54 protein-coding genes and 1 riboswitch (1 of these 55 running past the window's edge) are annotated in these 57,671 nt (G+C 31.8%); of the genes, 16 read left to right on the forward strand and 38 right to left on the reverse strand.

Annotated elements, in window-relative coordinates; all coding sequences use genetic code 11:
• Nucleotides 1–260 precede the first annotated feature (260 nt).
• On the reverse strand, nucleotides 261–1,268 hold the full coding sequence (locus N4A68_07690; GenBank protein MCT4564191.1) for a LacI family transcriptional regulator: 1,008 nt from the start codon (nucleotides 1,266–1,268) through the stop codon (nucleotides 261–263).
• Between the two features lie 1,188 nt (nucleotides 1,269–2,456).
• Between N4A68_07690 and N4A68_07695 the strand changes: the two genes are divergently transcribed.
• Nucleotides 2,457–3,008, forward strand: a complete 552-nt coding sequence (locus N4A68_07695) for a M23 family metallopeptidase (protein ID MCT4564192.1) — start codon at nucleotides 2,457–2,459, stop codon at nucleotides 3,006–3,008.
• A 15-nt stretch (nucleotides 3,009–3,023) separates the two neighbouring features.
• Nucleotides 3,024–3,428 carry a polymer-forming cytoskeletal protein gene (locus N4A68_07700; GenBank protein MCT4564193.1) on the forward strand — a complete coding sequence of 135 codons (405 nt, stop codon included), beginning with the start codon at nucleotides 3,024–3,026 and terminating at the stop codon, nucleotides 3,426–3,428.
• 88 nt (nucleotides 3,429–3,516) lie between these two features.
• Here the strand turns inward: N4A68_07700 and N4A68_07705 are convergent, their stop codons facing one another.
• The 3 genes from N4A68_07705 to N4A68_07715 all read right to left on the reverse strand — a co-directional run bounded on the left by N4A68_07705 (nucleotide 3,517) and on the right by N4A68_07715 (nucleotide 5,916).
• Nucleotides 3,517–5,010, reverse strand: a complete 1,494-nt coding sequence (locus N4A68_07705) for a PLP-dependent aminotransferase family protein (protein ID MCT4564194.1) — start codon at nucleotides 5,008–5,010, stop codon at nucleotides 3,517–3,519.
• 396 nt (nucleotides 5,011–5,406) lie between these two features.
• Complete coding sequence (locus N4A68_07710) at nucleotides 5,407–5,598, reverse strand: hypothetical protein (GenBank protein MCT4564195.1); 192 nt, start codon at nucleotides 5,596–5,598, stop codon at nucleotides 5,407–5,409.
• Nucleotides 5,599–5,673: 75 nt separating this feature from the next.
• Nucleotides 5,674–5,916: a hypothetical protein gene (locus tag N4A68_07715; protein ID MCT4564196.1), complete on the reverse strand. Its 243-nt coding sequence runs from the start codon at nucleotides 5,914–5,916 to the stop codon at nucleotides 5,674–5,676.
• A 189-nt stretch (nucleotides 5,917–6,105) separates the two neighbouring features.
• Here N4A68_07715 and N4A68_07720 point away from each other — a divergent pair, with 189 nt between their 5' ends.
• Together N4A68_07720 and N4A68_07725 are read left to right on the forward strand one after the other, a co-directional pair.
• A complete protein-coding gene (locus tag N4A68_07720; protein MCT4564197.1) occupies nucleotides 6,106–7,698 on the forward strand; it encodes a polysaccharide biosynthesis protein in 1,593 nt (530 codons plus the stop codon).
• Nucleotides 7,699–8,031: 333 nt separating this feature from the next.
• Entirely contained in the window at nucleotides 8,032–8,481 is a 450-nt protein-coding gene (locus N4A68_07725) for a YaaR family protein (GenBank protein MCT4564198.1), read from the forward strand.
• A 52-nt stretch (nucleotides 8,482–8,533) separates the two neighbouring features.
• On the opposite strand, the gene N4A68_07730 is transcribed toward N4A68_07725, so the two are convergent.
• Both N4A68_07730 and N4A68_07735 read right to left on the reverse strand, forming a co-directional pair.
• Nucleotides 8,534–9,451, reverse strand: coding sequence for an RluA family pseudouridine synthase (locus tag N4A68_07730; GenBank protein MCT4564199.1), 918 nt, complete (start codon nucleotides 9,449–9,451; stop codon nucleotides 8,534–8,536).
• Between the two features lie 24 nt (nucleotides 9,452–9,475).
• Nucleotides 9,476–9,883 carry a (deoxy)nucleoside triphosphate pyrophosphohydrolase gene (locus N4A68_07735; protein ID MCT4564200.1) on the reverse strand — a complete coding sequence of 136 codons (408 nt, stop codon included), beginning with the start codon at nucleotides 9,881–9,883 and terminating at the stop codon, nucleotides 9,476–9,478.
• 371 nt (nucleotides 9,884–10,254) lie between these two features.
• Between N4A68_07735 and N4A68_07740 the strand changes: the two genes are divergently transcribed.
• Complete coding sequence (locus tag N4A68_07740; GenBank protein ID MCT4564201.1) at nucleotides 10,255–11,064, forward strand: NAD(+)/NADH kinase; 810 nt, start codon at nucleotides 10,255–10,257, stop codon at nucleotides 11,062–11,064.
• Between the two features lie 253 nt (nucleotides 11,065–11,317).
• Here N4A68_07740 and N4A68_07745 read toward each other — a convergent pair whose 3' ends face one another.
• Nucleotides 11,318–11,887, reverse strand: coding sequence for a hypothetical protein (locus N4A68_07745; protein MCT4564202.1), 570 nt, complete (start codon nucleotides 11,885–11,887; stop codon nucleotides 11,318–11,320).
• Nucleotides 11,847–13,115, reverse strand: a complete 1,269-nt coding sequence (locus N4A68_07750; protein MCT4564203.1) for an O-antigen ligase family protein — start codon at nucleotides 13,113–13,115, stop codon at nucleotides 11,847–11,849. The genes N4A68_07745 and N4A68_07750 overlap by 41 nt, the downstream gene beginning before the upstream one ends.
• 270 nt (nucleotides 13,116–13,385) lie before the next feature.
• On the opposite strand from N4A68_07750, the gene N4A68_07755 reads away from it, so the two are divergent.
• A complete protein-coding gene (locus N4A68_07755; GenBank protein MCT4564204.1) occupies nucleotides 13,386–13,886 on the forward strand; it encodes an HAD family hydrolase in 501 nt (166 codons plus the stop codon).
• A 134-nt stretch (nucleotides 13,887–14,020) separates the two neighbouring features.
• Here the strand turns inward: N4A68_07755 and N4A68_07760 are convergent, their stop codons facing one another.
• Complete coding sequence (locus N4A68_07760) at nucleotides 14,021–14,794, reverse strand: SDR family oxidoreductase (protein ID MCT4564205.1); 774 nt, start codon at nucleotides 14,792–14,794, stop codon at nucleotides 14,021–14,023.
• A gap of 373 nt (nucleotides 14,795–15,167) precedes the next feature.
• Here N4A68_07760 and ytvI point away from each other — a divergent pair, with 373 nt between their 5' ends.
• The 3 genes from ytvI to N4A68_07775 all read left to right on the forward strand — a co-directional run bounded on the left by ytvI (nucleotide 15,168) and on the right by N4A68_07775 (nucleotide 19,451).
• Nucleotides 15,168–16,238: a sporulation integral membrane protein YtvI gene (gene ytvI, locus N4A68_07765; GenBank protein ID MCT4564206.1), complete on the forward strand. Its 1,071-nt coding sequence runs from the start codon at nucleotides 15,168–15,170 to the stop codon at nucleotides 16,236–16,238.
• Nucleotides 16,239–16,440: 202 nt separating this feature from the next.
• The gene (locus tag N4A68_07770) at nucleotides 16,441–18,348 is read left to right on the forward strand and encodes a glutamine synthetase (protein MCT4564207.1); all 1,908 of its coding nucleotides are present in this window, start codon (nucleotides 16,441–16,443) and stop codon (nucleotides 18,346–18,348) included.
• A 233-nt stretch (nucleotides 18,349–18,581) separates the two neighbouring features.
• Nucleotides 18,582–19,451, forward strand: coding sequence for a mechanosensitive ion channel family protein (locus N4A68_07775; GenBank protein MCT4564208.1), 870 nt, complete (start codon nucleotides 18,582–18,584; stop codon nucleotides 19,449–19,451).
• 237 nt (nucleotides 19,452–19,688) lie between these two features.
• A riboswitch (cobalamin riboswitch) is annotated at nucleotides 19,689–19,868 on the reverse strand.
• Between the two features lie 44 nt (nucleotides 19,869–19,912).
• Here the strand turns inward: N4A68_07775 and N4A68_07780 are convergent.
• Nucleotides 19,913–21,175 carry a putative manganese transporter gene (locus tag N4A68_07780; GenBank protein ID MCT4564209.1) on the reverse strand — a complete coding sequence of 421 codons (1,263 nt, stop codon included), beginning with the start codon at nucleotides 21,173–21,175 and terminating at the stop codon, nucleotides 19,913–19,915.
• A 148-nt stretch (nucleotides 21,176–21,323) separates the two neighbouring features.
• Here N4A68_07780 and N4A68_07785 point away from each other — a divergent pair, with 148 nt between their 5' ends.
• Nucleotides 21,324–21,680, forward strand: coding sequence for a type II toxin-antitoxin system Phd/YefM family antitoxin (locus N4A68_07785; protein ID MCT4564210.1), 357 nt, complete (start codon nucleotides 21,324–21,326; stop codon nucleotides 21,678–21,680).
• Nucleotides 21,681–21,864: 184 nt separating this feature from the next.
• On the opposite strand, the gene N4A68_07790 is transcribed toward N4A68_07785, so the two are convergent.
• The 16 genes from N4A68_07790 to uvsE form a co-directional block, all read right to left on the reverse strand.
• Nucleotides 21,865–23,112: an NAD(P)-dependent oxidoreductase gene (locus tag N4A68_07790; protein ID MCT4564211.1), complete on the reverse strand. Its 1,248-nt coding sequence runs from the start codon at nucleotides 23,110–23,112 to the stop codon at nucleotides 21,865–21,867.
• A 406-nt stretch (nucleotides 23,113–23,518) separates the two neighbouring features.
• A complete protein-coding gene (locus N4A68_07795) occupies nucleotides 23,519–23,746 on the reverse strand; it encodes a hypothetical protein (GenBank protein MCT4564212.1) in 228 nt (75 codons plus the stop codon).
• Between the two features lie 251 nt (nucleotides 23,747–23,997).
• Nucleotides 23,998–25,278, reverse strand: coding sequence for a glycosyl hydrolase family 18 protein (locus N4A68_07800; GenBank protein MCT4564213.1), 1,281 nt, complete (start codon nucleotides 25,276–25,278; stop codon nucleotides 23,998–24,000).
• 507 nt (nucleotides 25,279–25,785) lie between these two features.
• Nucleotides 25,786–27,036 carry a DUF1015 family protein gene (locus N4A68_07805; protein MCT4564214.1) on the reverse strand — a complete coding sequence of 417 codons (1,251 nt, stop codon included), beginning with the start codon at nucleotides 27,034–27,036 and terminating at the stop codon, nucleotides 25,786–25,788.
• Between the two features lie 11 nt (nucleotides 27,037–27,047).
• Complete coding sequence (locus N4A68_07810) at nucleotides 27,048–27,959, reverse strand: D-2-hydroxyacid dehydrogenase (GenBank protein MCT4564215.1); 912 nt, start codon at nucleotides 27,957–27,959, stop codon at nucleotides 27,048–27,050.
• Between the two features lie 29 nt (nucleotides 27,960–27,988).
• On the reverse strand, nucleotides 27,989–29,059 hold the full coding sequence (locus tag N4A68_07815; GenBank protein MCT4564216.1) for an alanine--glyoxylate aminotransferase family protein: 1,071 nt from the start codon (nucleotides 29,057–29,059) through the stop codon (nucleotides 27,989–27,991).
• A gap of 107 nt (nucleotides 29,060–29,166) precedes the next feature.
• Entirely contained in the window at nucleotides 29,167–29,994 is an 828-nt protein-coding gene (locus tag N4A68_07820) for a carbon-nitrogen hydrolase family protein (protein MCT4564217.1), read from the reverse strand.
• A 236-nt stretch (nucleotides 29,995–30,230) separates the two neighbouring features.
• Nucleotides 30,231–33,272, reverse strand: coding sequence for an AAA family ATPase (locus tag N4A68_07825; GenBank protein ID MCT4564218.1), 3,042 nt, complete (start codon nucleotides 33,270–33,272; stop codon nucleotides 30,231–30,233).
• Nucleotides 33,273–33,448: 176 nt separating this feature from the next.
• Nucleotides 33,449–33,607 (reverse strand): hypothetical protein, encoded by a 159-nt coding sequence (locus tag N4A68_07830; GenBank protein ID MCT4564219.1) that lies wholly within the window; start codon nucleotides 33,605–33,607, stop codon nucleotides 33,449–33,451.
• A 257-nt stretch (nucleotides 33,608–33,864) separates the two neighbouring features.
• Complete coding sequence (locus tag N4A68_07835; protein MCT4564220.1) at nucleotides 33,865–34,701, reverse strand: DegV family protein; 837 nt, start codon at nucleotides 34,699–34,701, stop codon at nucleotides 33,865–33,867.
• A 341-nt stretch (nucleotides 34,702–35,042) separates the two neighbouring features.
• The gene (locus N4A68_07840) at nucleotides 35,043–35,660 is read right to left on the reverse strand and encodes a cyclodeaminase/cyclohydrolase family protein (protein ID MCT4564221.1); all 618 of its coding nucleotides are present in this window, start codon (nucleotides 35,658–35,660) and stop codon (nucleotides 35,043–35,045) included.
• A 24-nt stretch (nucleotides 35,661–35,684) separates the two neighbouring features.
• The gene (hutI, locus tag N4A68_07845) at nucleotides 35,685–36,959 is read right to left on the reverse strand and encodes an imidazolonepropionase (GenBank protein ID MCT4564222.1); all 1,275 of its coding nucleotides are present in this window, start codon (nucleotides 36,957–36,959) and stop codon (nucleotides 35,685–35,687) included.
• A 7-nt stretch (nucleotides 36,960–36,966) separates the two neighbouring features.
• A complete protein-coding gene (gene ftcD, locus N4A68_07850) occupies nucleotides 36,967–37,872 on the reverse strand; it encodes a glutamate formimidoyltransferase (GenBank protein ID MCT4564223.1) in 906 nt (301 codons plus the stop codon).
• A gap of 272 nt (nucleotides 37,873–38,144) precedes the next feature.
• The gene (locus N4A68_07855) at nucleotides 38,145–40,178 is read right to left on the reverse strand and encodes a urocanate hydratase (GenBank protein MCT4564224.1); all 2,034 of its coding nucleotides are present in this window, start codon (nucleotides 40,176–40,178) and stop codon (nucleotides 38,145–38,147) included.
• Nucleotides 40,179–40,432: 254 nt separating this feature from the next.
• Nucleotides 40,433–41,395: an L-threonine 3-dehydrogenase gene (locus N4A68_07860; protein MCT4564225.1), complete on the reverse strand. Its 963-nt coding sequence runs from the start codon at nucleotides 41,393–41,395 to the stop codon at nucleotides 40,433–40,435.
• A 145-nt stretch (nucleotides 41,396–41,540) separates the two neighbouring features.
• A complete protein-coding gene (uvsE, locus tag N4A68_07865; GenBank protein ID MCT4564226.1) occupies nucleotides 41,541–42,500 on the reverse strand; it encodes a UV DNA damage repair endonuclease UvsE in 960 nt (319 codons plus the stop codon).
• A gap of 458 nt (nucleotides 42,501–42,958) precedes the next feature.
• Here uvsE and N4A68_07870 point away from each other — a divergent pair, with 458 nt between their 5' ends.
• The gene (locus N4A68_07870; GenBank protein MCT4564227.1) at nucleotides 42,959–43,597 is read left to right on the forward strand and encodes a nitroreductase family protein; all 639 of its coding nucleotides are present in this window, start codon (nucleotides 42,959–42,961) and stop codon (nucleotides 43,595–43,597) included.
• A gap of 41 nt (nucleotides 43,598–43,638) precedes the next feature.
• Here the strand turns inward: N4A68_07870 and N4A68_07875 are convergent, their stop codons facing one another.
• From N4A68_07875 to N4A68_07885, 3 genes are all read right to left on the reverse strand, one after another.
• A complete protein-coding gene (locus N4A68_07875) occupies nucleotides 43,639–44,382 on the reverse strand; it encodes a 4Fe-4S binding protein (protein ID MCT4564228.1) in 744 nt (247 codons plus the stop codon).
• A 321-nt stretch (nucleotides 44,383–44,703) separates the two neighbouring features.
• Nucleotides 44,704–45,357 (reverse strand): undecaprenyl diphosphate synthase family protein, encoded by a 654-nt coding sequence (locus N4A68_07880; GenBank protein ID MCT4564229.1) that lies wholly within the window; start codon nucleotides 45,355–45,357, stop codon nucleotides 44,704–44,706.
• A 124-nt stretch (nucleotides 45,358–45,481) separates the two neighbouring features.
• Nucleotides 45,482–45,997, reverse strand: coding sequence for a ferritin (locus N4A68_07885; GenBank protein MCT4564230.1), 516 nt, complete (start codon nucleotides 45,995–45,997; stop codon nucleotides 45,482–45,484).
• A 380-nt stretch (nucleotides 45,998–46,377) separates the two neighbouring features.
• Here N4A68_07885 and N4A68_07890 point away from each other — a divergent pair, with 380 nt between their 5' ends.
• A complete protein-coding gene (locus tag N4A68_07890; GenBank protein ID MCT4564231.1) occupies nucleotides 46,378–47,043 on the forward strand; it encodes an MgtC/SapB family protein in 666 nt (221 codons plus the stop codon).
• 55 nt (nucleotides 47,044–47,098) lie between these two features.
• Here the strand turns inward: N4A68_07890 and N4A68_07895 are convergent, their stop codons facing one another.
• The 5 genes from N4A68_07895 to N4A68_07915 form a co-directional block, all read right to left on the reverse strand.
• Nucleotides 47,099–47,554, reverse strand: coding sequence for a DUF134 domain-containing protein (locus tag N4A68_07895; protein ID MCT4564232.1), 456 nt, complete (start codon nucleotides 47,552–47,554; stop codon nucleotides 47,099–47,101).
• Between the two features lie 4 nt (nucleotides 47,555–47,558).
• Nucleotides 47,559–47,996 carry a transcriptional repressor gene (locus N4A68_07900; protein ID MCT4564233.1) on the reverse strand — a complete coding sequence of 146 codons (438 nt, stop codon included), beginning with the start codon at nucleotides 47,994–47,996 and terminating at the stop codon, nucleotides 47,559–47,561.
• 294 nt (nucleotides 47,997–48,290) lie between these two features.
• Nucleotides 48,291–48,647 (reverse strand): NifB/NifX family molybdenum-iron cluster-binding protein, encoded by a 357-nt coding sequence (locus N4A68_07905; GenBank protein MCT4564234.1) that lies wholly within the window; start codon nucleotides 48,645–48,647, stop codon nucleotides 48,291–48,293.
• Between the two features lie 76 nt (nucleotides 48,648–48,723).
• Entirely contained in the window at nucleotides 48,724–49,530 is an 807-nt protein-coding gene (locus tag N4A68_07910; protein MCT4564235.1) for an Mrp/NBP35 family ATP-binding protein, read from the reverse strand.
• Between the two features lie 175 nt (nucleotides 49,531–49,705).
• Nucleotides 49,706–51,067, reverse strand: coding sequence for an MATE family efflux transporter (locus N4A68_07915; GenBank protein ID MCT4564236.1), 1,362 nt, complete (start codon nucleotides 51,065–51,067; stop codon nucleotides 49,706–49,708).
• Nucleotides 51,068–51,400: 333 nt separating this feature from the next.
• Between N4A68_07915 and N4A68_07920 the strand changes: the two genes are divergently transcribed.
• Together N4A68_07920 and N4A68_07925 are read left to right on the forward strand one after the other, a co-directional pair.
• Nucleotides 51,401–51,757: an Hpt domain-containing protein gene (locus N4A68_07920; GenBank protein MCT4564237.1), complete on the forward strand. Its 357-nt coding sequence runs from the start codon at nucleotides 51,401–51,403 to the stop codon at nucleotides 51,755–51,757.
• Between the two features lie 104 nt (nucleotides 51,758–51,861).
• Complete coding sequence (locus N4A68_07925; GenBank protein MCT4564238.1) at nucleotides 51,862–52,242, forward strand: response regulator; 381 nt, start codon at nucleotides 51,862–51,864, stop codon at nucleotides 52,240–52,242.
• A 45-nt stretch (nucleotides 52,243–52,287) separates the two neighbouring features.
• Here the strand turns inward: N4A68_07925 and N4A68_07930 are convergent, their stop codons facing one another.
• On the reverse strand, nucleotides 52,288–54,465 hold the full coding sequence (locus N4A68_07930; protein ID MCT4564239.1) for an ATP-binding protein: 2,178 nt from the start codon (nucleotides 54,463–54,465) through the stop codon (nucleotides 52,288–52,290).
• Nucleotides 54,466–54,630: 165 nt separating this feature from the next.
• Between N4A68_07930 and N4A68_07935 the strand changes: the two genes are divergently transcribed.
• On the forward strand, nucleotides 54,631–54,837 hold the full coding sequence (locus tag N4A68_07935; GenBank protein MCT4564240.1) for a DUF2892 domain-containing protein: 207 nt from the start codon (nucleotides 54,631–54,633) through the stop codon (nucleotides 54,835–54,837).
• Between the two features lie 45 nt (nucleotides 54,838–54,882).
• Nucleotides 54,883–55,116, forward strand: a complete 234-nt coding sequence (locus N4A68_07940) for a hypothetical protein (GenBank protein ID MCT4564241.1) — start codon at nucleotides 54,883–54,885, stop codon at nucleotides 55,114–55,116.
• 43 nt (nucleotides 55,117–55,159) lie between these two features.
• Here N4A68_07940 and N4A68_07945 read toward each other — a convergent pair whose 3' ends face one another.
• The 3 genes in view from N4A68_07945 to N4A68_07955 are tightly spaced (at most 4 nt apart) and all read right to left on the reverse strand, a layout consistent with a single transcriptional unit that may run on beyond the window.
• A complete protein-coding gene (locus tag N4A68_07945; GenBank protein ID MCT4564242.1) occupies nucleotides 55,160–56,092 on the reverse strand; it encodes an ABC transporter permease in 933 nt (310 codons plus the stop codon).
• A 4-nt stretch (nucleotides 56,093–56,096) separates the two neighbouring features.
• Nucleotides 56,097–57,182 carry an ABC transporter permease gene (locus N4A68_07950; GenBank protein MCT4564243.1) on the reverse strand — a complete coding sequence of 362 codons (1,086 nt, stop codon included), beginning with the start codon at nucleotides 57,180–57,182 and terminating at the stop codon, nucleotides 56,097–56,099.
• Nucleotides 57,175–57,671, reverse strand: the 3' portion of a protein-coding gene (locus N4A68_07955) for an ABC transporter ATP-binding protein (GenBank protein ID MCT4564244.1). Its footprint extends 1,030 nt past the window's final position; the window shows 497 of its 1,527 coding nt (coding positions 1,031–1,527); its start codon lies beyond the right edge, outside the window — the gene reads right to left on this strand; its stop codon occupies nucleotides 57,175–57,177. Before N4A68_07955 ends, N4A68_07950 begins: the two co-directional genes overlap by 8 nt.

A 57,671-nucleotide genomic window follows, 5' to 3' on the forward strand; every position in this document is an offset into this window, starting at 1 on the left:
CTTCTAGAAAAACTATCTACCATATGTAGTCTAAAATTCTTCAAAGCCATACCATCAAATATGCTTATATCTTAAGCAATTAAATCAAGGATGATATTCGCATATTAGGTTTAGCCAAGTAAGAGTTATGCAATTTCCTCACATATAAAAAATAAACAAGTCAAGTTACAAAATAATCAAAGGAACAGGTAAGATGACTGGTTTATCTTTTTGAATATACCTAAAATTAAAGGAACGGTTTTATCGAGCTTTGGCATAAATTATTTTATACTTCTACAGCTATCCCTTTCAACTAACTCATGGGGCAATACAAAGATACTCTCTTTACTCTCTTCTCCTTTAATCTTCTTAATTATGACCCTTATAGCCACCGCCCCTATATCATATAAGGGTTGTCTTATGGTAGTTAATTTTGGTCTATAAATCGAAGCAAGCTTAATATCGTTGAAACCTACGACAGATACATCCTCTGGAACTTTGTACCCATTATCAATTAATGAGTTGATAGCCCCGAAGGCCATAGAATCTGTTGTAGCAAATATCGCTGTTGGTAGTATGTTATCCTTAATCATTTCCTGTACGGCATCATAGGCTAATTCTAGATTGAATTTACAATTCTTAATCAATCTTTCATCTATATCGATATCATTTTCCTTCATTGCTTTGGCATATCCTTCATATTGATCTATACCAAAAACATAATTTTCTATCCATCCCCTAAATAATGCTATTTTTCTATGACCTTTATCGATTAAATACTTTGTCATTTCATAAGCCGCTTTATGATGATCAATACTAACGGAAGTAACATTAAAATCTGAAATATCCCTGTTAATCATTACAATTGGTATATCCTCTTTATTGAAGAATTCCTTATGTTCTTCCTTTATTACCCTTGTCATAAAGATTATTCCTTCAACCTGTTTTGACTTTAATAAATTAAGATATCTAAGTTCTTGGTTAACCTCTCCATATGTATTACAAAGCAGTATATCATAGTTATACATTTTTCCAATTTCTTCAATTCCATTTAAAACTTCTCCTATGAAGAAATCCGAAATACTTGGGACAATAACACCAATTAACTGACTTTTCTTCATAACAAGACTTCTTGCAACGGGATTTGGAGTATAACCAGTCTCCTCTATAACCTTTAATACTCTCTGTTTAATCTCATCACTTACAGGTTTTGAATCATTAATTACCCTTGAAACAGTCGATATCGATACATTAGCTTTTTTTGCTACATCTTTGATTGTAACAGCCATTTTATCACCTCTTTAATAAAATCTTTAATTTTTTAATTTTAATATCCCACGGTGGCTTTTTAAAATACCCAAGCAATAATACAACTTAAGGATCTAACTAGATTAAATGTATTAAAGTCGAATTTTTTCTCATCAATTAGGTATGGAAAACAATAAAATTCCATTTTGTATAACATTTTTTATAGGTATACATATAAATGATTTTACCTTATCATGCTTGAAGCTGTTTTAACTAAATTGATTTTGATTAGTAACTATTATACCATGTCCTTCGTAATTTATGTTATTTACATTATTAATTATTTTTTAATTTGGTTTATACCATCTGAGAAAATTGCATAATTAGCTTCCTGGGTTATGCCCCATTGGAAAAATTTCACCTCTGAAAACACTTTTTTATATCCTTCAACACTGTAAATGCATATTATTAGCCTTAAGATATTTATTTTCTACAAGTATCAATAAATTCCTCTATTTTAACAAGTGAGCAAATTGTATAATTACTTTCTATAAAAACCATTTACTACATGTAGTTTAAAAATCTTCAAAGCTATACCACCCACCAAATATGCTATATCTTAAATATTCAAATTAAGGATAATATTACCATATGTAATTTCCTCAAGTACTAATCTTTTTTATATTTATATTTTTTTCTTGTCCTTTTTAAGAGGATTTTCGCGATAAATGTTGAATTATAGTATGGTAATTATTTCTGTAATATTTTATTCACATATTTTTAATATTTATTTTTTTCATGGAGGATATTGATTAATGGATATTTTGTTAAATATAAAGAAAATGTTTAAAGAAAGATTTACCCTTGTTGTAATTCCCCATAGTGGGGAAAATATAAAGCAGTTTAAGCTCTATAAACCAATAATTTATTTCACTTTAATTTTTTTTGCTTCTTCTTCTATCTTTTTTATTACCTCAACCTTTTATCTTTTCACTAATAGATCTTCCCTCGTAGAAGATCTGCAAAGAAAAAATGGTGATATAAGGAGTCTGAATTCAGTTATTGAACATCAAGATATTGAGATAAATGAATTAAAAAGAACCACAAAGATTGTCAAAACTAAGCTTTCACAATTATATGATCTTGAAGATAAAATTAGAAATATGGTTGGGTTAAAACCAGAGGACGGTCATACTACTACTCCTATAACTTCAAGGGCTATTACCAGTATGACAAAGAGCTTCTATGACGATGAATTTTATGATTTAACAGATTTATCTGATTATGACACTGTTGATTCTATCACAAGCTTAATTGACTCAGAGAAAGAAAAATATGATGAATTTGCCAAGGAAGTTGAAAAACAATTAAAATATTTAGATGCTGTTCCCGATAGTTGGCCTGTCATAGGAAAAATAACTTCTAAATTTGGTTACAGAATACATCCCATCTCTAACAGGCGTCAATTTCATAAAGGTTTAGATATTGCTAACAAATCAGGATCAAATATTACTGCAGCAGCCAGTGGTATTGTGACCTATTCTGGCTGGAACGGTGGTTATGGTAAAGTGATTATAGTATCCCATGGATATGGTTATAAAAGTGTTTATGCCCATAATAAGAATAACCTTGTTAATGTTGGTGATAGGGTAAAAAAAGGACAAGTAATAGCTGAGCTTGGCAGCACAGGAAGAAGTACTGGTCCCCATGTTCATTTTGAAGTTCGTTATAATGGAAAACAAATTGACCCATTAGGGGTCCTTAAAAACAATAAAAAATAATTAGGAGGAACTATAATGATAAAAAAGAAAAACAATACTTCACCTCAAGGATTTGATACCTTAATAGGCAACAACGCCGCCTTTGAAGGTTCATTAAAAACTAGTGGCCTGCTTAGAATAGACGGTCATTTTAACGGTGATATAGACGTAAGCGGAAACATCATAATTGGTAAAGAAGGTAAAGTTATAGGTAATATTAAAACAGATAGTATTGAAATATCAGGTATTGTAGATGGCAACATAAAGGCTTCTGGACAACTTAAGATATGTAGTACCGGAAAAATCTCTGGTGATATTGAAGTAGAAAGCTTCATAGTTGAAGATAAAGCTATATTTGATGGTAAATGTAAAATGATGAATAATACCTCTACTCAAATGAAGGATACTAAAAAAACATCTAGGGAAAAGGCAACAGCCTGACATCTTGTTGACTTTTCCAACAATCTGAGGCGTGCAAAATGCACGCCTTTGCTTTTTTCGTCCTATGACAAAAACAACTTAAAGCCCATTACAATATCGGTCTATATATACTTTTCCTTTGAAGTTTGACATTGCTTTTCTCATAATATTTAGCTATAGTTTCACTTAATTTCTGAATTCCAATTTCTATATCATCGGGGTAAACATCCGCTATGCTTAATCTTAAGTAATTACTATCAATCTCCTCTGGGTAAAAAACACCGCCTGGAATAAATGCTACATCCTTGCTTATCCCATGAGAATAAAGCTCATTAGCAGAAAATCCATCCGCTAGACCAATCCAAAAGTTTATTCCACCTTGTGGTCTTACGAATGTGGTTCCCTCTGGCAAATATCTTTCTAGGCTTTTAACCATAACATCAAATCGTTCCCTATAGTTTTTTTTCATATAAGTAATATGTCTTTTCCAAATTCCCTTCCTCAAATATAAGTCAAATGCCCTTTGAATAAGACTTGAAGTCGATATATCCGACGCTTGCTTTGCAACCAATATTTCGTTATTTAGATTAATAGGTACTATAAGAAGACCTAAACGTAAACCTGGCATAAACATTTTTGAAAAGCTTTTGATATATATTACATTTTCATTTTTATCCATACTTTTCAATGTAACATTATCATTAGTATAAAAATTCAGATCCGTTAAATAATCATCTTCAATAATAATTAAACCCTTTTTACTTGCCAATTCTAAGAGCCCTTTTTTAGTCTCTAAGCTATATGAATAGCCAGTTGGATTTTGAAAGTTAGGCATGGTATATATAAGCTTTGGATTATATTTTTCAATATATTCTTCTAATTTGTTTAAGTCTATTCCTTCCTTTGTGATTGGTACTTGTATCATTTTTACCCCTCTTGATTCAAAGGTAGCAATTGCCCCCGTATATGTAGGTGACTCCACTATCACCGTATCTCCATGCTTTAATAGTGCCTTAGATATTATATCTATTCCTTGTTGCGCTCCAGATATTATCTGTATATTTTCAATCCCAGTATTGATTTGATAAAACTCCAAATATTCCACTATATACTCTCTTAGGGGAAAATATCCCTTGCTTTCTTGATATCCAAAGGCTAATCCCTTGTCCCTATCCAGTACTTCATTTAGTACTTCCTTAAAATCACTTACTGGAAATAGCTGAGGAGTAGGAGTTGCACTTGCAAAGTTAATCATATTTTCTCTAACCTCTATTTGCCCTCTATCCATTAACCTTATATCATCATATGCATCCTCTTCTAAGCCCCCTAATCGGCTTAAGGAGTTTTCATCCTTTATAGGAGAAACGAAGGTGCCACTTCCCACCTTTTTGTAAATATAATTTTTATTTTCAAGAAGATTATATGCCTTCACTATGGTAATATTATTAACACCAAGTAAATCCGCAAGCTTTCTAATAGGTGGCAGCTTTTCATGGGCTTTAATTTTTTTGTCGACAATTAAATCTTTTATGGAATTATATAGCTGACTATATAAATGTTCAGTAGAATTTCTATTCAATACAATCGTTTTGAATCTATCCATAATATACCACCTCCATTATCAATAAAATATATTAAAGTAACAGTTTTTCATATATTTATTATAAACTAATACAATATTATTTCAAACAAAACCTAGTATAGATAGAGCAAATTGCATAATTACCTTTATATTATGCAATTCTTCCAAGTAAGAGTTATGCAATTTCCTCGATAAATAAAATTAAGACTTAAAATATATTTCAGAGAAAATAATGAACGCTCCTACATTTTTTCTTTGAAATATATTAAACCTTCAAGTTGTTTATCTGTATAGGGTTTTCATAGTATAAGTTAAAGTCTATACTAAAATCCCTATAGTACATAGTCACTCAATTTTAATAATATTTATATTCCATCAATATCTCAACTTTAAAATAAAGTGTGGAAAACCCACACTTTATTTATTATCATATTTATCAATCAATTCTTGAAGTTTCCTTGCCTGCATTCCTGACTCTTCAGCAAACTGTTTAAATGCTTTACTCACTTCAGTATCATCCACCTGCTTTGAAAACGTTTCATAATCACGGACGTTCTCTTGGGCATCTAGCAGCTTCTTCATAACAGTATCCCTTGTATTCAGATTCATATAATTACACCTCCTCATACTATTCCTTATTATTTTCTCATTTCAAAGTAATTTTATGTATGAATGTACCTTAAATCATTTTGAAATCTTATCAATAATAATTCTTTTATCATTATTGCAATATGGACATACAAATAGGTGTACACATTTGTCATTTGGTACTCCATCCAAAAGCTCTGTTATACTCATTTCTAAATAGGAGCTATAATTATCATAATAATCGGCTATCCTTCCCTTGTCTATCATTTTCCCATGGCATTTGCTACATCGTATCTCATATTCCTTCAATCCATTGCATAACGGACAAATTTGTTCCATATGTTCATCTCCTCACACAACAAAATATAAGCTGATTTTTTAGGCCCTTTTTCAAAGTATATATATCATTCATATTTGTTCCATTGTCATATTCAATGGAATTTTAGAATATCTATTAAACAGTTCATATGCAATTTACCCATTAAACAAAATAATATTATCAAATGCATAACGAAAGAAGGTAATACTTTGAAAAAAGATACGTTCATATATAGTACTATAGTTTTAATAGCAGCTAATTTTTTAGCAAGATTTCTCGGCTTCATCTACAAAATTTTATTGTCAAGATTTTTAGGTTCAGAGGGAATTGGGCTATATCATTTGGTTTTCCATGCTTTTTTAGTTATCATCACCATTACTTCTTCAGGAATACCAGTTGCTGTATCAAAGATTGTTGCACAAAAAATGTCCCTTAATGACTATAAATCTTGTAAAAAAACTTTACGAATCAGTTTATTACTAGGGTTTACCATATCCATATTTTTATGTGCCTTAACATCTAAAAATCATGATCTTTTAATTAAATATATAATAAAAAGTAACAAACTAGAAATGAGCTTGATTGCCTTAATCCCTGCTATCCCCATTGTTACTTTATCATCTATCTTTAGAAGCTATTATTATGGAATAAAAAGAGTAATACCATCAGCAAACTCACAAATCATGGAGCAGTTTCTTAGGGTAATATTTGTAATAAGTCTCTTATATATTTGGGAACCCCAGGATCTAAAAATATCAGTTATGATTGCTACCATAGGAATTACAGTTGGAGAGATAGGAGGACTTATTCTACTTGTCTTAAGCTTAAGATCCAATAATATATACCCTTCAAAATTTAGTAATAAGAAATTAATTGCTAATTCATATAAAAGAAATAACACCATGCCCTCTAATTTTACTGATACTGCATCTTTAATTTTTAAAATAGCAGCTATTTCTTTTCCTATAACTATAGCAAGATTAGTTTCTGTGTTAATGCAATCAGCTAATATGTTCCTTGTCCCACAACGTCTACAGATATGCGGCTATAGCCTTAAACAATCGGTTACAATATTTGGAGAAGTAGTTGGAATGAATATGCCCCTTTTGTTCCTCCCCTTTATTGTAACTTCAGCCTTTGTCGTAAATCTTATTCCAAATATATCCGCTGAAAATGCATTAATGAAATCTACAAATATTGAGGTTAAATCATTACTAGCTTTAAGGGTAACACTTTTGATATCAATACCAATAGCATTTATATTTTTCTTCTTTGGTATACCTATTTGTAGTTTTCTTTACGATAAGCCTAGTGTTGGAATTCACTTGAGATATTTATCCTATTCTGTCATTTTCTTAAGCCTTCACCATATAATTAGCGGCGTTTTACATGGCTTAGGTAAGCAGGTACTTACTACAATAAATCATTTCATAGGCATGACAATACATTTAATCTGTATCTATTTCTTAGTTTCAAATCCTAAAATAGGTATAAATGGATTCATTATTGGATTTATATTATCATCATTTACTATGTTCTTTTTAGATTTCACAGCTTTAAAACACTTTGTAAATATAAAAATAAAACTTATCAATCATTTAATAAAACCAATACTATCATCAATTCTAATGGTCATTATCATCGCTCTGGGCAATAAACAACTTATACAAATTGGTGTGCCAGGCAAGCTTGGGATCATAATATCTACTTCGGTTGGTGGCTTTGTATACCTTTTAGGAATAGTGATTACAGGAAGCATTAAGTTTGAAACTATAAGGTATGTATTAACTACAAAAAAATAAATCAAAATATAGTTAAAAAAATACATTGATTTATCCGAAATATATATTAGAGGTAGTGTTTCTTTAGGAATATTTGATAGTTTTCCCTGTGCAACTTTGAAAGTTTAAAGTATAATGGTAGGGTGGATTTTTAGTCTTACATATATAAATTCCCCAAAGTTAAACTTAACTTATGCATGGACAAATATGCGATAAGGATTTTAAAACTACATGTAAAGACAAACAACTTCAAGGTTTAATGTTGTTTATCTATGGTAGATGGTTTTTATAGAAAGTAATTATGAAATTTGCTCAAATAAATATTTCCCCATAATAATGAGGTGTATAAATCCAATGAAAATATCAGACATAAATAAGCAAAGTAACCTTAATCCATTATTAATAAAGGAATCCAATAAGATTCATAAGGAAAATCAAAGTAACTTTGCTTTGAAGCTAAACGAACTTAATGGAGACTCTTTACAGGAACAACTTACCACTTTGCTAGATGAGATTAACCTTCAATCAAAGGAGGTTGAAAAAAAGTTTCATTTAAATGAAATTTTAAAATACAAAAAATTAGTAAAGGAGTTTTTGGGTTTAACCGTGACCAATTCCCATAAATTTACTAAAGAAAATTTTCTTGATAGAAGAGGAAGACACAGAGTATTATCAATAGTCAAACAAGTCGATGACGAATTGGAAACCCTAACAAAGGATTTCTTGGAAAAAGAGAAGGATAAACTAAAAATTTTAAATAAACTTGATGGTATTAAAGGAATGTTATTGGATATCTTTATGTAGTGCAAATACATTTTTCCTTAGTAATAGTTAAAGCTAAAGAATCATGGATAAGTTATTCTCCATGATTCTTTAGCTTTACAATCAGATTCTTTATATCTTCTGGCATTTCTGCTTTCACAAACTTTTCTTCACCTGTTCTTGGTTGATTAAATCTTAAGGTTTCTGCATGTAAAGCTTGCCTATTGATTAAGTCCTCATTTACATAACCGTAAAGTTCATCACCTATCAAAGGATGTCCTATATGCTTCATATGCACTCTAATCTGGTGGGTTCTACCAGTTTCTAATGTTAATCTAACAAAACTAGCATCATGATATCTATCTATTACCTCAAAATGTGTAATACTCCTTTGCCCACTTTGGATTACCGTTCTATGTATAGAATCCTCCTCCATACGACCTATTGGAGCATCTATAGTTCCACTGTCACTTTTTATGACTCCCCTTACAACTGCTAAATATTTTTTCTCTACAAGGTTACTAGCCATCTGATTTGATAGCTCCTGTTGTGCAAAGGGATTTTTTCCTATCATCAATAAACCAGAAGTATCCCTATCCAATCTATTTATAAATCTGATTTTAAAGCTTTGCTGTGTTTTTTGTAAATAATTAACTAACCCATTAGCTATAGTATTATCTGGATGTCCTTTTGTAGGATGAACTACAATATTAGGTTGCTTATTGATAATCAAAAGGTCCATATCCTCATAAATAGTATCAATAGGGATATCCTGGGGCTCAAAATTATTAGGATCGTCTAGCATTATAACCTTTACAACGTCACCTTTTTTTAAGGCACCATGCAAGAATGTATTATTATCATTAACATAGATGGTTTTACTTCTTTTTAGCTTTCTAGTCAATCTACCTGAGAGCCTCATTCTATCATATAGAACTTCTTTTAATTTTATTCCCACATCATTATCACATATCTTGTATATCAACGTATTAGAATTAATTTCCTTAGTCATCTTATCACCTTATTCTTATTTTTATTACTGCAATTCATATATATTTTCTTTGTATCTGTATAGCTTTTTTACAATGGCTTTGTCTGCTTCTAAAAAGTCATATCTATTAAGCTCTTCATATTCTATCCAATGATATTCACAGCACTCAATTGCTTGTGCATTGTAAGTATTTGAATTGCATAAATAGGCTAAAATCACAACATCCTTTTCACTATATCTATAATACACTACTTCAAATATTTCTCCAACAGTTATATCTAAATTTAGTTCCTCTTTTATCTCTCTCTTCAAACACCCAACTAGACCTTCGTCCTTTTCCAATTTTCCCCCTGGGAACTCCCATTTATACATATTTAGTTCCTTTACAAATCTTTTTGCAATAAGTATTTTATTTCTATATCTTATTATTCCAGCTAAAACAATTATAGGCATCATGATTCCTCCAAAAAAAATATTTCTTTAATATATACTTTGAAGGAATTTTTAAATTATTCAAGAATAATACTAAAATATGAAAAATAATTGTCAATTTAAATCGTTTATTTGAATACCCCCTGTAGAGATTACAGTCAAAACCTTAATTTATACATATCAAAAATCCTTGGAATCATCGAAGGTTTGCATATGTATAAATTGAAATTTGCCCTCGACTCTCTATCTATAAGTTCCAAAAAATCTAGAATTATAGGGATTTAAGTAAATACTTTAATCTATACATGTCCAAAGCTCCTAGAAATCCTAAGTATGTGTACATGTGCAAATTAAGTTTTACCACATAAGCCCTATATATAAGGAGCATTTTTATGCAGAAATATACTAAAATAGTAAACATAGTCTCAAACAACAAGCCAGTTTCAAAGGAAACAGCTAGGATAATGCAGCATAAACTAGAAAAAAATAATTTTTTCGTTCCCGACACCTTTGACCCAAATGGAGATTTAATCATATGCATAGGTGGTGATGGCTCATTCTTAAGAACCCTACACAAGCATGATTTCCCCGATATACCTGTAATAGGTATCAATACTGGTCATCTGGGCTTCTTTCAAGATTTATCTCCCTATGAGCTAGATGAATTTATCTTTAAATACAAGAATGGCGATTATAACATTGATGAAATTAACCTAGTAGAAGGCTTAATATGTACTCGTAGTAGTTGTATAGAAATACTAGGTATAAATGAAATTGTCATAAAGGGTTTCAAGTCTAACACAATTCACTTAAATCTTTCTCTTGACAAAAGCTTCTTAGAAAGGTTTAGTGGTGATGGGATTTTAATAGCTACGCCAACCGGTAGTACTGCCTATAATTATTCCTTAGGCGGTAGTATCGTGGACCCTAGGCTTAATTTACTACAAATTACGCCTATTGCTCCTATAAATACCGTAGCATACCGTTCATTCACATCAAGTATAATAGTACCTAAGCGATCTACAATAAAGGTTCAACCTGAGTATACATATGAAAATTCCGTTTTAATTATAACCGATGGTACCGAGCATAGATACAATGAAATAGTTGAAGTACAAATCAAATTATCAGAACTGAAAGTGAAGCTTTTACGATTCAAAGAATATAATTTTTGGAATAAAGCTAAAGAAAAATTTCTATAAAATAGATCAACCTATAATAAATAGGGCATTGCCCATGTTAATTTTATTGGGTAATGCCTTGCTTTTATAAAATAAATTTCTTTTAAGTTAAACTATTCCCTAATATGTAGATGCTAAAAACTATATAGATTTCCCAAAGTTAAACTTAATTTATACATCTCAAAATATCCTATGTTTCTAGGGATTTTTGATGTGCATAAATTAAAATTTGGGTTCAGATGTCTATATAGGAATTTAAATAAAATCCTTATCTCTAATCGATTCTATAATTTAATATTAAATGTGTCTTTGTCAATTCTTCCTTAATGAGAATATAATGATCAAATGTATTTTCACAAAAATTGATTATTTCTTTTATGTTTTCGCTATCATCCTTTATATCTATTATATCAACCTCTGCATGCTTCCATCCACTGCTTAAAAGGGATTTTAAAGATTTTTCATTTAAAAACTCCCTTGGAATAGATCCAAAAATATTGCCTTTTATGGTTTTATGCTGAATCCAAAATTCATTATGAGCATCTAAAGCTCTAGCTTCCTTTAAATCCTTTGCTCTTTCTTCACCAAACCGAATAATATAATCCCCTTCAAAATAATTTTTCACTAGTATGGGTTTATAAACAAAAGAAATTGTATTTATTTTTACACACTTCAAGTTACTATATTTAATCACATCCTGTGTGCCATCAATATCACCTTTGATTCTTTGACAAATATGGATAATATCATCAATATTCCTTAAAGCTCTAGTTTGATCCTTTGAGAAATCATTTCTCTCTAGCTCAAAAATTGCTCTTTTTAATGCCAGTATCTCTTGTTCCATATAATTCCCCTCCACTATTATTTATATTAGTAGAACAAGGTTTTCCAATCTTTTCTTCAAGAAAACTATTATGTCTTATGTTAATAATCAAGGAATAAATAATTACTACAAAAAATGAAAATTGTGGAGCAATAATTGCCGCATCTATAAATCCATGTATAAATATTGAAATCAAGCTCAATATACTAGATATAGCAATGTCCTTATACATATTATTTTGTGATTTATATATATAATATATACTTTTTATTATGCCTAATAAAATTATACCAAAAAAAATCAAGCCAATAAATCCTGTTTCACCAAGTATGTTTAAAATGATATTATGGGCATGGTATACTGGTGAATCAATTTCATTTGAATAATAATTTATATAATACTTCATTGTATTCAAACCGCTACCAAAGAAAAAATGATCCTTTATACTCTTTAGTGTAGCTTTATAAATTTCTAGTCTGTATTGAATACTGTGATCATGTAAGGATTTACCCAAATTAATCCTTTCGATTCCTGTTGACCCATTGATTAGAAGCAAAGAAATAAAAAATATAAATGAATATATTATATAAATAACTTTTTTCCTATAAAGAAATACTAAAAAGGCTATAATCAATAATGTTAACCAAGCGCCTCTAGAGTAAGTGAGTATCAAACAAAAGCTAGATAAAACTAAAGATATAATATTTATCCTTCTGTATGTAATATTTTCTAAAGAAGTTAACTGAAGGCAGCTGCAAAAGACCAAATAACCTGCTAATACATTTGGATTCAGTAAACTTGAGTAGGCTCGCATAGTAATACTATATACTTCACTATCTATCCATCCTGATGCAAAAAAGACGTCCTTTCCAAAATAAAATTGAATAATACCGTATATTGAAATAATTATATTACTAATTACAAAATATTTATATATGTCCATGGTATCATTAATTGAATATAAATACTTCCTAATAACAAGATACATAAAAATTAAAACAAATATTACACCCACTCCCAATAGGCTATCCATCTTGTAGTCCGATACAATTAAAGAAAAAACCCCCATAAAAAATAGGCTGAGTACAAGCTTTTCTTTGACTAATAAACATATTAAATCCTTCAATTCACCCTTTACCAATTCATAAAAAAGAAATGATAAAAAAATGGCATAGCCAGAAAATGGTATAACCGAGCTGCATATTAACGAACCAATTACTACTAGTTTAACAACCTGTTCCTTTTTCACTTTGATTCCTCCGAAAATTTTTACTCCTTTTAATGAGCTATATTATAAACATAGATAAGGAAATTTGAGGTATAATATTTAATGTCATACTTTATTCCCAATATCGTATACATTAAACCCTTTAAAATTTCCCAAATTTTATTTTATCACATTAATGACACTTTTTTAATTAATTTTTATTTTTCATTCACAGGTTCCATATTTCACCTTAATTATAAACAAGCAAATTTAAGATTAAAATGAATCGCAAATAAGCTAGGAGGTCATATTATGAGTAAAGCAGTTTTTTTAGATAGAGATGGTGTAATTAATGATAACTATAAACCCGTTAACAAACCTGAAGACTTAAAAATATACCCATGGTCAGCGGAGTCAATTCTAAGGCTAAATAGGGCCGGGTATTATGTTTTTGTGGTAACTAATCAAGGTGGAATAGAAATGGGATATTTTAAAGAAAGGGACCTAGAAGAAATTCATGGTAAACTAATAAATGAAATAAAAAAATCTGGGGCACATATAGATGAAATTGATTTTTGTCCACACTTCAAAACCAAATGCGAATGCCGAAAACCTGAAGCGGGTATGCTTAAAAGACTCTCAAAAAAATATTCTATTGACTTAAATAATTCTTTTATGGTTGGAGATAGAGATGTCGATATTGAAGCCGGAATTAAAGCTGGATGTAAAACCATTAAAATAGGTAAACCATATCACAAAGCTAATCATACAGTAAAAAATCTTTCGGAGGCGGTAAAAATTATTTTATCATAGCACAGGCACATTCAAAAAATAAACTATTCATCTTACTCATTCTTTCGATTATTTTTTTCATATACCTAGATCATTGTTAATAAAAACCATTCACTATAAGCATGTATGATGAATGGTTTTTATTTAATCTAAATTTATCCTACAATATGGTATCCGCAATCTACATGAATATTTTCCCCTGTAACTCCTGTGCCAAGGTCACTACATAGAAATAAAGCCGTATTTGCTACCTCTTCTGTTTTAACTAGCCTCTTCATTGGAGCAACTTCTTCAAAACCCTTTAGCAGTTTTGTAAAATTCTTAACTCCCTTAGCAGAAGTGGTTTTAATCGGGCCAGCAGAAATAGAGTTAACTGTAATGTTGCCAGGTCCTAAGTCAACAGCTAGATACCTAACGCTTGCTTCTAATGCAGCCTTAGCAACGCCCATTACATTATAGTTTTTAACTGCCCTTTCTGATCCAAGGTAAGATAAAGTAACTATACTTCCCCCTTCAGACATAAGAGGCTTAGCATATCTAGACACAGCCACTAATGAATACGCACTTATATCTTGAGCCATTAGATATCCTTCCCTTGATGTGTCATAGTAACAGCCCTGTAATTCATCCTTATTAGCAAAGGCAATACTATGTACTAATCCATTAAGAGAACCCATTCTTTCCTTAACTTCTCCAAAGGCTCTTTCGATATCTTCATCCTTTGTAACATCACATGAAATTAATAATGGATTTTCCACATTCTCTTCTTTTAAAAATTTCTCTAAATTAGCTTTGCTTTTTTCTCCAAAGTAAGTAAAAGCAACATTTGCTTCCTCTTCAATAAACTTCTTAGAAATTCCCCATGCAATACTCCACTTGTTAGCAACTCCCATAATTAATATATTTTTATCTTTAAGTAAACTTCCCATGTTTTTCCTCCTTTGATAATGTACAAAATATAAATAAAAACTATCTAAAATAAATTATACAATATCATAGTTTAAAACTCAAAATAAACATATTTTTAACATAAAATTTCCAATATTTCTTTCATTTTCTGTAATAAATATTATGTATCCTATCTACCCCATATAAGACATAATATATATTATATCATTTTTTCTATAATTTTACTTTTTTACAAAACTCCTTTCCTCTGAATTCAATTATTCATAGAAAATTTAAACTAACCTAAATATTTTCCAGAATTCTGTGGATAATGGGGTTTAATTTTAGTGGTTTAATATTTATAATATATGTATATAGTTAGAGTAATTAATCTTTTACATACAGGAGGTTCTAATGGGGAACATTGTTATTTCTAAGCTCATGATAATATTTATTATTATTTTAATTTACTTTATCTTATCTAAATCTTTAATACTTTTGCTACCTTTTATTTTGGGATGGATTATTTCAGTAATTGTTGAACCAGTAGTGTCCTTTCTAAATAAAAAATTTAGAATCTATAGGGGAATAGCATCATTTATATCCATTATTGGTTTTGTTGTGATAGCTGGATTAATTGTTTCTTCCTTGGGTGGACTTTTAATTTCAGAACTAACTAAGTTATCCAACAAACTACCGGACTTAAGTATTAAAACAAAGGATTTTCTTTCATATTTTGATACTAAATTTCAGTCCCTTTACATAAATATTTCCCCAGACATATCCCAGTCAATATATGATACCCTATACAATATTTTGAATTCCTTAACAAAATATATTGGCGTATTGGCAACATCTACTTTAAATTTTGTAACTGCAATACCAAATTTTGTTTTATTTATTTTGTTTACTTTGCTCTCTTCATTCTTTATATCGAAGGATAAAGAAAAAATATATAAATTTATAAGAATTCGTATACCCGACAGTATATTTAAAAGCAAAAAATTAAAAATTTTAAAGGATGATTTGTTCTCCGCTTTATTAGGATATATCAAGGCTCAGCTCATACTTATGACTATCACCTTTGTTGAAAGCGCCATAGGTCTAACCTTAATAGGTGCAAATTACTCAATTCTTATTGCCTTAATAGTTAGTTTTGTAGATGCTTTGCCTGTGTTAGGTTCAGGATCAATTTATATACCATGGATTATCCTTAAGCTTTTACACAATGATTTTAATACAGCGATTTTTCTTCTAATACTTTATTTGACTATTACTATTGTTAGACAAACTTTGGAGCCTAAAATATTAAGTACACAAATAGGTTTATACCCATTAGTAACTTTGATGTCTATTTATATTGCAATTAGATTATTTGGTTTTATTGGAATAATACTTGGCCCAATAATCGTTATATCCATATTAGCTCTTCAAAAAATGGGTATTATACCTACCTTGAATCCCCATATTAAAAATGAAAAATAAATAATTTTCATGTGTTTTTATATAATGTTCGGATGTACTCGAACATTATCATCAATTTTATTTTTTTAACATGCTGTAATATCTTTTCTAATGCTTGTGCTTTTAACTTGAAAACGTTATCTGTTTTCATTGTATAACTTTACATTTTTAAAAAATATGCTATAATTGTTCATAATATACAATTAATGAAAGAGGTGTATCAATGGATAAACTGCTATACTTTATACCCCCGGAAAAACATGATTGTGAATCACTTAGGGCTGTACTTGAAAGCCATAAGGAAATTAAATTTGTATCATTGGCTGCTGTTGATCTTGGTAATAATGATACCGATGAAAAAATACCTATTAATATAATGCTTGAAGATATTGAAGGTTTTTTACAAAATGGTGCCCAAACTGATGGTTCAAGTGTTTACTTACCTGAGATAGCAGAAATAAATAATGCAAAGGTCGATATTATACCGGATTTAGATGTTAAATGGTTTGTTGACTACAACTATGATTTTATTGACCCTGAAACTAACCTGCCTGTAGGTACGTTGTTAATTCCTTCCTATCTTGAACATGATGGTACATTGGTTGGTTCTCGTTCAGTTCTAAAGTCATCTATAGATAATTTTAAAAAAGAAATACAATCTATTCTTAGTAATTACAAGTCAATCCTAGATGAATTTAGTATAAAATCCCTAGATGATATTGATAAAATTATACTTACTACGGCTACAGAACTTGAATTCTGGGTACAAACTCCCGGTGATAAAGCTGACTTTGAACACTTATCTACTTCTCAGAACCTAAAGGAACAATATTGGAAGCGTACAGTAGGCCCTGTTCGTACTGCCATGGAAAAATCATTGATTTTATTAAATAAATATGGCTATGAAGCAGAAATGGGACATAAAGAAGTGGGAGGGATTCCATCATCGGTTTCTAAAAACGGAAAATTCAACCACATAATGGAACAACTGGAAATAGACTGGAAATATAGTACAGCAATGCAAACTGCTGATAATGAATTATTTGCAAAGGAAATTATCAAAGAAACCTTTGTTAGTCATGGACTAGATGTCACATTTTTGGCTAAACCAATCGAAGGCGTTGCTGGTAGCGGTGAACATACACATGTTGGTGTAGCAGTAAAACTAAAGGATGGGTCTATTCGGAACCTATTTACTCCTTCAGATATGTCTAAATACTTTATGAGTTCAATGGGTTGGGGTGGTTTAATGGGACTACTTAAAAACTACGAGGTTGTTAACCCATTTATTACTTCTACAAACGATGCTCTTAATAGATTAAAGCCTGGATTTGAAGCCCCTATTTGTATTGTTTCTTCTATTGGCCATGAGGTTCAAACACCTTCAAGAAATAGAACTATCTTGGCAGGTTTAATCAGAGATTTTAATAATCCTCTTGCCACCAGATTTGAAGTTAGAGTACCTAATCCTACAACTAATACCTATTTAGCCACCGCAGCAATTTATCAAGCCATGCTAGATGGAATCGAAGCAGTAATTGAATCAGGCAAGGATAATAAAGCCCTTGAGGCAGAATTCTCAAAATCAGCTGGAGAAGAAGGCTTCTACTTAGAAAAAAATAGAGCCTATAGAAGTGAAGACGACGTATTTGATCACTACACAGACGAAGAAAGAAATACTCTATTTGGTATTCCGCCTTCAACTGTATGGCAAAACATTAGCAATTTAGATAAGTACCCAGATAAACTTAGGGTTTTATCGAAAAATGGGGTGTTTTCCGAAAAGATTATAGCATCCTATAAAGCAAGCGTATTAATGCAGTGGACTACTGAATTAAAAGATAGGATCATCCCTTCAAATATTGAATTGGTTAGAGAATGTAAAAAAGTCCATGATATAGATTATGCAACGGATTTGGATGTGGTTAATTGGGAGAAAGTTAATCATCTCAAATATTATTTAATGAAGGATAGCTTAACCCAAAAATCTCTATTTACTAGAATAAGAGAATGTATTGATAATAAGGATTATGATTTAGCGTCGGATTTACAAATAGAAATGAGTGAAAAAATCACTTTATTAAAGAAACTATATGCAAGCTATAAGAGAAACCTTTTCAAAGTAGACTAGGTTTATAGGAGTAGCTAAGTTATCAATCCCTTTGTATACCAAAAGAAGATATCCCAGAACAACGAAAAATTTTGTCATTCTGGGATATCTTCTTTTTTGTATCCATAACTTGTATAGCATCCTATAATCAAATCCCTCTGATTTTCTATGAATAATCTAGATACTAAAGAGTAAAAAATATTAGTATCTTTAATGCCTTTAAAAAATTAATTACTAAGGTGCGAGGTGGATAAATGGATCTAAATAGTATTAAAGGATTAAAAAATTTAGAAATAAATAAGATAAACTTGGGAGTACGTCCATTTATTTCATCTATCATAATACTTATATTGGCCTTTGTATTAATTAAATTGGTGATGTTTTTAACTAAGAAAATCATTGAAATAACAAAGTTCAATGAACAAAGAGAAAAAACCGTAAAAAGCGTAATTGATTCTGTTGCAGCATACTTCATAATGACCTTTGCCATCCTAACTATTCTAAGTGAATTTGGATTGATAAAGAAAGCTACCATTCTCACAGGAGCTGGTATTTTTACTTTAGTTGCTGGTCTTGGGGCCCAAAATTTGATAAAGGATTTTATAAATGGATTTTTTTTACTTTTTGAAAGACAAATGAAGGTAGGAGACTTTATTTGCATAAACGAAAAATATTTTGGGACAGTAGAGGAAATCGGTCTAAGGGCTACGGCCATAAGGGAATGGTCATTAACAAAGATTTATATCCCTAATGGTGAAATAAAAACTTTGAAAAATTATTACAAAGAGAAATCTAGAGTAATTATCGAAATAATAGTTCCCTTTGAAGAAAATCACGATGAAGTTGAAAAAGCTTTGAAGGAAGTATGTTGTATTATTAATGAAAAATATGAAGATAGATTGTATAGGATAGGAAATACAAATTATTCAGAATTTGACCTAGTTGGAGTAATATCATTCAATGGCATGGAGGGTGGCGCAAAATATATAATCACTGGAATAGTTATACCACGTCATAAATGGTTTATTAGGAATAGAATTAACGAAACTGTACTTAGAGTATTTAATGAAAAAGATTTGAAAATGGGATATCCAAAGATATGGTTTAGCGGTAAAGAAAAATAGCTTTATTTTCAGCTCATCATTTTAAGATATTTATATACATAAAAAAGGGACAACAAAACAGGATATAGTAGGTATTTCTAATTTTCACTTGACAAAGTAAGCACTTCAATGACTATAAACTGTCTTTTTACAATTAGACAACTCATCTAAAGTTAACACAAAACAGAAAAATCTAGCTGGGAAGGCTAGATTAGTATTTTGCAAATTTAGATAATGACAAAACTATTCTTCCCTCCGAAGATATCTAATAACATAGGCAGGTTTCCTGACTCACACTTCAACCTAATCCCTCGCCTTCCCGATATTATCAGTGGCTTTATGAGGTTTCGTCAATGTTTACAGTAGCGGGGGCTGCGACGGACTTTCACCGTACTTCCCTTTTACCCTCCTTGAGGCACCTATATCTCTATTTTGTTGTCCATATTTATTATATCTTAATTTTTTAAAAAAGACAACAACTTCTAAAATAATTTAAATCTTATTTCAATATAATAAAAAATCACTCCAAAAATAATTGCTGGTATTGTAGTAATAATAGTAGCCCATAGAGAAGATTTTCTATCAATTGCTAAAAGAGGAAATAAAGCATCCCCATCCTGTGATATTGCGTTAGCTAAAAGTGCCGCAAAGGGTACCATTCCCTTGGTGAATAAAGCAACAAAAATTACTTGTGGGCCACATCCAGGTATAAGACCTATCACAGCCCCAATTATAACTGCAATAAATCCAGCGGAAGTCATTGCATCAGTCATAATTGCTTCACCAACTGCATAGTTGCCTCCACCTAATCCAAATACACCAAATTCATAGATAAGATATGCAACGTATACCCAGGTTGATACAAAAGCTGTCTCTTGGGCACTATGAATGAGTGTTTCTTTTAAAGACATAACCTTTAGCTCAGCTTCCTCATGGGTATCATCCTGCAGGAATTTTTTACCCATAATCATGAGCAGTATTGAGAATAGGGTTCCCCCAATACCTACTATAGAGCCCAAATTAGGAATAAACAAGCTGTTTACATCTACTTGGAACAATAGAGCTATTCCCAAAATAAGCCCCAGTGATATTATTCCCCAATAAGTTAAATAGCTTTTATGGGTAAATTTATAACCTAAAGATTTGTGGTCTTGATGACCCTTAGCTTTGTGATGCAGTGCTATATCGATTTCATCACCTTCTTCGTGGCCAATATGGGATATGATATCTTCTTTGCAAGATTGTGAGTTTTTACACTCATAGTTTTGTGTCATATGTTCTGCTTTTTCATGCAGCTTTTTTAATTCCTTTTTAGATAGCTTGTTCATATTTAATAGCAGCTTATCACCAACTTTATAATAATCCACAATATATCCACTTATTATGGCTGCAATAAATGAAAGCACACTGACCAATAAATAGTGAAAAGGAAGTGTAGATATTATTACAAAGGCTGAATCCCCCATAGTCGCTATTAATGTTGCTACTACGGTTCCAAAGCTAACCCTTCCTTTCACAAATAAAGGCATAATAAATATAGCACCACCGCAACCTGGAGTTAAGCCTAACAATGCCCCTAAAATAGGTTGCCATTTCTTTGATGCTTCAATTTTTCTTACAAATTCACCAGACTTTTTATAGTCTACGTAGCCAAACAAAAGTAAAACAGCCCCAACAAAAACCCCTACCTGTAAAAATGAATTTTCTGCACTTGCTAAAACTATTTCAAAAATATTATTCAACATCTTTTACCTCCTAATAACATTTATCATTTTAAAAAATACCCCTAACTATTCTATATTAAACATATTTCCATGAAAATACCTTATATAAGTCATCTCCACTAAATGATAATTTTCTATCATAATATATGAGTACTTGGGTGGGAAAAATTTGAAGTTAGTAAAAAAAATGACACAAGGATTAACAGGTGATATAATAGAATATAAAGGAAATTACTTCAACAACTTAAATAAAGGAGGTAATACAGTGGAAGGTTTAGTTGCTGTAGATTTGGGAGTAACAACTGAAAGTAGCATAGACTTAGATAGCTTAGACCTCAATACTTTCAACAGCCTGTTACTTAAAACAAATCTGGAACATAAAAAGTTCCTTATTACAGAAAAGGGTAAACCAATAGCTGCAATAGTTCCAGCTGACGAGTATAATCCATGCTTAAATAAGCTTAATGAACAGGAATTGAATTCATTGTTAGATGAATATGAAGAAGAACTAGATCGTATGATTTAACGCTTTACTAATTATGCCTTGAAACCTATGCTATCAAAATCTAAGAAACAAGTAGGGCCATAATATGCTATGTCTCTACTTGTTTGTTGCAAATCCGTGTATTCTAGTCTGCTACTAAATTCTTTTATGTAGTGCCTAGATAACTTAATCCCAGCTCCATCAACATAATAAGAAAGGTAGCACTTTAATCAGAGCTACCATATTTTTTAGATACATATTGATCTATCCCATCTGCTACTTTCTTAGAAAAGTTTACTGCTTCAACTACGGTTTTAGCTCCAGTTACTACATCCCCCGATGCAAAAACCCCTTCCCTAGTGGTTCTTCCAAACTCATCCGTTGTTACTAAACCAAATTTATTTATCTCTATTCCTTTGGTATGTGAAACTATATTGGCCTTTGGGCCTTGGCTTGCTGCGATAATAATAGAGTCCACTTCAAATAACCCTTCGGAATCTTTCAATATAATTAATTTTTCTTCTCCATCTTCCTCTACTTTTTTAGTTTCTAAATATTCAACCCCTTGATCCTTTAATTCTATAGGGGTTTTATAAAATTCAAATCTAACACCATCTAGTCTAGCATATTCTATTTCATTCCTACTAGCCGACATGTCTTCTTCGCCTTTTCTATACATTATATAGACCTCATTGACATCCTTTCTTATGGCAGTTCTCGCTACATCCATAGCTACATTCCCGGCCCCGATCACACATATTTTTTTCCCTAAATCATATACGTCAGGATTTTTCAAATAATCTATGGCATAATGTACATGTCCTAAACTTTCCCCCTTAAGTCTTAGGGGTTTTGGATTCCAAACTCCAGTACCTATAAAAATGGCTTTATATCCGTCTCTAAAAAGATTGTCAATTGTAATCACAGGCCCTACTAAGGTATTAGGTCTTATTTTCACCCCCATATTAGTTAATTGGTCTTTAAGTCTATCTAAAATGTCCTTAGGCAGTCTAAAATTTGGTATGCCGTACCTTAAAACTCCTCCTATCTTATCACGAAGTTCGAATATCGTAATATCATATCCCCTAGCAGCTAAGATAAATGCAATTGTTATCCCTGCAGGCCCTGATCCTACTATAGCTATTTTTTTATTTGGATCAATATTTGGCTTCATGTTCATTTTATTCAAATAGTAATCTGATATATATCTCTCAATAGAACTCCAGTGAATGGGGTTTCCCTTATTTGAAAGTATACAGCTACCCTCACAAAACTTTTCATGGGGACACACTAGGGAACAAACCGATGAAAGTGGATTATTTAAAAATAATTTTTCTCCTGCTTCCAGAATCTTACCATCTAAAAATAAATTTATTACTTCATTTATAGGAGTATTAACTGGACAACCCTTTCTACATCTAGCATTTTTACATTGTAAACATCTTTTAGCTTCTTCAATAATATGTTCAGCCATAAAATCACCTTCTAAATAGATATTAATTAAAGTTTTGACTAGAATCTATATATATAGATATTCCAGTTAAACAGTTAATTTATACACATCAAAAATCCCTAAAAACATCGGATATTTTGAGATGTATAAATTAAGTTTAACTTTGGGAAATCTATATTGTTTCTATATTAATATAATTTTTTGCTTACACTTTATTTCATTGTTTATTTTAACTTAGTACTTAATTTATTATACTAATATATATAGATTGCAGTCAAAACTTTAATTAGTAAAAGGCCAACATAACAGTCGACCTTTTAATTTTATAAGTGATATACCTGATAAACCATATTCATTTACTATGTATCAAACACACTTATTCTTATATTAATAATCATTAATAATTATTTAAAAAATTGCACAGGCTTTATTGAATACACTTAATCTTTAACCGTCGCCTTTCTATTTCCTGTAATAGATTTTCTATCTCTCCCCTTTCAACTGAATTATTATGACTTAATTCTTGAAGCATCATTTCAAGCTCTTTCTTTAATTCACTTTTAAAATCAAAGTTTTTTCCCTCCCTCTTTGCATCCACCAAATTTTTGAAGTTTTTTTGTATTGTGATGTCTATTACCTTACTTGAAGTATTCATTATACTTACCTCCTTTTATTTTTAACTATAATACTATTCAATAAAGTATGGCTATTTCCTCTTGGTACTTACTGGACTATTTGCCTTAATTAAATTGATTTTCATTTAACAGCTAAATTTTTATAGAGATTCCAATTAAAACTTTAATTTATACATATCGAAACCTCGACCTGCATTTATTCTGAAACTCCCCATAAAAAATTACCCACTGCCGTAACAAGTGGATAAATTAATGGTTTCTTTTAAATTTTTTAAAGAAGCTTACTAATATCAAATAATGAATCTAGAACCAGCCAGTTTTGTGGAAAATACTTATTTATGGTCCAATAGCTTACTCCACCGAGATTCTTCCTACCTGCTAAATTAGCCTTTGCATCTATACTTCTTGCATCTTCAAACCATACCACATGCTGCTTCCCCTCACTATCATAATAATTAAAGAAAGGTGCCTGGGATTTCTGATCGTATTGTATGGCGGCACCCACATCTCCAGCTAGGTCTACAGCCCCTGTATTGGTAACTGTTTTTGCTGCTGTACCGGGAGTATAGGGTAGTGTCCAGTCATATCCATAATTAGGTATACCCATGAGAATTTTCCTGCTCGGTATTTCTGTTAGTGCATAATTGACAACCTTTTCAACCTCATTAATGGGAGCCACCGCCAATGGAGGTCCATAGGTATAACCCCATTCGTAGGTCATTATCACAACATGATCTGCTAAAGCACCGTGTACGGGATAATCATGGGCTTCATAAACTACACCTTTTTGATCTGCCGAGGTTTTAGGGGCCAAAGCCGTTGTGACAGTATATCCCATAGGTCTTAACCTACTAGTGACCTTTCTCAAAAAATCATTATAAAGTTCTTTATCCTCTGGGTAAATATACTCGAAATCTATATCTAATCCATAATAATTCTTTTCTTTTAAGGTATTAATTATGTTATTTATTAGTATCTCTTGGGTTTCTTCACTAGTAAGTATGCTACGGGCTATATCGCTACTAAAACCTCCTCCACTCTCTAGATTTGTTATTACCATTAGTGGAGCTACTCCTGCCTCCCTAGCTGCCTTTATCAAAGCTTCATCATCTATTGGATTTAATGACCCATCTGGATTCACTTCATAACTAAAAATACTTAGATACGTCAAATATGGTAAAGTCTTCTTGAGTACATCCATATCTATATTGGGAAAAGCGTATCCATTAACCTCTATACTCCCCAGTCTTTTCGATGTTGGCGGAATATCTATTATTTGACCTGGATATATTACTAGGGGACTTGTTATCTCGGGATTAGCATTAAGTATAGCCTCAACAGTGGTTCCATATTGTCTGGCAATTGAATAAAGAGATTCTCCTGAAACCACTTCATGCTCCCTTGTTCCCTGTAATATCACCAATGTCTGACCTACTACAAGCTTGCCAGGGTCCGTAAGTTCATTATCATCAGCAATTTTAAAAGGTGCTACTCCGTATAATTGTCCAATAGTATATAAGCTTTCACCCGGCTTAACAACATGAATTATCAAAAAATCACCCCTTTCATTTCAGTATATGCAGCAATAATATATATTGTTATATTTTATTAAAAAGTTAATTTTCTTAATTGAGCAAATTGCATAATTACTTTCTATAAAAACCATCTACTACATGTAGTTTAAAAATCTTCAAAGCTACACCACTAAATATACTATATCTTAAATATTCAAATTAAGGATGATATTCGCATATGCAATTGTGCCAAGTAAGAGTTATGCAATTTCCTCAATTAAGTAAAAAGTGGAATCTAGATTTTTAGTTCTAAGTTGTAAGTTCTAAGGTTTATGTTATTCCTTTATAGACAAATAGAATCTAAGGACACCAATCTCATAACTTTTACATAATATCTTTATTCTATAAATTATAGCAAATAAAAAATCACAGCCAATATTGACTGTGATTTTCTCTTTTAATTGACTTCTGAGTCCTAAGAAAATTACTAAAAACTTAGAACTTATCACTTAGAACTAACAAAGGGCTTCTTAGTCCTTTATTGATTAATCCCTTAACCTATGAACAAATAATCCACTTCTAAGCTTTGGTTCAAACCAAGTAGATTTTGGAGGCATGACTTCTCCTGCATCTGCTATTGATAATAGGTCCTCCATAGTCGTTGGATACATTGAGAAGGCTATCTTCATGTCATTATCTACTCTTCTTTCAAGCTCCTCAAGTCCTCTGATACCACCAACAAAATCTATTCTCTTATCTGTTCTAGGGTTTTCGATCCCTAGTATAGGATGTAAAAGATTTTTCTGCAATATAGAAACATCTAGCCTATCAACAGGATCATTTTCATCATATAGACCTTCCTGTGGAGATAATTTGTACCATTTACTATCTATGTACATACCAAAGGTATGTTTTTGAGTAGGCTTATATTGTCCTTCTCCATTATATTCTTCAACGCTAAATTTTTCGTTAACTTTGCTCATAAACTCATCATCTGTTAATCCATTTAGATCAACAACCACTCTATTGTAGTCCATAATGAATAAATCTTCATCTGGGAAAATTACTGATAAGAAGTAGTTAAACTCCTCTTTCCCTGTATAGTTCGGATTGGCTTCTCTTCTTTTTAAACCAACCTTTACAGATGATGCCGATCTATGATGCCCATCGGCTATATATAAATAGTCTATTCCATCAAAGATTTCTCTTATCCTACTATTTATGCTATCTTCATCTATAACCCAAGCTATATGGGTTATTGAATCTTCACTGGTGAAATTATAAACTGGCTTATGGAATTTTATCCAATCATTAATTATACTACTTAGTTCGTCATTTTTCCTATAGGTTAAGAAAATAGGTGCCGTATTTGCATCACAATGGTCAAAGTTATTTATTCTATCAACTTCTTTTTGTGGTCTTGTAAATTCATGCTTTTTAATGATATCATTCATATAGTCATCAATGGAAGTACAACCAACTATACCCGTTTGTACTCTACCATCCATTATTTGTCTATATATATATAATCTAGGTGTTTCATCTTGCTCTAATATGCCTTCTTCAATCATCTGATCTAAATTTTTTCTTGCTGTTTTATAAACGCTCTCATCATACTGACTTACAGAATTATCAACATCTATTTCTGATCTTACTACATGTAAGAATGAATATTCATTACCCTCTGCCATTTTATTAGCTTCTTCTCTATTCATAACATCGTATGGAAGTGAAGCCACTTTATCCACTAAATCAATCTTTGGTCTAATTCCTTTAAAGGGTCTTACAACAGCCATGCTATTACCTCCTATGCAAAGAATTTTGTTATAACATCTACTACTTCGACACCTATTCTAGCTTGAGCTTCCTTTGTAGATGCTCCAATATGAGGTGTCACGGAAACCTTTGGATGTGTATATAACACTTCATTTTTAGTAGGTTCTTCTTCAAACACATCTACTGCCGCAGCGGCTACCTTCCCTGAGTCAAGAGCCTTTATTAAAGCTTTTTCACAGATCACGCCTCCCCTAGCAGTATTAATAATATATACGCCGTCCTTCATTTTGTTAAATTCATTTTGTCCAAGTACAGCACCGGTTTCTTTATTAAATGGAACATGTACCGATATGAAATCTGCATTTGCCAACAGATCATCTAAATTCATATATTTGTACTCATGGTACCCTTCTTTTTCCCCGGATATATCGGTATAAGCAATTTTCATTCCAAGGGCATGGGCTTTTTTAGCCGCTTCCCTTGCAATTCTTCCAAATCCCACTAGTCCAAGGGTTTTGCCATTTAATTCAATTCCCTTATACTGTTTTTTATTCCATTGACCTTCTCTCATTGTAACATTTGATATATGAATGTATCTTGAAATGGCAAACATATGGGCTATGGCAAGTTCTGCAACGGATGCACTGCTTGCTTTTGGTGTATTCATAACCTGTATACCATGCTCTAATGCATAGTTAACATCAATATTATCTACTCCTACCCCAGCTCTTACAACAAGCTTTAATCTCTTGGTTTCTAAAGCTGCGCCTAAAACCTCTTTCCGTACCTTTGTGGCTGAACGCACTACCATAGCATCAAACTCTTTTACCTTTTCCTTAAGTTCTTCTACATCATAAAACTGCTGCACGACTTCAAAACCAGCATCTTCTAAGCTTTTAACAGCATTTTTATCCATGCCATCGGTAACTAATATTCTAATCATATTCAAACCCCCAAATGGTTATTCTAATCCTATAAACCTAGTATTTCTTCAATAATCTGCAATAATTGTTTTATTTCATCTAAAGTAGTTTCCGCCATATGGGCTATTCTAAAGGTCTTTTCCTTAAGGTCTCCATAACCATTAGATATCATATATCCACGTTTTCCTAACTCTTTATTCAAGTCAGCAACGCTTATACCCTTAGTATTTTTAATAGTCGTCAATGTATTTGAAGCATACTTTTCTTCAGCGAGCATTTCAAAATGTTTATTTGCCCATGACCGAACATACTCTGCCATTTCTAAATGACGATTAAATCTATTTTCAAAACCTTCTTCTAATATCTTGTCCAATTGATAATCTAATGCAAACATATGTGGTAATGAAGGAGTTGATGGATACTGATGATCTTTCTTTTGTATGTAGTTGTATAGATTTAATAAATCTAAATATAATCCTCTATTAGGAACTTCCTTAGCTGCATCAAGGGCTTTTTGAGATATTGAGCAAATCGCTAATCCTGGAGGTAGTCCAAGACACTTTTGTGTAGAAGTAATGCAAATATCAACTCCAAGTTTATCTACTTCTACCTTTGCCCCACCTAATGAGCTAACTGTATCTAAACAGAATATCACATCAGGATATTTCTTCAAAACTTCTGCAATCCCATTTACTGGATTCATAATCCCCGTTGAAGTTTCATTATGAGTTATAGTGATCAAATCATATTTCCCAGTAGCAAGCACTTCATCTACCATTTCTGGAGTGGTGGGCTTACCCCATTCCGAAGCAAACTTATCTGCCGGAACTCCATTTGCTTCTGCCATCTTATACCATCTATCCCCAAAAGCTCCCACCGAAAATACAGCAGCTCTTTTTCTAGTACAAGAACGAATCGCACCTTCCATTAACCCACTACCAGAAGTAGTAGATAACATTATTGTATTTTTAGTATACATGAGTTTCTGCATCTTCTCTGCAATACCTCTTTGTAAGTCAGAAGCATCCTTAGTACGATGTCCTATCATAGGTGTAGCTAGTTTTTGAAGTACATCCTCTGCAACATCAACCGGCCCAGGTATAAATAGTCTTTTATGCATTTGTTTACCTCCCATATAAATTTTTTTATATAAAAAAACGTTTTCTATGATTAATAATATCATTAATAGAAATTTCAAACAACATTTTTGAGGATTGTTAAAAAATCTTAATCTATATCACTGACATCATACAAATCTACTCTTCTGTGCTTAAGTAAGGGTAATTGATTTCTAATTTTTTTAACCCTCGATAGATCTATATTTGCATAAATAATTCTTTCCTTTTCATCGGCTTCAGCAATAACGTCCCCCCAAGGATCGGCTATTAAAGAATGTCCAAATGCAACATATGATGAATCTAGGTTTCTAGCAGGTGAAGCTGCAACAAAATATACTTGGTTATCAATTGCTCTTATTTTTGATAAGGCATGCCAATGGGCAGGCCCTGTAGTCATATTAAATGCTGCGGGAATAATAATAATTTCTGCGCCCCTTAGGGTCATCAATCTCATAAGTTCTGGAAATCTCATATCATAGCAAATTGCGACACCTATTTTACAAAACTCCGTATCAAAAACTGTAATATCATTGCCATATCCTAGGGTATCTGACTCTTTAAAGCTAATATCATCTTCTATATCAATATCGAAGAGATGTATTTTTCTATGTTTCCCAATTACATTTCCTTTCCTATCAAATATATAGGAGGTGTTAAATATATTATCTCCCTCTTTTTCCGGTATTGATCCTCCTACAATATAAACCCTTTCATCCTGAGCCAACTTTGATAAAAAACTGGTTGTTTCCCCAGGGAATTCCTCTGCGAATCTAGGAAAAGAACTATTACCGTATGGACAGTTAAACATTTCTGGTAAAACCACCAAATCTGAACCATTATGGCTAGCTTCTTTTATCATCTCTTTAGCTTTTCCTAAGTTATCCTCCTTTTTTTGTAAAACATCTAACTGACAAACTGCGATTTTAAATTCAGACACATATGCCCCTCCTTTCTTTTATATATTTTACCATTTTTTAATAATTTATATTATAAATTTTCTTTGCCGTATAAAAAACAAAATGCCATAGAAATAATTAAAGTACACTAATCATTTCTATGACATATAGATATTCCAGTTAAACAGTTAATTTATACACATCAAAACTCCCTAGACTCATCGGATATTTTGAGATGTATAAATTAAAGTCTATACTAAAATCCCTATATTAATCTTTATTTACTAAGAATTTTTAGTATCCCGATTTCGTAACCTTCCTTTACTTCCATTAGATGCTTAATTCCCATGTCACAATATTTCTTTATGGATAAATCTAAATATTTTGAAAACACCTTATTTAAGCTTTCATTGCCTTTCATATTTGCCTTGATTTCTGCCTTAACTCTGTAAACTATCCCAATTTCTAAAGGACTTTTCAATTTTCCAGAATAGTACTCAGCGTTTTTCAGATGCTCCAAGGCCAAATCATATTTACCTTCTTTACATTTAATCAATGCCATAAAACCTTCTGCCGTTGAACGCCCCCATAAAGTATCAATTTGTCCATAAATGATAATGGCTCTTTTTAAATATTCCTTTGCCCTTAGATAATCACCTTTTTCAAAGGCCGCTTGTCCTGCATTGGTATTGAAAATAGTTAGTCCCCTTAAAAGTTTTTTTTCTTCGCATATTTTCATAGCCCTGTCATAATAGTTTAATGCCTTGGAAAATTCCATTCTATGTCTTCTTATTTCACCAATATAATTATAGCAAGCAGCTATATTTAAGGAATATTTACTATCATTATTTATATTTGTAAAGGTCTTTATTGATTCCGTAAGTAACTTTTCAGCTTCATCATATGCTTCCATCATAATTTTGTTTAGACCCTTTAATCTTAAAAATATGCCTATATCTTCATCTAAGTTATGGGCATAAGCAATCTTTAGTCCCTTATCTATGTTATCCTCCATAAAAAAAATGTCATGAACTTGAATACCATAATATATATTTTGCCTATATCCCTTTAGTGCATATTTAAAGGATTTTATACTAAGGGCTTTATCAATCATCTCTTCAATATTTTTATTACCTTGTTTATATTCCCCTTCTCTAATTAAGTATCTTCCCTTTATATGTAAATACCCTATCTCCAATGTAATTACTTCTTCAATATCTACTTCTATATCCTTTAACTTTGTAAAGAGTTCTTCAATATCGTTAAAATAATCTAGTACCTTTTTAATACTCATGTTTTTAAAATTTGGTTCTTTGAAGTCTACATAGCTTATAATGGGAAAAAGCTCATGTTTTATATCCAAATATACATCTAAGTATTTAATCATATATTTCAAGGTGTTTAAAGTGTTTCCAGCATTTGAATAGTGATAAATTAGCTTTGGATATATGGCCACGTCCCTTTTATCATTCCTAAGGGATTTTAATGTTATATCCCCTATTTTATTATGCAGTATTCTCCTTTTAGCTGAAGATAGGCTGTAATATACATATTCTCTAAGCTTTTGATGGGTAAATTTATAACTAATTTCTTCTCCCCCAATTTCATAGATGATATACTTATTATGAAGTTCTTCCATAATCTCAATAATCTCGAATTCATCTTTCCCCGATAATTCTTTTATCATTTTCAATGTCACTTTGTCAAAAAACATGGCTCCTATATTAAGAAGCTTCTTGCCTTCTTGAGATATATCAATGAATTTACTTTTAAGTATATCCTTCATTTTAGGGGAAATTACATTTTCCAAGTCCCCTTTTTCCTTAATCATGTTAAGATATTCCATAAGAAAAAAAGTATTACCTTCAGTTTCTTTGTATATTATTTCCTTTGTCCTTTTTTTAATTGTAGGCCCCTTAAAATATTTATGGATGAAATCATCCATTTCATCCTTTGTGAATCGATGAAGCTTAATTACTTCAAGTAAATTATGGGATCTTAACATTGTAATAAACTGATCTATTCTTTCATAATGCACATTCCTACAAGTACTTAGAAGCATGATATTATGGTTTCTATGAATAATAGTTGACAAAAGGGATAGACTTAAATCATCTATCCATTGCATATCCTCAAAGATAAGAATTATTTTTCTTTTTTCAACAACCCTTTTAAAAACCCCCTGAATAGCTTCTTCAATAACACTAAATTTTAATGTATCTAAAACTTCAACGGGGTTCTTCTTATCTATCATTTCCTCATTATAAAAGGATGGAAAAATATATGAAATCATTTTCCTCCATGTCAAAGGAATTTTGATTGTGTTTTCTTCAATAATAATAGAAAGCTCAGAAAGTATATCATTCCATGGTTTTAAAAAGTAATGTTTTTCCGCTTGATAGCAATTTGTCTCAAATATATATACATTCTCTTTTTCGATACTCCTATAAAATTCATCCTTTAACTTTGTTTTTCCTATTCCCGCTTCTCCTTTAATGAAAACAGACATATACCCTTTATTATCCATAAACAATCTGAAATTCTTCTTAAGAAAACTTATCTCTTTTTCTCTTCCATAAAATAATTCCTGTGGCCTTCTATCAAGCATTGGTTCCTTAACCTTATAAATTCTTTTTATATCTTTAATGATATTTTGAGTTTTTAAATCCGGTTTAATCCCAAGTTCCTTATCAAGGGTATTCTCTAATCTATCATATAACTCTATAGCTTTATTATAGGTACCCTGTTCTCTATAAACATTCATCAATATCCGATAGGGTCTTTCATCAAATTCATCTTCGTTTAATATAAGCTTTGCAAATTTTTTAACTTTATCTAAGTCCTTTTCATTAAAGGAAATATCTATACTATTATATATCCTCGATAGATATATATCTTTATAATACTGTCTTTTGTTAAACAACCAATTTTCAAAGCCTTCTGCCCTCTTTACTCCAAACCCCTTTAAAAATTCGCCCTCATATATCTCTATGAAATCCCTTTTTCCACATAATAATAATTCTAAATCGCTCTCTATTTCTATATCTGGATTTAAGATTACGGTTGACTTTTGAGGAGATATGATAATATCCATATCAAAGGCTTTTCTTATTTTATACATTGCATTTCTAAGGTTTTTTTTGGCAATCTTGTCCCCAGACTCACCCCAAAATAAAGAAACTAGCTCGTCCCTTGTAGCCTGCTTATTGACAAGCAAATAATAGAACAAAGCCTCTGCCTTCATGAATGGAAATTTAATCTTTTCATTATCTCTCATTACACAAGGAGTATTGAATAATTTTACTTTTATTAAACTCATCCTATCCCCTCTTTATATTTATTGAGCCGACAACTAACGTTCCCGCAGTTCGCAATCGTTTCCTGCTGATCTGCCACACTCTATAACTTAGCCACTCACAATAAATTCTTGCGCATCACTCAATCACCAACATGAGAATATCCCTAACTGTGGTTTGTTATATATAGTAATTAACATTATTCACTACGTTTTTTATTTTCAATTACCATCAAAATTGTTACTATTAGTATTGTTACTGGAATTAGCAAGCTATACGTTTTCAAATTAAATTTCCCTTCGATACTAGTTACTACTATGTAAAATATTACTCCTATAATTATGTTTTTCAAATTCATTTTTCCTCCTATCTGTCTTCAATACCAAATATCCCTCAAATAATTACATTTCTATAGTTCGTTTTTAATCCTCGGTTTATAATTAATTATTACACATAACTGCTGTCTTCCCACAGTAAAATTTTTGGGCAATTCTTTAAGGTTTCAAATATATAAACTAACAGACCTAAGAGTTTTACTCAAAGCTCTGTTAACCTAAAAGAACAATATTTTAGGTGGAAAATAAACCTAATATACTTAAAGATTTTTATAGAAAATTAAAAAGCTATAACTATTCCTCCGTCATTAGCATATACAGTACTTATTCCTGCAGTCTCTACGATTATTATATCTTTAAAGTTATATCTTTGCATTATTTCACCCTTTAGCTTTTGTGCCCTATCTAAGCAATTACAATGAGCTATTCCAAGAATTTTTTCTTCAATTTTTTCTCCCTGTTCTTCTATTAATTCAACTAAACGTCTTAATGCTTTTTTAGAACCCCTAGCCTTTTCAACTAAGCTTATGGTTCCCTTATCCGTAGAACCCATTATTGGCTTAATAGAAAAAGCAGTAGCCAACTTCGCAACTATCTTATTAATCCTTCCTGCTTTTATCAAATTGTCTAGGGATTCCAGAACAAATAATGTTTTCATATCCTTTATGTACTCATCTACCTTTTCAACAACTTGATGGGTTTTATAGTTAAGCTTTGATAATTCCATAATTTTAAGCCCAACTAGTGTCTGCCCAACAGATGCACTAAGTGAATCAAAAACATGAATGAATTTGTCCTTTGACTCTTCAAGATACATCTGCCTAGCCAAAACTGCACTATTATAGCTTCCACTTAACTGGGAAGATAATGTTACAACAAATACATCTTCTTTTCCCTTAAATCTATCTAGAAAATCATTTGGTGAAGGGCTCGCAGTTTTTGGAGGTTTGTCTGACTTCTTCATAGACACTAACAGATTTTTTTGATCTAAGTTTTCATCATCCCTAAATACTTTTTCACCTATACTTATTTTTAAAGGAGCTAAGCATATCTCTGATATTTTTTTAAGTTCTTTATTCATATCAAAACAGCTGTCACCTATTATTTTTATATTCATAATTTTCCCCTTTCGATAAATATGCTACTTTAAGCTTTAATCTATATTCTCTTCAATAGAGCTTTAAATTTATACATTTCTCCATTTGCTAGGGATATTTTGACATGTATAAATTAAGATTTACCCTAAACTCTCTATATAGATATTCCAGTCAAAACTTTAATTTATATATATTAAAACATAAAGTCTCATATTTATATTTTATCCCTTTATACAATTATATTGTATTCATAGTTGAGTATGCAATGCTTAATTGCAATTTTTGTTTTATTTTGGCAGTTATCTCTAACAAAATAAAAAGGGCAGAGCATATATTTATGCCTTACCCCCAATTTATAAATCTATAATTCAACTTTAGCTAAGATTTCTTTTTCTAAAGAATCTATATTTGTTTCTAATTCATGAACTTGGTCTGATACTCTCTTAACAAATTCTTGATCCTTTATTGACCCTAGATTTATCTTTACATTGAATAATGCTGAAAGAACGGCAGTTCTTGCCATCATGGCGGCTACTGCACCGTCAGTCACTGCATTTTTATTGCCCTTCTCTACAACTATTGTTATTTGTTCCATAATGGAAAAGGCCTTTTTAGCAACCTCTAATGGAATAAGGGCCGCATTTTTCATACCTTCTTGAATAGTACTTTTTCTCTCAGCCTTTTCTTCATCCGTATCCTTTGGCATCTTGAATGCATCCATGACTCCATTGAAGGCCTCGGCATCTTTGTCAATATCTTCTATAAAACCAGTTCTGATACTTGGTAGTATAGATATTAACCCCTCCATATCTCTTTGTACATCCTCATATCCTTTTTTACCTATAGTTAGATTTGCAACCATCTCAGTCAAAGCTGTAGCCATCCCTGCACTCAATGCAGCAATACTTCCTCCCCCAGGTACAGGCGACTTAGAAGCTGTTTCTTCTAAAAAGACTTTTATTGTTTTATCCCCTAACATTGTATCCTCCCTCTTTCTTTGCTTTCACACGCCTTTAAATGCTATATTTCTATCATAAACCATTATACCATTTTTAATTACCTTTTCTACAGTACTCACACCTATATGATAGGGCAAAAACTTATAGGAAGGAAATTCGTGAATCACAATGTCTCCTTTTTTGCCTACATCAATACTTCCAATTTCATCGGCTTTATTAATTGCAGCTGCACCATTTATTGTTAAAGCAGTTATTGTTTCTTCTGGAGTCATTTTCATATATAAAGTAGCAAGTGAAATTATCAGTGGTATTGACTCAGTAAAACAGCTTCCCGGATTGAAGTCCGTAGCAAGGGCAACTGCACAACCATTGTCTATCATAAACCTACCCCTTGCAAATTCTTCCTTTAGACTAAATGCTGTTCCAGGTAATAATGTAGCCACAACCCCTTTTTCCGCCATAGCTTTTATACCTTTATCGGATGCTTGTAGTAAATGATCAGCGGAAACAGCTTCAATCTCAGCTGCAAGCTCAGCTCCACCTAGTCTCACTATTTCATCTGCATGAAGCTTAGATTTCATGCCCATTTCCTTTGCTTTTAGCAGTAGTCTTCTTGATTGCTCTATGGAAAAAACATTTTTTTCACAGAAAACATCACAAAAATCTGCTAAATTTCTTTCTTGCACAATGGGCAAAACCTCTTCTATTATGAAGTCTATAAATTCATCTTCTCTTCCCTTATACTCCTCCGGAACAGCATGGGCTCCTAAAAAGGTTTTAACTATATCTAAAGGGTGCAATTTATCCAGCTCTTCCATTACTTCTAATTGTTTTATTTCTGTATCAAAGTCAAGGCCATATCCACTTTTACCCTCTACTGTGGTGACTCCAAAGGCTAACATGGAATTAAGTCTTTTCTTTCCTAAAGCTATAAGTTCTTCCTTAGACGCTTCCTTTGTTCCTTTAACGGAATTTATTATACCTCCGCCTCTATTCATTATTTCCATATAACTGTCTCCACGTAATCTCCATGAAAACTCTTCAGCTCTATAACCTCCGAAAACCAAGTGGGTATGGGAATCAACAAATCCAGGTAATATAGTTTTTCCTGAAGCGTCAATAATTACGTAGCCGTCCTCATTGACATTTTTTAACACCTCTTCAGTTTTCCCAACTGCTTTAATAATTCCCTCCTCAATAATAACTGTGCCATCATGTACGATATGCAAATCATTCATTTCTTTGCCTTTTTTTGATTTAAAGCCTTTACAGGTTACTAATTCCGAAGCATTTTTTATTATTATATTTCCCTTTTCCATATTATCACTACTCCATTAAACTAGTTTCTAAAACTTTATCCATCGAAAAACCATAAAGTCCAAGATAGTATGCTGCTGTATCAATCAAGGCTTCCATAGGCACAAGTCCTACTACTTCACTACCTAGAACGTTTACACCATATCTTCGTGCTTCCATTTTAACTGCTTCAAAGGCTCTATACATAGCTGTTTTTGTATAATCAGTAAGATTCATGGTGACCTGTGTAATACCTCTTTCAGGTATATGAACTCCACCAGCCTTGATAAATCTATAACCTCCACCGGAATGTCTAATAGCCCTCGAAATTTTATTAGCAATCTCTATATTATCTGTATCTAAATCTATATTGTAGGCCACTAGTGGCATTCTAGCCCCAACCGCTGTAACACCAGCAGTAGGGTGAATTTTAGCCTCTCCAAAATCCGGTTTCCATTCTGGGTCTTGGAGCTTCTCAGCCATCCCTTCAAACTGTCCTTTTCTAACCTTGGCAAGATTTTCCCTTACTGGTTTTGTTGCTGCTTTTTCATATAGGAAAATAGGTATATTATATTTTTCTGCTATTTCCTTGCCAGTTTCCTTTGCAAGCTCTACTGCTTCCGTCATACTCATGTTTTTTATAGGTATGAAGGGCACAACATCACTTGCTCCCATTCTTGAGTGTTGACCCTCATGCTTTGTCATATCAATAACCTCAGCAGCAACTCCTATGGCTTCAACAACGGCATTTTTTACGGCCAGAGGTTCACCTATTACTGTTACAACAACTCTATTGTAATCCTTATCGGCTTCATAGTTTAAAAGCTTTACTCCTTCTTTCCCTCTAAGTGGTGATACAATTTTTTCTATCTTATCCAAATCTCTACCTTCACTAAAGTTTGGTACGCATTGTACAATTTTTTTAACTTCAGGCATTTATAACATCTCCTTTGTTTTTTATTTTATTCTTCATCTACATTTTATTTTTATGTATAGTGGGTATCTCAAAACAGTTATATTTTGAGATACCCTTAGTTATTGAGGAAATTGCATAACTCTTACTTGGCAGACTTGCATATGCGAATATCATCCTTGATTTAATTGCTTAAGATATAAGCATATTTGATGGTATGGCTTTGAAGAATTTTAGACTACATATGGTAGATAGTTTTTGTAGAAGGTAATTATGCAATTTGCTCTATTAATATCTATTTCATTTCTTTAAAGGCTTTAGCAACTAAATTTTTCACTAGATCTTCTTTAGGTATAAATGGAATAGTTATATGATCTGTTCCTTTTTTATTATCATTATATTCTATACAGGTTTCTATTGAATTCTCGTTTCTAGCCCAAGCTCTTCTTGAAACTCCAACCATAACATCCCAAGGCATTGCCCTCTTAAGGATAGTATCAACCCTCTCACTTCCATCAAGCACCATTCCAAAACCACCGTTTATAGACTTACTAATGCCTACACCTCCGCCATTGTGCAGTGCCACCATACTCATACCTCTTGCCGCATTCCCAGCAAAACATTGGGTGGCCATCTCAGCCATAACTTGACTTCCGTCTTTGATGTTTGAGGTTTCTCTAAAGGGTGAATCCGTACCGCCTGTATCATGATGATCTCTACCAAGCATAACCGGGCCTATTTCTCCATTTCTTACCATTTCATTGAATTTCAAAGCTATTTTTAATCTGCCCATTGCATCCTGATATAATATTCTTGCTTGCGTACCAACAACTAAAGCATTTTTTTCTGCATCCTTAATCCATACATAGTTGTCTCTATCTTGACCCCTTCTATTAGGATCAATACAATTCATTGCGGCATTATCGGTTTTTCTTAGATCCTCTGGGTCTCCACTTAAGCATACCCATCTAAATGGACCATATCCATAATCAAAAAGCATAGGTCCCATTATATCTTCAACATATGATGGGAATATAAAGCCCTCACTTTCATCTCTACCATTTTTACAGATTTCATCAACACCCGCATCATAAACTGCCTTCATAAAAGCATTTCCATAATCAAAGAAATAGGAACCTCTTTCTACCAAAATCTTTATGAGTTCATAATGTCTTTTGAGGGATTCATCTACAAGCTTAGCAAATTTTTTCTTATCCCTTGTCAAAAGCTTTGTTCTATCTTCAAAGTTAAGTCCTTGGGGACAATAGCCTCCATCATAGGGTACATGACAGGAGGTTTGATCAGATAGTAGGGGAATATCAATATTATTCTCAACCGCATACTCAAGTAAATCGACTATGTTCCCAGAAAAAGCTATGGCCAAGCCTTCTTTTTTGTCTTGATATTCCTTTGCCAATTCAAAGGCTTCCTTTGGACTCTTTGTAACTACATCAACCCAGCCTTGATCTAATCTTGTTTGTATTCTAGAATAATCTACCTCAGCTAATATACCAACTCCGTTAGCTATTTTCACAGCTTTACCTTGGGCCCCACTCATTCCGCCCAATCCAGATGTCACATAAAGATAACCTCTTAAATCCGCATCATCGGCTATTCCATACTTTAATCTACCTGCATTAAGGATAGTATTAAAGGTTCCATGAACTATTCCTTGAGGCCCTATATACATCCATCCACCGGCTGTCATTTGTCCATAGTTCGCAACTCCCATGGCAGCTGCTTTATGCCATGTATCAGGATTGTCATACATACCAATCATAATTGAATTAGTTATAAGTACTCTTGGAGCCTCTGGAGAAGATTTAAATAACCCTAGTGGATGACCGGACATAACAACTAGGGTCTGCTCATTAGTCACCTCTTCAAGATACTTCTTTATAAGTCTATATTGCATCCAGTTTTGACATACTTGGCCGGTTTCTCCATAGGTAACAAGTTCATATGGATATAAAGCAATTTCGAAGTCAAGATTATTGTCAATCATTACTTGTATAGCTTTTCCCTCTACACATTTTCCCTTGTATTCCTTTATTGGTCTTCCTTTTATGGCTCCCTTAGGTCTATAACGATACCCATATATTCTACCTCTAGTTATTAATTCCTCCATAAATTCTGGCCCAAGCTCTTCATGTAGCTCCTCGGGTATATAACGAAGTGCGTTTTTAAGAGCTATCTCTGTCTCCCTTGGTGTAAGGTTGAATTCTCTCTTTGGAGCCCTTCTATATCCTTCATCAAATTTGGGATAAGGAGGCAATTCGTTATCAAGCTTAATAGACATTGCTTTAGAAATATCGATATTGCTAATCATTAAAACACCCCTTCTCTTTTTTTATATATAATCTATTATTGTCTTTCCTTTATTTTAATATTTCTTCGTCACTAAAGCGTCTATTTATATAAAGGCGTCTGACTACGGCCTTTGGGTTATAGGTTCCAAATTCAAAATTTTAGGGCCGTTCTGATATGTATAAAAAATAAAAAGAAGATGGATTCTAAGAATATTCTCTGTGACCTATCTCCTTTTAACTTTCTTCTATGCCTTTTTTCCGTATAATTTTTAGGTTATTTAGTATTCAATTTCTCCTTTAATTTTTCTAACATATCTATAGTCATTGATGAAAGATTATATTTGGGCTCCCATCCCCATTCCCTACGTGCATCATTATCATCTAATGAGTTGGGCCAAGATTCTGCTATTTTCTGCTTAATAGGATCTATATTATATTCTATCTCAAATTCTGGTATATGTTTTTTGATTTCTTCATATATTTCGTCAGGCCCAAAGCTCATTGCGGTTACATTAAATGCATTCCTATGTTTTAAATGGGATGGATCAGCCTCCATAAGATTTACAATAGCATCTAGGGCATCTGGCATATACATCATATCCATTTTCGTTCCTTTGTCTATATTGCAAATAAATTTTTTAGATTTTAAAGCATCATAATATATATGAACCGCGTAGTCTGTGGTTCCTCCACCGGGTAATGCCTTATAAGAAATAAGCCCTGGAAATCTAACGCCCCTAGTATCAACACCGAACCTTTCAAAATAATAATCACATAATAGTTCACCAGCTACCTTAGATATTCCATACATAGTAGTTGGCCTTTGAATAGTATCTTGAGGTGTGAAATCCTTTGGAGTACTAGGCCCAAAGGCTGCTATGGAACTAGGAGTAAATACAGCATATTTATTTTCCCTTGCAACTTCAAGGATATTGTAAAGACCATTCATGTTGACATCCCATAGCAGGGTAGGATTTTCTTCTCCTACTGCCGAAAGTATAGCAGCTAAATGTATAATCGTATCAATCTTGTGTTTACTAGTAACATCAGCTATTTGATTAGGATTTAGAACATCGACAACTTCGAAGGGCCCCGAATCAATGACCTCATCGCCCCCATTTTTATCACTACTTCGGTTACTTGCTATAATATTATCTATTCCGTAAATATCTCTTAGTTTCATAACTAATTCAGAACCAATCTGTCCTAAAGCTCCAGTAACTAGAATTCTTTTCATTTAATCACCCCTAGAAAATTTATAGTACTCTTCTCTATCAATTATTGCCCAAGACTGTGATGAAAAATTATAATTAACCCAGATTGTTCATAGGAAGTTTAAAAATACTCACCGTGGTTTTAACTTTCCTATGAATAATTCTGTTCTAATACTCAATTGAGGCTTGATTTATTACTTCTATTTCAGAAATATTTTCTAACTCCTTCATTAAGTTAAAAAGGGCTAAATCCTTATTTTTCGCTTCTATCATAACATCAAAATCCCTATTAACCTTCTTAGCTTTTTCTAGGAATTCCATAAAAAAACTTATATCTATATTGTCTGCATGACTTCTAAAATTTTTTTCGTCTTTGGGACTGGAAAGATGGATTTTAGGAGAAATATCTTCATAATTCCAAGTATCAAAAATATTTCCTAAAAAATCCGATATATCTTCTCCATTATTGTTGCACCAGTGATGATGGATATCTAATACCATAGGCACACTTATTTTTTCACAAATATCTAAAACTTCTTTAGCAGTATAGGTTTTATCATCGTTTTCAAGTATCAGTATTTTTTTTAGATGTTCTGGTATAATACTAAAATTATTGATAAACCGTTCTATTGATTTGTCTTTACTTTTATATCTTCCTCCTATATGCAGTATTAATTTAGAAGAAATATCTAACCCCATGCCTTGAAAAATTTTGTAGTGATATTCTAAATCCCTTAAGGATGTCTGCAATATCTCTTCTTTAGGTGAGTTTAATAGAGTATAATGATCAGGATGGGCACTTATTCTAAACCCCTTTTCCTTTGCATAATCTCCTAGAGCCTTTAAATCCTCCTTTGTAGCATCATACCAGTCCCAATTTCGGGTAATAGGATGGGTAGCAAGGGGTATGAGCTTAGAAGTTAAACGATACATCTTTATGTCATGGGCATTGTTATGATAAAAAAGTCTTTGGGTGTTCTTTATATTGGATTTAGCAATAGAATTTAATTTATAAAGTCTTACTTCCTCATCTTCAATTTTAGTTAGGTTTTTTACTGTTACCGTTTGAGACGGAGAACAATTTTTCACTACCTTTGACATAGCCACATATCCAAAGTTTATCCTCAAAATATCACCTTCAATCTTTAAATACATAATGTTAATTGAGCAAGTTTGTCACATAATAATATTATTTCCCATTACATCATCAATTTATAAATCTATATAGGGTTTTCATAGTATAAGTTAAAGTCCATACTAAAATTCATATAGTCATAGAATAATTTTGAAACTATTGAGGAAATTGCATAACTCTTACTTGGCTAAACCTAATATGCGAATATCATCCTATATTTAATTGCTTAAGATATAAGCATATTTGATGGTATAGCCATTGGGATTTTAGAACTACATATGGTAGATAGTTTTTGTAGAAGGTAATTATGCAATTTGCTCTATTTATAATATTACATCTCCATACAGTTTACTCAGCTAAGTATCTAAAGCTTTTTACATTTCTAGGTATTTATTGTGCAGCATAATAGGGTATAATATATATTAACTTAGTATTATTGGGAGGTTATATATTGAATAGTTTAAATTTTATTTACAAAAGACATAGTATCAGAAGATTTAAGGATGCTGATGTTCCTACTGAGGATATAAAAGAAATAATAAAAGCCGCTACATATGCCCCTTCATCTAAAAATGTTCAAAACTGGCATTTCGTCGTTATAAAAAACAAGGAGAAAATAAACGAAATTGCGAAAATCATTGAAAGAAAAAATGCTGAACTAGCAAGCTTTTGTAAGAATGAAGAATTAAAGAAATCCTTTACGAAATATGTAAAATATCACACGGTCTTTAGAGATGCTCCTGTTTTGGTATTAGCTTATACCAGTTCTTATCCTCCATCAGAATTGCCTCTTTTTAAAGATAAAGGAGCTTCCAGTGAGGAAATTCACAATCTTTTGAGACCGTCGCCTGGTATACAGAATATATCTGCCGCGATGGAAAATTTACTTTTAGCTGCTGCCAATATGGGTTATGGAGGCTGTTGGATGACGGGTCCAAATTATGCAGGTAAAGAGATTGAGGAGTTCATCCCCATTGATAAGGAAGGCTACTTCTTAGCTGCCATGACCCCAATAGGTGTACCGGAAGAATCGGAATTAAGGAGTCCGAAAAGAATACCTGTGGATGAAGTACTTACAATTATAGAATAATAAGAAGTATAGAAAGCGGCTTGAGCCGCTTCAAGCTGTTCTTATTCTTCTTTACTGCCATTTATTTTTATCTTTACTTTTCTAATTTCTATGTTTTTTCCCGATCTCTTAAGTGCCTCCTCTGCCGCCATGATTATTCCTGTACAGCATGGCACCTCCATATGTGCTACAGTTATTCCGGTTATGTCATTCATCTTAATAATATTAGTAAGTTTATTCATATAGAATTCTATATCATCCAGTTTAGGACATCCTATCACCACTGACTTATTCTTTAATAAATCTATGTGATAATTTGGGTAAGCGAAGGGTACACAATCAGCTGTTATAAGCAAATCTTTTCCATTGAAATAAGATGCGGCCTCAGGTACTAATTTAAGCTGTACTGGCCATTGACCTAATTGAGGCTTGATTTTTACTTCTATATCATTAGTTAAAATCCCTGGATTTAATCTATGGTCTATTTTTCTTTTTATACTCATTGATCTACTACCTGGACATCCACTACTATGTTTTTTTATAGGTACTTTCTTAGATTGACTTATATCTTTCAAATGTTTTTCTACTGCTTCTTCATTAAAATCCGCTGCTTCCCTTTCGATGATATCTATTGCATCTACCGGACAATGTCCAATACAATTTCCTATGCCATCACATAGATTGTCTGATATTAGTTTTGCTTTACCATCTATAATTTGTATGGCTCCTTCAGCACATCCAGGAACACATTCTCCACAACCGTTGCATTTATCTTCGTTAATTTTAATTATTTTTCTTATAGCCAATTAAATCACACTCCTCATCCTTAATTTATATTTTAATTATAAAAGAAATCATGATGAGAATATGTGATTTATATCAATTCTATCCTGTGATATTAGTCACAGGATAAAAAGTTCTAAGTTCAAAGTTATAAGTTCTAAGCTTTGAAGATTTTCAAACTATATATAGTAGACAGTCTTTATAGAAGGTGATTATGCAATTTGCTCAAGTAAGACAGATAGAAAATCTAATATCCTACTAATATTAATTCTTATATTCTACTCTTAACCTAAGAGAATGCCCTCTATCTTAGAACTTTGAACTTACAACTTAGAACTCTCTATTTATCCTCCCAGGGTTATATCTTGATTATTGTACCATTCTAATGCACCATAAAAATGTTCATCATCAAAATCTGGCCATAGATCATCTATTACATAAAAATCCGAATATATGGATTGTACTGGTAAAAAGCCACTTAATCTTCTTCTACCACCCCAACGGATTATTAAATCGACTCTACTTATATCCGATGTATAAATAGAATCCATTATATTTTTTTTACTTCTATTACCCTTACCGCCATTCAAATAAAGGTTTTCTAAATCCCAATGCCATCCATAGTTAACAAGAAAATTGACCCTTAAGCCACCCTTTCCAAAGTCTTGGCGAGTTGTGTAGGGCTTTAACTTTTCAGGGAACTTAGGGGAATTAGTATTCCCAACTACTAATAAAGATGCATCCTCATGTACAAGCATTTCTACAGCATCTATACATGCTTTAGTAAATGCCTCTGTTTGGGAGCTAGGCCTTTTTGTATTATCCGTTGTAAATCCATAGTAAGTAACTTCCTTTACTCCCACCTGCTGGCATAATTTAAACATATCTATTCCAGGTTTCAATCCATAATCATAACCTTTTTCCTTTGTGAATCCCATATTTACAGCCCAACGTCTATTCCCATCAGGTATAATTCCTATGTGATTAGGAATCCTCATATAAAAACCTCCCTTCATCCTTTAGAAGATTATTTTTACAATTATACCTAATATTTTTGTCAAAATAATAATTCTTTATACATAAAAAAAACCCAGCCCAAGGCTGAGTTTTTTTAAAAATTTTTTATTCAGTTTCATTGGTTGGGGGTGTAAAGGTTCTTTGAGCCAGTTCTTTGTCAAGGGACATTAGTCCATTTGTATTATCCCCAATCATCTTAACTTTTTGAATAAGCTTTTTAAACATATTCATTTCTTCCACTTGTTCGTCTATAAACCATTTCAAAACACTTATTGTAGCATACTCTCTTTCATCCTGAGCTATATCCATAAGCTTATAGATTCTTTCAGTAACAATTTTTTCATGGCCTAAAGCAGTTTCTAAAGCCTCTAATAATGATTCAAACTTATTATTAGGCTCCTTATATGAAGATATTGTAACTCTACCATCTACTTCATTTATGTAGTTATAAAATTTCATAGCGTGGAATCTTTCTTCTTCGTTTTGTACTATAAAGAAATTCTCAAATCCGTCTAAATCAATGGATGCACAATATGCAGCCATAGCTAAATAAATATTAGCAGATTCAAATTCAAAATTCATTTGTTCATTTAACTCTTTAAATAATTTTTCAGATACCATTTATATTCCTCCTCTTTTTATATTCCATATAGAACTTTAATTTAAATTGGCAATTTATAAATATTCTTAGTTAGTATACACATTTACTTAACATTTATTTGTATAAATTACCACACTTTATATAATATAAAATTTGATCATAATATACAATAGACAAGTTAAATAATCACCAAATCTAAAAATTCTATATTGAAAAATCACTGTAAATCTTATATCATTATATAAATACCCAGCTTGGAAAATTTAAACACTTTTTTTATCAAAATAATAAATATTTTAAGAACTTAATCATGCAATTTGTTTCAGTAACAGTTTAGTTTAACAAAAGTAATATATATAATAACAACATTGTACATATTCTGAAAGTGAGGTATTTTATTGTGATTTCAATTAATGATGTACTAATAAGAATAATTCTTGCTTGCCTTCTAGGTGGGCTAATAGGTATGGAAAGGGAAAGTATTAATAGACCTGCTGGATTTAGAACCCATATTTTAGTATGTATGGGATCTACGCTTGTTATGTTAACTGGCATTTTTCTATTTAATAACTACAAACATCTAACAAATCTAGATCCTGGAAGATTAGGAGCCCAAGTCATAAGTGGTATAGGTTTTCTTGGAGCAGGAACGATTCTACGGGAAGGGCTGACTGTAAAGGGTCTAACCACAGCTGCGAGTCTTTGGGCTGTTGCTTGTATAGGCTTAGCAATGGGAAGTGGATTTTATTTAGGGGCTATTGTATCCACAGGTTTTGTTTTTGTTATATTATTTTTCTTTTCAAAGTTTGAAGTGTATGTAAGTAAAAGACATAATGAAATTAATTTGAAAATCCTAACAATAAATAAACCGGGGCAAATAGGAAAACTCGGTACAGAGTTAGGTAAAATGAATATATCAATACATAATATTAATTTGGAGCCCCATAATAATGAAAATCTAACAATAATTATGATTCTTAAGGTTCCTAGAGGCATAGACCAATCTGATATTTTATCATCCTTATTGAGTATTGAAGGAATCGATAATGTGGAATTAATAGAATAAACATATATTATGGTTCTATTAAAGGGTAAGTAAAAAGAGGCCTATTCTTTTTAATTTAATAATGAATACAACCTCTTTTTCTTTTACACCGTCCCTGACAAAAATTACTTTCATCAATACAAGCGACTTCCCTAGAGTCACACTTAGGACATTTATGGATTTCATTTTCGTAGGGTTCACTAAATATATTTCCGCAATCCTTACATTCATATTTACATATGTTAAATGTATAATTACCCCCTTCAATGCTTATAGCTTTTCCTTCTGTTAAGGCTTCAGATACTTTTCTTCTGGCTTCATCTATTATCAATTGAAAGGTTTGCCTAGAAACATGCATTTCCCCAGCACATTCTTCTTGACTAAGCTTCTGGATATCTTTTAGTCTCATTGCCTCAAGTTCCTCTAGCTTTAATGTAATAACCTCTAATTCGCATTTGGGTTTATTAGCTGGAACAAAATAGTTATTTTGAGGAACAAAAGCAATTTTTCTAGGTTTAATGGGTCTGGGCAAAAACTCACCTCCTGCATTCTTTACAAACTCCATCAAAAACAATGGAAATATTATTTACCATAATATCATATTTCTTCTCTAATTTGTTCTTTTCTTCTAAAATATTTACTATTGAACTACTATTACTATAATCAAATAATCTCCCACATTTTTCACACTTTAGATGTATATGCATACACTTCTCGCTAAATATTCTTAGTTCATAAAACCTTATATTACTAATGTTTGTTTCTTTAATTATACCAGTTTCCCTTAATGTTCCTATGGTTCTATATATAGTTGGTAAGCTTATTCTTCCCTTAACTAAATCATATATATCATTAATTTTTAAATGCATATCCTTATTATCTACAAATAACTTGATGATTTCCTTACGGGCACTTGTGGGTTTATATCCTCTTTGCTTTAATATTTCCTCAATTCTCTTAATCCTATTATCCAATATAATCACCCTTTTATCAAAGACATCTACCAATATCTTTGTAGTCCTAAGTTCTAAGTGATAAGTTCTAAGATTTTGGTAATTCATTATATAAAGTTAAAGCAGAATGTCTCCATTCTGCTTAGGCTGTCTAAAAACTCGAATTTCTTCGTTGTTGCTTCAAGCAAGAACCCTTACGTATCTCTATATACGCTGCGGTCTCTAGCTTTCAGCACGCCTCAAACTTCAGGTTTTTAGACAGCCTCTCATCTTGTTGAATTTATCAACAATCTGGGCAGAATGTCTCCATTCTGCTTAATCATTACAATGTCCTTCATGTTGATGTTCCCTACAAACTGAATTTGTAGACTTCAATTTACCATTAACATACTCATTAATAACATCATCTAAATTTCCTTTGGCTCCTACTATTACGTTAATGTTATTTCTAGCAAACAACTCTTGTGCTGTTGCCCCCATACCTCCCGATACGATTACATTAACATGCCTTTCTGCTAGATATTTGGGCAAAAATCCTGGTTTATGTCCTGGGTTAGGTAGAAATTCTCTATTCAAAACATTTCCATCTTCAATCTGGGCTATTTCAAATCCTTCACAATGTCCAAAGTGACCGGATACTACATTTCCATCCTTAGCTATTGCAATTTTCATAATGGAACTACCTCCTTAATGCTCTTAATTTTTGTACACATTTTTTTACATATTCATTAAATGTAATTTCCCAATGCTAGTTACACACATTTTCATTACATAGTGCATCCAAATTTTTCAATACATTATCAGATAGTTCCTTCATCATGGCAAAGTTTATTTTTGCATAAAGCTCTACCTTACCTTCATCACAAAGCTCAACAAAGCTTGGATCTATAGGCATTTGGGCTAATACATTTATTCCCATTTCTTCTGCTATTTCATTTACTCTACTCTTTCCGAAGATATCTATTCTCTTTCCACATTCTACACACTCATAATAGCTCATATTTTCAATTATTCCAACTACTGGAATATTCATCATTTTAGCCATATTTAAAGATTTCTTCACAATAAGCTTAACTAAATCCTGTGGTGAAGAAACTACGATTATTCCATCTAAATCTAGTGATTGCATTATTGTCAAGGATACATCTCCAGTTCCTGGAGGAAGGTCTATAAGTAAATAATCTAAATCTCCCCAGTTTACCTCAGTATAAAATTGCTTTACAGTATTTGCTATTAAAGGGCCTCTCCAAACTACAGGAGAATCTTCCTTATCGATTAGTAAATTTAAGGATATTACATTTATACCAGTATTAGTCACTACTGGATTTATTCCAGATTCATTACCCTTAGCTCTTTGATCATTAATCCCAAATACTTTAGGTATACTTGGTCCAGTGATATCGGCATCCATTATACCCACTTTATGTCCCTGCTCAGTCAATGCAGTTGCCACCAATGAAGTTACAGAGGATTTTCCCACACCGCCTTTACCACTCATTATTGCAATAACCTTCTTTATGTTGCTTTTTTCATTTGTCTTTTCTTTTTCAAACATTTATATTCAACCTCCTATTTGGCATATGCTAATTATATTATACTCCATTTTTTGTTATTGTCAAATGCCAATAACTTTTTTGCTATATACATATGCTCAATCCCAATAATATAAAGGGCTGTGGGAAAAGATCAAATTCAAAGATAAGAAAATGAGCTTTTGCCACAGCCTAGGGTCATCTAGTATATCTATTATTAACTTTTTCCTGCCATTTTCCTTCCATATATATAGCCATTCCTATACAACAAATAATAAAATTACTAATAACCATTGCGAACCATACGGATTTACTACCCAAATCAGTATGTTTTTTGAATAACAGTATCATTGGTATCCTTAGACCCCATAGCCTACCTAAATCCATAAACATTGCATATATTGTATGCCCAGATCCTTGAAATGTCCCCATTAAACAATTAAAAATACCCATAAGGGGTAGTGTTGATGCTATCAATTTTAAATAGTATGTACCTTGGGAAATAACTTCTTCTTCCTTAGCAAATATTCTTATTATACCCTCTGAAGTAGGGACAAGGATAATAGCTCCTATTATCATAAACAAAACCGATATTGATAAGCTCTTCTTGAAAGCCTCCTTTGCTCTACTTTTATTGTTAGCTCCAAGATTTTGACCAATAATCGTCGCTAAAGCGCTTCCAATTCCCATTACAGGCATGAGTACCAGTGAATTGATTCTATTTCCAATTCCAAATGCAGCTAAAGTAAAGTCACCAAATGATACAACAAAAACATTAAGTATTATAAATCCAATGGCTGAACCAGCTTGTCCTAAGGACGCTGGTAAACCTATGCTTATAATTTTTTTGATTAATTTTTCTTTTAGCTTAAGACTCTTTGTCGTAATATATATTCCATCTTTTTTAAAGAAAAGTAGATATAAAATATAAAAGGAAAATACTGCTTTAGACAGTACAGTAGCCACAGCTGCTCCTCTAACTCCAAGGTTCAAAGTAAATATAAATAATGGGTCTAAAACAATATTTAATACAACACTACCTACATTTATAATCATAGGAGTTAGTGTATCACCTTGACCTTGTCTTATGGAAGTAAAAACATATACTATATATAAAATTGGGATATCAAAAAACATTATACTTAAGTATTGCTTACTATAAACAAACAAGTCGCCCTTAGCTCCCATCATATTGACTATACTAGGAGTAAGAATAAATCCAAAGGTAGAAAAGATCAATGATACTATTATTGAAAATGTAAATAACTGTCCAGCAATTTCGTTTGCTTCCTTGTTTTCCTTAGCTCCAATATGCTGGGATATCAAGGCAGTTCCTGCAATATTCATACCCATTCCTAAGGATATAATTAAAAATAATACAGGCCAAACAAAGGATGTGGCAGCAAATTCAATTTCACCTAGTCTACTCACCCAAAACGTATCAGCTAAATTATATAGGGTCTGAGATAAATTATTAAACATAATGGGCAGAGCCAAAGTGAAAATGACCTTTGTCATATTCTCCTCAAGGATAAATGTTCTTTTCTGTAAATGCTTCATTTTACCTCCAGTTTTCAAATTATTGTAATAATATATTATATCATTACTCCTATATATTTAATATTATTTTTATATACAAATATAATGTAGTCTAGGGACTTATATGATACCTGTAAATATTTTTTCAATATAAAATCTAATAAGGAAATCAATCTATAATTCCAAATGTTATTAATATTTATTCATTTATAATTATGCAATTTCCTCAATCATAAAAGAAGGATTTTGTGATTTAATGTCTAATATAATATTAATCATATATTTTTATTGGGAGTAATACTTACTTCTTATTTATTTTTCTAATAAACTTTTATACAATAGGAGCTGTATACCATGGATTACAACTCAAACTACGATCTTTTCGCATTATCTAAAGACATTGAAATAGATATTGAGGATATGGTGGATATATTCAACATATATTTTATAGAGGTTAACGATCTCATCTTAAACCTAAGGCATTTAAGTCACAACGAGGATTGGGATAAATTTCAAAAATTGCTCCACAATCTCAAAGGCATCTCTATTAATCTAAAACTTACAGATATATATGAAATGGCAGTAAACTTTGAAAATCTCATAAAAATACAAAACTTTGATCTAATAAACTGTCATATAAATGAATTACAGAACTTAGTTTCTAGAGCCAAGCTAGATATTAATAAATTTTTCTCATACAATAAAATTTAACTTTCATTAATTTTGAAATTTTTAAAGATGATCCAAATATTTTCAAACTTCCTATGAATGATATGGGTGTAAGGATAAATCTTAATACGGGGTGTTATTATTTTATGTTAAAGAATAAAAAAATACTAATTGTTGACGATTCTATTTCATTTAGACAAATTATTAAGACCATGTTAAATGATACTGGTGCAGTTATATGTGAAGCTGGTAGCGAATTTGGAATGTATAATTTAATTGACGAATATGGAACACTAGTGGATATAATTATTATGGATTTATCTTTAAAATATGAGAATGGTTTGAATCTAATTAAAAAGCTACGTGAAATCCATAGATATAAGGACATACCTGTGATTATTATTACTCAACACACTTCAAAACATTATGTTTTTGAAGCAAAGAAACTGGGAGTAAAACACTATATAAAAAAGCCAATTAATAAGACTATATTAATAGACAGGATTACCGAGGTTTTCACAGTTTAAATTTTAAATGACCACTTGCCCCAATATAGGACAAGTGGTCATTTTTCATACATATTTATTCATTATTTCAGCAATATTAGAATATATAACTGGTTTAGATATGAAATCATCCATACCACTATTTAAACATTTTTGGCGATCTTCTTCCATGGCATTAGCTGTTAAAGCAATTATAGGTGTACTTATTCCCTTTTTTCTTATTTCTATTGTAGTTTCATATCCATCTAAAATAGGCATCTGTATGTCCATAAATATTATATCAAAGTTTTTATTTTCTAATTCTTGTAATACCATTTGTCCATCCTCCGCTATAGTAACCTCCCAGCCCCTTTTCACAAACATTTTTTTCATTATCAATTGATTGACCTTATTATCCTCTGCTAGTAGTATATTTATATCCTTCATCCCATTAATAATAGGTACCTTTACTTTTTCTTTAGTTTTTATATATTGATCCGAGGTATGAAATGGTATATTTATGGAAAATTTACTGCCCTTATTTAGTTCGCTTTCTACCTTTATACTTCCCTTCATTAGCTCTACTAATCTTTTGACTATAGCCAAGCCCAAACCAGTTCCACCGTATTTCCTAGTTCTTGAACTATCAATCTGTTCAAAGCTATTAAAAAGATTCTTGATTTTTTCTTTTGGTATTCCTATACCCGTATCCTTGATCACAAATTGCAATACTATCTCTTCACTATTCTTCTTTATACCTTTTACAGTAGCCTCTATACATCCTTTATTAGGAGTAAACTTAACTGAGTTACTGATTAAATTACTAATTATCTGTCTTAACCTCAAGGGGTCTCCCACTAACATATCTGGTATTTCTTTATCTATATCCCATGATAAATTGATGTTTTTTTCACTAGCTTGATATGAAAAGATTTTTACGATATCTTTAACCATCTTCTTTACATTGAAATCAGTATTCTCCAGTTCCATTTTCCCCGCTTCGACTTTAGAATAGTCTAGTATATCATTTAGAATAGTTAAAAGTGCATGTGCTGAATTCTTCATAATTTCCAAATTTGCTTTTTGCTCTTCATCTATTTGGCTGCTTTTCATCAAATCAATCATTCCTAAAACACCATTCATAGGTGTTCTTATTTCATGACTCATATTTGCTAGGAAATTACTCTTTGCTCTATTTGCCGCTTCCGCTTTCTCCCTAGAGGCTCTCAGCTGTTCCATAATCCTTTTATGCTCTGTAATATCATGAAGTAATATTAGACTACCTATGGCTTTATTTCTCTTATCATAAATCTGAGTATCCCTTAACTCAAAATATCTCTTTTCATCTTTATAAGTTAAAATAATATTTTTATCTACTATTTCAATATTTCTATCGGTTAATCCCATTAATTTCGACAAAATTTCAGATGCTGAACTCCCAATAATTTTGAATTCATTATGTCCTAATATTTTTTTTGCCGAAAAATTCATATCAACAATACGCTTATTATTATCTAAAACAATAACCATATCTTCAATACTTTCAAAGACAAGTTCTCTAGCAATAGGTACTAAGTCTAATAATTTATATCTAAATAGTCCCCAAAAAATAATTATACCCGTTAAAGAAAAAGCCAATGGAGTTATATCCACATATATGACGTCTTTGTAGAATAAAAGATACAAAATATTCCATATAAGTGGAATCGATGTACCAGCTATAATAACTCTGGCTTGTTTACGATATAGTTTAGGTAAATTGATAAACTTTACTAATAAAAGAATTAATCCCGCCCATATAAGTAGATAGGAATAGATTGCATTAAACCAAAACCATACCCCTAGCTTGGAATTAATGATTTCAACATTATCGATTTTTATAAATTGTATACTTTCTCTAAATAATCCATGAAAACCATTGGTTATCATAATTATTAAAGTCAATACTGGTATAATCATAAGTAAAAGAATAGTTCTCTTGTCATGTAATTTTTTTCTATTAGTATATTCTCCCACAAGTGATAAAAAAGCAACTGGTACTATTACAATACCTACATGCTTTAGCTCATGCCAAAAAAATATAGTATTATGGCTAGTACTAAATATTTGAATCAATTGACATAAAGTCCAATGGGTGATAGCCATCATCAAAGCTGGAAGTGATTTGGGGCCTTTATTTCGTTTTCTCTTATATGATATATATGTTATTATGCTGGATACCAGTGTTGCAAGAAAAAGTAGGAATATGTATATTTTTATATTCACAGCCTCGCCTTCTTTCATTTCAAACCTATACCTTATGTATATTCTCTATAATTTGACAAAATCCTCTATCCATGCTTTCATCTAAATATTACCATATTAATTCTTTTTTTAACTGGTCATATTAATATAGAGATTCCAGTCGAAACTAATCAAGGAGATGAACTTATGAAGAAAAATGTAGGCGATTTAGATGCTTTTCTACGGATAACGGCAGGTCTATCAATGCTTGGGATGGGCATAAAAAGAAATTCAAATTCTTTTATTCTATTAGGTTCTATGAAGGTTGCTGAAGGTATAACTAGATTTTGTCCTTTATTTCATCTAATGGGGATTTCTACAAAGGAAGATGATGAAATTGAAGTAATGTTTTAATTTTCTTATGGTACTTAAACTATTTAATTTATGGGGTGAATAACTATGAATCTTAAATATAATGGCAGTGGTGATTCAAAAGAAAATGCCATATATTTTACTAATGCCATGACCTTCGTTGATCATATGGAAATGCAAAGGGAATATATTAGACAAAACAACCTTAACATCAATAGGATAAACAGCTGCGGAAATGTAAAAGACCGATATATGTATGATATATATGAAACCGAAAATGGAAACATATGGTTTAAGGTTCCAAATAATATTATTGAATAGGAAAAGCTTTGATTTGAGTTTAAACTCTAAATCAAAGCTTTTTTTATCTTTCCTCTCTAAAGTAAGGATTCCCCAGTCCCTTTGGCCCCATATGCTCTTTACTCTTCTTTGTAGAAACAATTATTAATACTAATATTGTTACAACATAGGGAAGCATATCAATTATATATTGAGATATCTTTATATCGTATTTTTGGAGTCTAAAGCCTATTATATCAAGACCCCCAAAGAAGTATGAGGCGATAAGGGCTTTATATGGACTCCAAGTACAAAAAATAACTAATGCCACTGCAATCCAACCCCTTCCAGCCGTAACATTTTCCTGCCAGGCTGGTACATAAACTAATGATAGATAAGCACCTCCTAATCCACATAATGCTCCACCCATTAGTATATGAATATATTTATAAAGATCAACGTTTATTCCACTTGCATCGGCAGCAGACGGATTTTCACCCACCATCCTAAGGTTCAGTCCTTTTCTAGTATGGTATAGATATATTCCTAAAATAATTGCAATAAGATATCCTAAATAAACAAATAGATTATGATTAAATACTGCCTCTCCTAAATAGGGTATGTTCCCTATTCCCGGTAGTTTTATGGGTTTAAAAAACTCCTTTATATTATTGGGAACAATCTCTCCAACTAAAACTTTTCCAGCAAAGCTGGAGACCCCAGTACCCAGTATAGTTAAAGATAACCCTGTAACAACTTGATTTGCTTTTAAAGTAATGGTTAAAAAGGCAAACACAAGGGCGGTAAGAGCCCCTGCTGCTGCTGCTCCCAGCAAAGATAAAATAGGACTTGAGGTTATAAGTCCAAATTGGAATCCAACAACTGCTCCTACTAGCATCATACCTTCTACTCCAAGATTCAGATTACCTGATTTTTCAGTCATTATCTCTCCTAAAGTCGCAAATAATAGGGGCGTACCCGATTGTATCGCCGCATTTAAAAACGAAACTACATCCATTTCCCTACACCCCTTTCCTTATTTTACTGCTGTGATATGAGCTTTCTTTATCTAATATTAATTTATAACTTACAAAGAATTCACTCCCTAATACAAACATGAGAATCATTCCCTGCAGTATCTGAGCCGCCGATTGTGGAATTTGAAATGCTGTTTGTATATATGCTCCCCCCTGCACTAGGATTGCAAATAAAAATGATACCAATAATATTAAAGGCGCACTAAGACTAGAAAGCCATGTAACAATTATCCCAGTATATCCTATCCCTCCAGATAGTTCAACTGACAATGTATTGTTTACAGCAGATGCCTGTATCATTCCCGTAAGTCCACACAAGCCTCCACTAATGAGCATGGCTATTATGACTACTTTTCTAACATTCATCCCAGCATATCGCCCTGTATTTTCACTTTCACCTATAACACTAATTTCATATCCTTTTTTTGTATGGTGAATAAATGCATAGGTCAAAAATACTAAAATCACTGCAAATACCCATCCAATATGAATACCAAACAACTTTGGAAGTATGGCATTATCAGAAAAATTAGGTATTTTAGGAAATCCCAAGGCATTTGGGTCCTTCCAAGGCCCAAATTGGAGATAGGTTATCCACTTTATAGCAATATAATTCATCATTAGGGTAAATAGGGTTTCATTTGTACCATATTTTGATTTAAATATAGCTGGTATCAAAGCCCATATTCCTCCCCCTATTATCCCCGCAGCTATCATAATTATCAGCAGAATTGGCTTTGGCAAGCTTGGGAGCCTCAGTGCCACTAGGCTAGATAAAAATGCTCCCATATATATTTGTCCTTCTCCCCCTATATTCCAAAATTTCATTTTAAAAGCAACCAAAATACCTAGAGAAGTTACTACTAGGGGTATGGTTTTAATAATGGTCTCTTTAAATCTGTATAATGATCCAAAGGACCCATCCAACATGGAAATATAAACCTTGATTGGGTTATGCCCTAGAAACAATATAAAAAGCGTTGATGTAAGCAGTGCTAAAAAAATTGCTGCAAATCTAATTACTATAGCCTGGGTTTTATTAATATTCGTTTTTTTAACTACTCTAATCAATATTATCATTCCTTCGTAAAGTCTCTCCAGCCATCATTAGACCAAGTTCTTCCTTTGTGACAGTATTGGCATCAACTACACCTGTGATCTTTCCTTCACATAAAACAAGAATCCTATCACAAAGCTCCATAAGTACATCAAGATCTTCTCCTATAAATAGTATTCCAACACCCTTTTTCTTTTGTTCGTTTAGAAGATCATATACTGTATATGCAGCCCCAATGTCTAAACCCCTAGCAGGATAAGCAGTGATTATTAAGCTAGGATTGGTTTCTATCTCTCTTCCCAATAGAACCTTCTGAATATTTCCACCTGAAAGCTTTCTAACGGGATGATTTATATCCGGCGTTGCAATATTTAATTTATTTACGATTTTATCTGCCTTTATTTTAGCGGGTTTTCTACTAAGTAAAACACCCTTTTGATTCTGATATTCTTTTAATAGAACATTATCGACTATATCCATGGATGCAATTAATCCCATTCCTA

Origin of the sequence: Maledivibacter sp. (genome assembly GCA_025210375.1) — a bacterium.
Classification (GTDB): domain Bacteria; phylum Bacillota; class Clostridia; order Peptostreptococcales; family Caminicellaceae; genus JAOASB01.

What these genes read in the sequence shown, in the direction of transcription:
- N4A68_07690 (MCT4564191.1), bottom strand. Translation starts at nt 1,268, where the DNA reads ATGGCTGTTACAATCAAAGATGTAGCAAAAAAAGCTAATGTATCGATA.
- N4A68_07695 (MCT4564192.1), top strand. Translation starts at nt 2,457, where the DNA reads ATGACAAAGAGCTTCTATGACGATGAATTTTATGATTTAACAGATTTA.
- N4A68_07700 (MCT4564193.1), top strand. Translation starts at nt 3,024, where the DNA reads ATGATAAAAAAGAAAAACAATACTTCACCTCAAGGATTTGATACCTTA.
- N4A68_07705 (MCT4564194.1), bottom strand. Translation starts at nt 5,010, where the DNA reads ATGGATAGATTCAAAACGATTGTATTGAATAGAAATTCTACTGAACAT.
- N4A68_07710 (MCT4564195.1), bottom strand. Translation starts at nt 5,598, where the DNA reads ATGAATCTGAATACAAGGGATACTGTTATGAAGAAGCTGCTAGATGCC.
- N4A68_07715 (MCT4564196.1), bottom strand. Translation starts at nt 5,916, where the DNA reads ATGGAACAAATTTGTCCGTTATGCAATGGATTGAAGGAATATGAGATA.
- N4A68_07725 (MCT4564198.1), top strand. Translation starts at nt 8,032, where the DNA reads ATGAAAATATCAGACATAAATAAGCAAAGTAACCTTAATCCATTATTA.
- N4A68_07730 (MCT4564199.1), bottom strand. Translation starts at nt 9,451, where the DNA reads ATGACTAAGGAAATTAATTCTAATACGTTGATATACAAGATATGTGAT.
- N4A68_07735 (MCT4564200.1), bottom strand. Translation starts at nt 9,883, where the DNA reads ATGCCTATAATTGTTTTAGCTGGAATAATAAGATATAGAAATAAAATA.
- N4A68_07740 (MCT4564201.1), top strand. Translation starts at nt 10,255, where the DNA reads ATGCAGAAATATACTAAAATAGTAAACATAGTCTCAAACAACAAGCCA.
- N4A68_07745 (MCT4564202.1), bottom strand. Translation starts at nt 11,887, where the DNA reads ATGGAACAAGAGATACTGGCATTAAAAAGAGCAATTTTTGAGCTAGAG.
- N4A68_07755 (MCT4564204.1), top strand. Translation starts at nt 13,386, where the DNA reads ATGAGTAAAGCAGTTTTTTTAGATAGAGATGGTGTAATTAATGATAAC.
- N4A68_07760 (MCT4564205.1), bottom strand. Translation starts at nt 14,794, where the DNA reads ATGGGAAGTTTACTTAAAGATAAAAATATATTAATTATGGGAGTTGCT.
- ytvI (MCT4564206.1), top strand. Translation starts at nt 15,168, where the DNA reads ATGGGGAACATTGTTATTTCTAAGCTCATGATAATATTTATTATTATT.
- N4A68_07770 (MCT4564207.1), top strand. Translation starts at nt 16,441, where the DNA reads ATGGATAAACTGCTATACTTTATACCCCCGGAAAAACATGATTGTGAA.
- N4A68_07775 (MCT4564208.1), top strand. Translation starts at nt 18,582, where the DNA reads ATGGATCTAAATAGTATTAAAGGATTAAAAAATTTAGAAATAAATAAG.
- N4A68_07780 (MCT4564209.1), bottom strand. Translation starts at nt 21,175, where the DNA reads ATGTTGAATAATATTTTTGAAATAGTTTTAGCAAGTGCAGAAAATTCA.
- N4A68_07790 (MCT4564211.1), bottom strand. Translation starts at nt 23,112, where the DNA reads ATGGCTGAACATATTATTGAAGAAGCTAAAAGATGTTTACAATGTAAA.
- N4A68_07795 (MCT4564212.1), bottom strand. Translation starts at nt 23,746, where the DNA reads ATGAATACTTCAAGTAAGGTAATAGACATCACAATACAAAAAAACTTC.
- N4A68_07805 (MCT4564214.1), bottom strand. Translation starts at nt 27,036, where the DNA reads ATGGCTGTTGTAAGACCCTTTAAAGGAATTAGACCAAAGATTGATTTA.
- N4A68_07810 (MCT4564215.1), bottom strand. Translation starts at nt 27,959, where the DNA reads ATGATTAGAATATTAGTTACCGATGGCATGGATAAAAATGCTGTTAAA.
- N4A68_07815 (MCT4564216.1), bottom strand. Translation starts at nt 29,059, where the DNA reads ATGCATAAAAGACTATTTATACCTGGGCCGGTTGATGTTGCAGAGGAT.
- N4A68_07825 (MCT4564218.1), bottom strand. Translation starts at nt 33,272, where the DNA reads ATGAGTTTAATAAAAGTAAAATTATTCAATACTCCTTGTGTAATGAGA.
- N4A68_07830 (MCT4564219.1), bottom strand. Translation starts at nt 33,607, where the DNA reads ATGAATTTGAAAAACATAATTATAGGAGTAATATTTTACATAGTAGTA.
- N4A68_07835 (MCT4564220.1), bottom strand. Translation starts at nt 34,701, where the DNA reads ATGAATATAAAAATAATAGGTGACAGCTGTTTTGATATGAATAAAGAA.
- N4A68_07840 (MCT4564221.1), bottom strand. Translation starts at nt 35,660, where the DNA reads ATGTTAGGGGATAAAACAATAAAAGTCTTTTTAGAAGAAACAGCTTCT.
- hutI (MCT4564222.1), bottom strand. Translation starts at nt 36,959, where the DNA reads ATGGAAAAGGGAAATATAATAATAAAAAATGCTTCGGAATTAGTAACC.
- ftcD (MCT4564223.1), bottom strand. Translation starts at nt 37,872, where the DNA reads ATGCCTGAAGTTAAAAAAATTGTACAATGCGTACCAAACTTTAGTGAA.
- N4A68_07855 (MCT4564224.1), bottom strand. Translation starts at nt 40,178, where the DNA reads ATGATTAGCAATATCGATATTTCTAAAGCAATGTCTATTAAGCTTGAT.
- N4A68_07860 (MCT4564225.1), bottom strand. Translation starts at nt 41,395, where the DNA reads ATGAAAAGAATTCTAGTTACTGGAGCTTTAGGACAGATTGGTTCTGAA.
- N4A68_07880 (MCT4564229.1), bottom strand. Translation starts at nt 45,357, where the DNA reads ATGAGGATTCCTAATCACATAGGAATTATACCTGATGGGAATAGACGT.
- N4A68_07885 (MCT4564230.1), bottom strand. Translation starts at nt 45,997, where the DNA reads ATGGTATCTGAAAAATTATTTAAAGAGTTAAATGAACAAATGAATTTT.
- N4A68_07905 (MCT4564234.1), bottom strand. Translation starts at nt 48,647, where the DNA reads ATGAAAATTGCAATAGCTAAGGATGGAAATGTAGTATCCGGTCACTTT.
- N4A68_07910 (MCT4564235.1), bottom strand. Translation starts at nt 49,530, where the DNA reads ATGTTTGAAAAAGAAAAGACAAATGAAAAAAGCAACATAAAGAAGGTT.
- N4A68_07915 (MCT4564236.1), bottom strand. Translation starts at nt 51,067, where the DNA reads ATGAAGCATTTACAGAAAAGAACATTTATCCTTGAGGAGAATATGACA.
- N4A68_07920 (MCT4564237.1), top strand. Translation starts at nt 51,401, where the DNA reads ATGGATTACAACTCAAACTACGATCTTTTCGCATTATCTAAAGACATT.
- N4A68_07925 (MCT4564238.1), top strand. Translation starts at nt 51,862, where the DNA reads ATGTTAAAGAATAAAAAAATACTAATTGTTGACGATTCTATTTCATTT.
- N4A68_07935 (MCT4564240.1), top strand. Translation starts at nt 54,631, where the DNA reads ATGAAGAAAAATGTAGGCGATTTAGATGCTTTTCTACGGATAACGGCA.
- N4A68_07940 (MCT4564241.1), top strand. Translation starts at nt 54,883, where the DNA reads ATGAATCTTAAATATAATGGCAGTGGTGATTCAAAAGAAAATGCCATA.
- N4A68_07945 (MCT4564242.1), bottom strand. Translation starts at nt 56,092, where the DNA reads ATGGATGTAGTTTCGTTTTTAAATGCGGCGATACAATCGGGTACGCCC.